This window comes from Laceyella putida (assembly GCF_042665195.1).
GTDB classification, from domain to species: Bacteria; Bacillota; Bacilli; order Thermoactinomycetales; family Thermoactinomycetaceae; genus Laceyella; species Laceyella putida.
In genome coordinates this window covers 55179-112849 of the sequence record NZ_JBHTBW010000047.1, presented here as the reverse complement: position 1 = coordinate 112849, position 57671 = coordinate 55179, and the positions used below count along the sequence as shown (strand labels likewise).

The 57671-nt window shown below is 51.4% G+C and carries 53 protein-coding genes and 1 other annotated feature (2 of these 54 cut by a window edge); of the genes, 3 read left to right on the top strand and 50 right to left on the bottom strand.

Going from position 1 to position 57671, the window contains the following annotated elements:
• The 9 genes from carB to ACFQNG_RS14750 form a co-directional block, all read right to left on the bottom strand.
• Positions 1-2396, bottom strand: the 5' portion of a protein-coding gene (carB, locus tag ACFQNG_RS14790; protein WP_379866177.1) for a carbamoyl-phosphate synthase large subunit. Its footprint begins 823 nt before the window's first position; only the first 2396 of its 3219 coding nucleotides appear in the window; the start codon lies at positions 2394-2396; the stop codon falls past the left edge of the window.
• Positions 2389-3483: a carbamoyl phosphate synthase small subunit gene (locus tag ACFQNG_RS14785; protein WP_379866176.1), complete on the bottom strand. Its 1095-nt coding sequence runs from the start codon at positions 3481-3483 to the stop codon at positions 2389-2391. Before ACFQNG_RS14785 ends, carB begins: the two co-directional genes overlap by 8 nt.
• Before the next feature lie 33 nt (positions 3484-3516).
• The gene (locus ACFQNG_RS14780; RefSeq protein ID WP_379866175.1) at positions 3517-4794 is read right to left on the bottom strand and encodes a dihydroorotase; all 1278 of its coding nucleotides are present in this window, start codon (positions 4792-4794) and stop codon (positions 3517-3519) included.
• Positions 4791-5720 (bottom strand): aspartate carbamoyltransferase catalytic subunit, encoded by a 930-nt coding sequence (locus ACFQNG_RS14775; protein ID WP_379866173.1) that lies wholly within the window; start codon positions 5718-5720, stop codon positions 4791-4793. Before ACFQNG_RS14775 ends, ACFQNG_RS14780 begins: the two co-directional genes overlap by 4 nt.
• 63 nt (positions 5721-5783) lie before the next feature.
• Positions 5784-7145: a uracil permease gene (gene uraA, locus ACFQNG_RS14770; RefSeq protein ID WP_379866172.1), complete on the bottom strand. Its 1362-nt coding sequence runs from the start codon at positions 7143-7145 to the stop codon at positions 5784-5786.
• Positions 7146-7287: 142 nt separating this feature from the next.
• Entirely contained in the window at positions 7288-7824 is a 537-nt protein-coding gene (pyrR, locus tag ACFQNG_RS14765) for a bifunctional pyr operon transcriptional regulator/uracil phosphoribosyltransferase PyrR (protein WP_379866171.1), read from the bottom strand.
• Positions 7825-8032: 208 nt separating this feature from the next.
• On the bottom strand, positions 8033-8959 hold the full coding sequence (locus ACFQNG_RS14760; RefSeq protein ID WP_379866302.1) for an RluA family pseudouridine synthase: 927 nt from the start codon (positions 8957-8959) through the stop codon (positions 8033-8035).
• 11 nt (positions 8960-8970) lie between these two features.
• On the bottom strand, positions 8971-9456 hold the full coding sequence (gene lspA / locus ACFQNG_RS14755; RefSeq protein ID WP_379866170.1) for a signal peptidase II: 486 nt from the start codon (positions 9454-9456) through the stop codon (positions 8971-8973).
• 96 nt (positions 9457-9552) lie between these two features.
• Positions 9553-10257, bottom strand: coding sequence for a TraR/DksA C4-type zinc finger protein (locus tag ACFQNG_RS14750; protein ID WP_379866169.1), 705 nt, complete (start codon positions 10255-10257; stop codon positions 9553-9555).
• Between the two features lie 234 nt (positions 10258-10491).
• Between ACFQNG_RS14750 and ACFQNG_RS14745 the strand changes: the two genes are divergently transcribed.
• Positions 10492-11838, top strand: a complete 1347-nt coding sequence (locus ACFQNG_RS14745; protein WP_379866167.1) for an amino acid permease — start codon at positions 10492-10494, stop codon at positions 11836-11838.
• A 309-nt stretch (positions 11839-12147) separates the two neighbouring features.
• Here ACFQNG_RS14745 and ileS read toward each other — a convergent pair whose 3' ends face one another.
• From ileS to ACFQNG_RS14565, 36 genes are all read right to left on the bottom strand, one after another.
• Complete coding sequence (ileS, locus tag ACFQNG_RS14740; protein WP_379866166.1) at positions 12148-14922, bottom strand: isoleucine--tRNA ligase; 2775 nt, start codon at positions 14920-14922, stop codon at positions 12148-12150.
• 155 nt (positions 14923-15077) lie between these two features.
• Positions 15078-15310: a binding site (T-box leader), on the bottom strand.
• A 55-nt stretch (positions 15311-15365) separates the two neighbouring features.
• Positions 15366-16292 carry a DivIVA domain-containing protein gene (locus ACFQNG_RS14735; RefSeq protein ID WP_379866301.1) on the bottom strand — a complete coding sequence of 309 codons (927 nt, stop codon included), beginning with the start codon at positions 16290-16292 and terminating at the stop codon, positions 15366-15368.
• Positions 16293-16392: 100 nt separating this feature from the next.
• Positions 16393-17178: a YlmH family RNA-binding protein gene (locus ACFQNG_RS14730; protein WP_379866165.1), complete on the bottom strand. Its 786-nt coding sequence runs from the start codon at positions 17176-17178 to the stop codon at positions 16393-16395.
• Between the two features lie 5 nt (positions 17179-17183).
• A complete protein-coding gene (locus ACFQNG_RS14725; protein ID WP_379866164.1) occupies positions 17184-17444 on the bottom strand; it encodes a YggT family protein in 261 nt (86 codons plus the stop codon).
• A 10-nt stretch (positions 17445-17454) separates the two neighbouring features.
• Positions 17455-17877: a cell division protein SepF gene (locus ACFQNG_RS14720; protein ID WP_379866163.1), complete on the bottom strand. Its 423-nt coding sequence runs from the start codon at positions 17875-17877 to the stop codon at positions 17455-17457.
• A 21-nt stretch (positions 17878-17898) separates the two neighbouring features.
• Complete coding sequence (locus ACFQNG_RS14715; protein ID WP_379866162.1) at positions 17899-18600, bottom strand: YggS family pyridoxal phosphate-dependent enzyme; 702 nt, start codon at positions 18598-18600, stop codon at positions 17899-17901.
• A 5-nt stretch (positions 18601-18605) separates the two neighbouring features.
• Positions 18606-19427 (bottom strand): peptidoglycan editing factor PgeF, encoded by an 822-nt coding sequence (gene pgeF, locus ACFQNG_RS14710; protein WP_379866161.1) that lies wholly within the window; start codon positions 19425-19427, stop codon positions 18606-18608.
• 143 nt (positions 19428-19570) lie between these two features.
• Positions 19571-19882, bottom strand: a complete 312-nt coding sequence (locus ACFQNG_RS14705; RefSeq protein WP_379866159.1) for a YlmC/YmxH family sporulation protein — start codon at positions 19880-19882, stop codon at positions 19571-19573.
• 145 nt (positions 19883-20027) lie between these two features.
• Complete coding sequence (gene sigG / locus ACFQNG_RS14700; protein WP_379866157.1) at positions 20028-20804, bottom strand: RNA polymerase sporulation sigma factor SigG; 777 nt, start codon at positions 20802-20804, stop codon at positions 20028-20030.
• Positions 20805-20875: 71 nt separating this feature from the next.
• Positions 20876-21598 carry an RNA polymerase sporulation sigma factor SigE gene (gene sigE, locus ACFQNG_RS14695; RefSeq protein WP_379866155.1) on the bottom strand — a complete coding sequence of 241 codons (723 nt, stop codon included), beginning with the start codon at positions 21596-21598 and terminating at the stop codon, positions 20876-20878.
• 2 nt (positions 21599-21600) lie between these two features.
• The gene (gene spoIIGA / locus ACFQNG_RS14690; RefSeq protein WP_379866153.1) at positions 21601-22545 is read right to left on the bottom strand and encodes a sigma-E processing peptidase SpoIIGA; all 945 of its coding nucleotides are present in this window, start codon (positions 22543-22545) and stop codon (positions 21601-21603) included.
• A gap of 302 nt (positions 22546-22847) precedes the next feature.
• Positions 22848-24005 carry a cell division protein FtsZ gene (gene ftsZ / locus ACFQNG_RS14685; RefSeq protein ID WP_379866151.1) on the bottom strand — a complete coding sequence of 386 codons (1158 nt, stop codon included), beginning with the start codon at positions 24003-24005 and terminating at the stop codon, positions 22848-22850.
• A gap of 52 nt (positions 24006-24057) precedes the next feature.
• Positions 24058-25296, bottom strand: a complete 1239-nt coding sequence (gene ftsA / locus ACFQNG_RS14680) for a cell division protein FtsA (RefSeq protein WP_379866150.1) — start codon at positions 25294-25296, stop codon at positions 24058-24060.
• 173 nt (positions 25297-25469) lie between these two features.
• On the bottom strand, positions 25470-26219 hold the full coding sequence (locus ACFQNG_RS14675) for a cell division protein FtsQ/DivIB (RefSeq protein WP_379866148.1): 750 nt from the start codon (positions 26217-26219) through the stop codon (positions 25470-25472).
• Positions 26220-26351: 132 nt separating this feature from the next.
• Positions 26352-27617 (bottom strand): UDP-N-acetylglucosamine 1-carboxyvinyltransferase, encoded by a 1266-nt coding sequence (gene murA, locus ACFQNG_RS14670; RefSeq protein WP_379866146.1) that lies wholly within the window; start codon positions 27615-27617, stop codon positions 26352-26354.
• 14 nt (positions 27618-27631) lie between these two features.
• Positions 27632-28540: a UDP-N-acetylmuramate dehydrogenase gene (gene murB / locus ACFQNG_RS14665; RefSeq protein ID WP_379866145.1), complete on the bottom strand. Its 909-nt coding sequence runs from the start codon at positions 28538-28540 to the stop codon at positions 27632-27634.
• Positions 28541-28657: 117 nt separating this feature from the next.
• The gene (gene murG, locus ACFQNG_RS14660; protein ID WP_379866143.1) at positions 28658-29770 is read right to left on the bottom strand and encodes an undecaprenyldiphospho-muramoylpentapeptide beta-N-acetylglucosaminyltransferase; all 1113 of its coding nucleotides are present in this window, start codon (positions 29768-29770) and stop codon (positions 28658-28660) included.
• Between the two features lie 20 nt (positions 29771-29790).
• Positions 29791-30891, bottom strand: coding sequence for a stage V sporulation protein E (spoVE, locus tag ACFQNG_RS14655; protein WP_379866141.1), 1101 nt, complete (start codon positions 30889-30891; stop codon positions 29791-29793).
• Positions 30892-30927: 36 nt separating this feature from the next.
• On the bottom strand, positions 30928-32301 hold the full coding sequence (murD, locus tag ACFQNG_RS14650; RefSeq protein ID WP_379866139.1) for a UDP-N-acetylmuramoyl-L-alanine--D-glutamate ligase: 1374 nt from the start codon (positions 32299-32301) through the stop codon (positions 30928-30930).
• Positions 32298-33317 (bottom strand): phospho-N-acetylmuramoyl-pentapeptide-transferase, encoded by a 1020-nt coding sequence (gene mraY / locus ACFQNG_RS14645; RefSeq protein WP_379866137.1) that lies wholly within the window; start codon positions 33315-33317, stop codon positions 32298-32300. The genes murD and mraY overlap by 4 nt, the downstream gene beginning before the upstream one ends.
• A gap of 9 nt (positions 33318-33326) precedes the next feature.
• Entirely contained in the window at positions 33327-34715 is a 1389-nt protein-coding gene (locus tag ACFQNG_RS14640; RefSeq protein ID WP_379866299.1) for a UDP-N-acetylmuramoyl-tripeptide--D-alanyl-D-alanine ligase, read from the bottom strand.
• A gap of 2 nt (positions 34716-34717) precedes the next feature.
• Complete coding sequence (locus ACFQNG_RS14635; protein WP_379866136.1) at positions 34718-36214, bottom strand: UDP-N-acetylmuramoyl-L-alanyl-D-glutamate--2,6-diaminopimelate ligase; 1497 nt, start codon at positions 36212-36214, stop codon at positions 34718-34720.
• 300 nt (positions 36215-36514) lie between these two features.
• On the bottom strand, positions 36515-38437 hold the full coding sequence (locus ACFQNG_RS14630; RefSeq protein ID WP_379866134.1) for a stage V sporulation protein D: 1923 nt from the start codon (positions 38435-38437) through the stop codon (positions 36515-36517).
• 122 nt (positions 38438-38559) lie between these two features.
• Entirely contained in the window at positions 38560-40323 is a 1764-nt protein-coding gene (locus ACFQNG_RS14625; RefSeq protein ID WP_379866133.1) for a peptidoglycan D,D-transpeptidase FtsI family protein, read from the bottom strand.
• Between the two features lie 65 nt (positions 40324-40388).
• A complete protein-coding gene (gene ftsL, locus ACFQNG_RS14620; RefSeq protein WP_379866132.1) occupies positions 40389-40754 on the bottom strand; it encodes a cell division protein FtsL in 366 nt (121 codons plus the stop codon).
• A 45-nt stretch (positions 40755-40799) separates the two neighbouring features.
• Entirely contained in the window at positions 40800-41732 is a 933-nt protein-coding gene (rsmH, locus tag ACFQNG_RS14615; RefSeq protein WP_379866131.1) for a 16S rRNA (cytosine(1402)-N(4))-methyltransferase RsmH, read from the bottom strand.
• 17 nt (positions 41733-41749) lie between these two features.
• Positions 41750-42181 carry a division/cell wall cluster transcriptional repressor MraZ gene (mraZ, locus tag ACFQNG_RS14610; protein ID WP_379866129.1) on the bottom strand — a complete coding sequence of 144 codons (432 nt, stop codon included), beginning with the start codon at positions 42179-42181 and terminating at the stop codon, positions 41750-41752.
• A gap of 139 nt (positions 42182-42320) precedes the next feature.
• Positions 42321-43583 (bottom strand): adenosylhomocysteinase, encoded by a 1263-nt coding sequence (locus ACFQNG_RS14605; RefSeq protein ID WP_379866128.1) that lies wholly within the window; start codon positions 43581-43583, stop codon positions 42321-42323.
• Between the two features lie 79 nt (positions 43584-43662).
• Positions 43663-45303, bottom strand: a complete 1641-nt coding sequence (gene bshC / locus ACFQNG_RS14600; protein WP_379866126.1) for a bacillithiol biosynthesis cysteine-adding enzyme BshC — start codon at positions 45301-45303, stop codon at positions 43663-43665.
• Positions 45304-45362: 59 nt separating this feature from the next.
• Positions 45363-46757: an MFS transporter gene (locus ACFQNG_RS14595; protein WP_379866124.1), complete on the bottom strand. Its 1395-nt coding sequence runs from the start codon at positions 46755-46757 to the stop codon at positions 45363-45365.
• Between the two features lie 19 nt (positions 46758-46776).
• The gene (locus tag ACFQNG_RS14590) at positions 46777-47697 is read right to left on the bottom strand and encodes a ketopantoate reductase family protein (protein WP_379866122.1); all 921 of its coding nucleotides are present in this window, start codon (positions 47695-47697) and stop codon (positions 46777-46779) included.
• Positions 47698-47762: 65 nt separating this feature from the next.
• Positions 47763-49298: an acyl-CoA carboxylase subunit beta gene (locus ACFQNG_RS14585; protein ID WP_379866121.1), complete on the bottom strand. Its 1536-nt coding sequence runs from the start codon at positions 49296-49298 to the stop codon at positions 47763-47765.
• A gap of 13 nt (positions 49299-49311) precedes the next feature.
• Positions 49312-50088, bottom strand: coding sequence for an enoyl-CoA hydratase-related protein (locus ACFQNG_RS14580; protein ID WP_379866120.1), 777 nt, complete (start codon positions 50086-50088; stop codon positions 49312-49314).
• Positions 50085-51002 carry a hydroxymethylglutaryl-CoA lyase gene (locus ACFQNG_RS14575; protein ID WP_379866118.1) on the bottom strand — a complete coding sequence of 306 codons (918 nt, stop codon included), beginning with the start codon at positions 51000-51002 and terminating at the stop codon, positions 50085-50087. Before ACFQNG_RS14575 ends, ACFQNG_RS14580 begins: the two co-directional genes overlap by 4 nt.
• Positions 51003-51019: 17 nt before the next feature.
• Complete coding sequence (locus tag ACFQNG_RS14570) at positions 51020-51232, bottom strand: biotin/lipoyl-containing protein (RefSeq protein ID WP_379866116.1); 213 nt, start codon at positions 51230-51232, stop codon at positions 51020-51022.
• Positions 51233-51238: 6 nt separating this feature from the next.
• Positions 51239-52573, bottom strand: a complete 1335-nt coding sequence (locus tag ACFQNG_RS14565) for an acetyl-CoA carboxylase biotin carboxylase subunit (RefSeq protein ID WP_379866114.1) — start codon at positions 52571-52573, stop codon at positions 51239-51241.
• A 145-nt stretch (positions 52574-52718) separates the two neighbouring features.
• On the opposite strand from ACFQNG_RS14565, the gene ACFQNG_RS14560 reads away from it, so the two are divergent.
• The gene (locus tag ACFQNG_RS14560; protein ID WP_379866113.1) at positions 52719-53192 is read left to right on the top strand and encodes an N-acetyltransferase; all 474 of its coding nucleotides are present in this window, start codon (positions 52719-52721) and stop codon (positions 53190-53192) included.
• Between the two features lie 46 nt (positions 53193-53238).
• On the opposite strand, the gene ACFQNG_RS14555 is transcribed toward ACFQNG_RS14560, so the two are convergent.
• On the bottom strand, positions 53239-53856 hold the full coding sequence (locus tag ACFQNG_RS14555; protein WP_379866112.1) for an RsfA family transcriptional regulator: 618 nt from the start codon (positions 53854-53856) through the stop codon (positions 53239-53241).
• A gap of 175 nt (positions 53857-54031) precedes the next feature.
• On the bottom strand, positions 54032-54796 hold the full coding sequence (locus ACFQNG_RS14550) for an enoyl-CoA hydratase/isomerase family protein (RefSeq protein WP_379866111.1): 765 nt from the start codon (positions 54794-54796) through the stop codon (positions 54032-54034).
• Between the two features lie 119 nt (positions 54797-54915).
• On the opposite strand from ACFQNG_RS14550, the gene ACFQNG_RS14545 reads away from it, so the two are divergent.
• On the top strand, positions 54916-55143 hold the full coding sequence (locus ACFQNG_RS14545; RefSeq protein WP_379866110.1) for a DUF2626 family protein: 228 nt from the start codon (positions 54916-54918) through the stop codon (positions 55141-55143).
• A 100-nt stretch (positions 55144-55243) separates the two neighbouring features.
• Here the strand turns inward: ACFQNG_RS14545 and fabV are convergent, their stop codons facing one another.
• The 3 genes in view from fabV to cysK are tightly spaced (at most 19 nt apart) and all read right to left on the bottom strand, a layout consistent with a single transcriptional unit that may run on beyond the window.
• Positions 55244-56437, bottom strand: a complete 1194-nt coding sequence (gene fabV / locus ACFQNG_RS14540; RefSeq protein WP_379866109.1) for an enoyl-ACP reductase FabV — start codon at positions 56435-56437, stop codon at positions 55244-55246.
• Between the two features lie 19 nt (positions 56438-56456).
• Positions 56457-57578, bottom strand: a complete 1122-nt coding sequence (locus ACFQNG_RS14535; RefSeq protein WP_379866108.1) for a class I SAM-dependent methyltransferase — start codon at positions 57576-57578, stop codon at positions 56457-56459.
• A gap of 15 nt (positions 57579-57593) precedes the next feature.
• Positions 57594-57671, bottom strand: partial view of a cysteine synthase A gene (gene cysK / locus ACFQNG_RS14530; RefSeq protein WP_379866297.1) — the final stretch only. 855 nt of this gene lie beyond the right edge of the window; only the last 78 of its 933 coding nucleotides appear in the window; its start codon lies off the right edge, out of view; it ends in the stop codon at positions 57594-57596.

The following is a 57671-nucleotide window of genomic DNA, read 5'->3' as shown; positions in this document are numbered from 1 at the left end:
GCCTTCTGCTCCGGCGTGATCGATTGCGGCGGGTAGACGGCAATCGAGTCTCCCGAGTGAACCCCCGCCCGCTCAATGTGTTCCATGATGCCTGGAATCAGTACATCTTCCCCATCACAGATGGCATCCACTTCCAACTCTTTGCCGAGCAAGTAACGGTCGATCAATACCGGGTGGGCCGGATTGACTTTTACCGCCACTTCCATGTAGGAGCGAAGTTCGCTTTCGCTGTAGACGATCTCCATCGCCCGGCCACCCAGGACGTAAGACGGGCGCACCAGCACCGGATAGCCAAGGCGGGTCGCCGCTTGCGCCGCTTCTTCGACGGACGTGACCGCCGTCCCCGGTGGTTGGGCGATATTCGTTTCGCTTAGGAGCTTTTCAAATTTCTTCCGGTCTTCCGCACGGTCGATCTCTTCCAGTGAAGTCCCCAGTATCTTGATCCCCTCTTCACGCAGATCCCGCGCCAAGTTGAGGGCCGTTTGACCGCCAAACTGCACGATGACGCCGAGCGGATTTTCTTTCTCGATGATATTCAGCACATCTTCTTTGTACAGCGGCTCAAAGTAGAGGCGATCAGAAGTGTTGAAATCGGTCGATACCGTTTCCGGGTTGTTGTTGATGATGACCGCTTCATAACCCGCTGCGCGAATCGCCCAGATCGCATGCACCGTCGCATAGTCAAACTCCACCCCTTGCCCGATGCGGATCGGGCCGGAACCCAGTACGATGATGCTCTGTTTCTCCGTCTTGCTCACTTCATCTTCTTGTTCATAGGTGGAGTAGTAGTACGGCGTTTCCGCTTCAAACTCCGCCGCGCAAGTGTCAACGATTTTGTACACAGGCTTCAGGCCATGCTCCGCCCTCAATTCACGGATTTCCCGCTCCGATTGCTGGCGCAGGCGGCCGATCGTCTTGTCGGTGAAGCCCATGCGTTTCGCCGCATGGAGCAAGTCCGCATCCAAGCCGGTCGCTTTGGCCACTTGTTGCTCCAGCTTGACGATCCGCTCCAGCTTGTGCAGGAAGAAGCGATCGATTTTGCTGAGTTGGTGCGCCTCCTCAAGGGAATGACCTCGGCGGAACCATTCACCCAAGAGGAAGAGGCGTTCGTCATCCGCCACGCGAATTCGTTCTCTCAGGGTGGCGTCATCCATGTTTTCCGCACCCGGCAAGGTAATGTGATCCAAGCCGATTTCCAAGGAGCGGACCGCTTTTAACAGCGATTCCTCCAATGTGCGCCCGATCGCCATCACTTCCCCCGTCGCTTTCATCTGCGTGCCCAGCTTGCGGTTGGCGGAGACGAATTTGTCAAATGGCCAGCGCGGGATTTTGCTTACCACATAGTCCAGGGCGGGCTCAAAGCAAGCATAGGTTTGACCCGTTACCGGATTGACCAGCTCGTCCAAGGTGTAGCCGATGGCAATCTTCGCCGCGATGCGCGCAATCGGATAGCCGGTCGCTTTGGATGCCAGCGCGGATGAGCGGCTCACGCGTGGATTTACCTCGATCACATAATATTGGAAGCTGTGCAGGTCAAGCGCAAACTGCACGTTGCATCCGCCCTGGATGTTCAGCGCGCGGATGATCTTGAGCGCCGAGTTGCGCAGCATATGGTACTCGCGGTCGGACAAAGTTTGGCTTGGCGCAAATACGATGCTGTCACCCGTGTGCACACCCACCGGGTCGAAATTTTCCATGTTGCAGACGACGATGCAGTTATCATGGGCGTCACGCATCACTTCGTACTCAATCTCTTTATAGCCGGCGATGCTCTTCTCGATCAGGCATTGGGTAATCGGGCTGTAACGCAATCCGTTGTCGACGATCTCCCGCAGTTCCGCTTCATCTTGAGCGATCCCGCCACCGGTTCCGCCCAAGGTGTAGGCGGGCCGCACGATCACGGGATAACCCGTCACGGCGGCGAAATCCACCGCTTCTTCGACCGTCTGGACAATGTCGCTCTCCGGCACGGGCTCACTCAATTCATTCATGAGACTGCGGAACAAGTCGCGGTCTTCCGCATTGGTGATCGCGCGCAGGTCAGTCCCCAACAGGCGCACGCCTTCGCGTTCCAGCACCCCTTGTTTCGCCAATTCCACCGCCAAGTTTAAACCCGTTTGCCCACCGAGCGTCGGCAATAACCCATCCGGACGTTCTTTGCGGATCACTTGGGTGATGAATTCAGCGGTGAGCGGCTCAATGTACACGCGGTCCGCCATGTTGGTATCCGTCATGATCGTGGCAGGGTTGCTGTTCACCAATACCACTTCCAAGCCTTCTTCTTTCAACGCTTGGCAAGCTTGCGTACCAGCGTAATCAAATTCAGCCGCTTGGCCGATGACGATGGGTCCGGATCCGATAACAAGAATTTTCTTCAGTGTTGGATCTTTAGGCATGTGCTCCCTCTCCCTTCCGCGCAGCGAACGATTCCATCATTTCGACAAACTGGTCAAACAAGTAGCCCGAATCAAGCGGACCTGGAGCAGATTCCGGATGGTATTGCACCGAGAAGGCCGAATGTTTTCGATGAATCAGCCCTTCCACCGTCCCATCATTGAGAGCGATGTGGGTGATGTCCAATTCCGTGCCCGCCACGGAATCCGGATTAACCGCATAGCCGTGGTTTTGTGAAGTGATCACGGTACGGCCCGTTGCCAACTCTTTGACTGGATGGTTGCCGCCGCGATGGCCAAACTTCAGTTTTTCCGTATCCGCGCCACAGGCCAGGGCGAACAGTTGGTGCCCCAAGCAGATGCCGAACATCGGAACTTTGCCAAGAAGCTGGCTGATCATCGCAATCCCTTCCGGCACATCTTTTGGGTCCCCAGGGCCATTGGATAACATGAGCCCATCCGGTCGGAAACGCAGGATTTCTTCCGCCGGGGTGTTATAAGGGACAGAGATCACTTCACATCCCCGCTCAACCAGTTCGCGCAGGATATTGTGTTTCGCCCCGAAGTCGACCAGCACCACGCGTTTCCCGAAGCTTGGCGCGATATGGACGCTCTTGGTGCTCACGCGCGCCACTTGATCACGCATGAGCGGAGTATTCATGCGCTCCATCAACGCTTCGACCGACTCATCGCCTGTGGTGAGGATGCCTTTCATCACCCCGTGCAGACGCAACTTGCGTGTCAACATGCGGGTATCGATGCCGGCGATCCCGATGATGCCGTACTCCTTCAAAAAGGTGGACAATGGCATTTCATTGCGCCAGTTGCTGGCATACTCGGCCACCTCACGCACCACCAAACCATGGGCATAAGGACGGAGCGATTCGTTATCGTCGCGGGAAATCCCGTAGTTTCCGATGAGCGGATATGTCATGGTGACAATCTGTCCGCAGTAAGAAGGGTCCGTTAAAATCTCTTGGTATCCGGTCATGCTGGTGTTAAATACAACTTCCCCGATGGAGTTCCCTTCAGCCCCGAAGGATGTTCCGGTAAACAACGTTCCGTCCGCTAAGAGCAACCTTGCCTTCATGTTTCTTCTCCTCCTTTTCGTTCCACCGCTCGTCTACGTCTCTTGCCAAGTGATGTTGCCCTCAAGCAGGGTCAAGACCGGCCAGCCTTTGACTTTCCAACCGGCAAAGGGGGTGTTTCGCCCCTTTGATTTGAATGTGGCGGGATCGATTTCACGCTCGTTTTCCAGATCGATCACCGTGATGTCCGCCGTTTTTCCTTCCGCCAATTCCCCGTACGGCAACCCGAAGATTTCGGCTGGTTTCCGGGTCATTTTGTCTACCAGCTCGGAAAGGGTCAATATTCCCTTCCCCACCAAGTGGGTATATAACAACGGGAATGCCGTCTCCAAGCCCACGATGCCAAACGGCGCTTTTTCCATGCCCCATGATTTCTCTTCCGCCGTGTGCGGCGCATGGTCTGTTGCGATGATATCGATCGTGCCGTCCCTCAAGGCCTCGATCAGCGCCTGGCGATCCCTCTTGGAGCGGAGCGGCGGGTTCATCTTCCACATCGCGTTGGGTTCCGGGATATCCTCATCACACAGCAATAAGTGGTGCGGAGTCACTTCCGCCGTCACTTTTTGCCCCCGCGCTTTCGCTTCCCGCACCAAGCGAACCGATTGCTCCGCACTGATATGGCACACATGGTAGTGAACCCCGATATCCTCCGCCAGCAGGATGTCACGTCCCACATGGATCGCTTCCGCCTCGGATGGGATGCCTTTTAACCCATGCTTCGCCGCGAATTCCCCGTGATGGACACATCCGCCTTTCGCCAGCGTGTCATCTTCGCAGTGCGCCACCACGGGCAAGCCCAGCTGATGGGCGCGGCGCATGGCATCTTTCATCATTTGGCTGCTCTGCACCCCTACGCCATCATCCGTTACCGCGAACACGCCCGCTTCCTTCAATCCTTCCATGTCGGTCAGCTCTTGGCCCAGTTCTCTTACTGTGATCGCGCCGTAAACCAGCACGCGCGCCAAACCGGCTTCCTCGGCACGGTCAAGCACTTGCCTTACCGTCTCCGGGGAATCAATCACCGGGCGCGTGTTCGGCATGCAAGCGATCGTGGTAAATCCGCCTTTCGCCGCGGCCATGCTGCCAGTTTTGATCGTTTCTTTCTTTTCAAAGCCGGGCTCACGCAAGTGGACGTGCATATCGATCAAGCCAGGCACCACCAATTTGCCGGCCACATCGATCACTTCGGCTTCCGGATCGGTGACGGTTTCCGCAATCGTTTGGATGAGGCCGTTTTCAATCAGAATGTCCCGCCCGATGAGGTCCCCTGTGTGCGGTTCGAGCAATTTTCCGTTTTTTATGATGGTTTTCACGCTTCTTCCCCCTTCAGTGCGCGTTCCAGTAAGGCCATGCGAATCCATACCCCATTGGCTTTCTGTTCGAAGATCTTGGAGCGTGGATGTTCCACCACTTCATCAGCCAACTCGACGCCCCGGTTAAATGGACCCGGATGCATGATGATGGCGTCCGGTTTCATCAAGTGAAGGCGATCCAGCGTCAAGCCGTATTGTTCATGGTAATCCAGATTTGATGTGAAAAGATGCTCATGATGCCGTTCCAGTTGCACCCGCAGCATCATGACGATATCCGCGGTTTCCAGCGCTTCGGCAAATGGCACATACGGGGCATCTTGTTCACATTCGCGGTCACGCATCACTTCCGGTCCGCTCAAAATGACGTTGGCACCGAATCGCTTCAAGGTCCACAGGTTGGAGCGAACCACGCGGCTGTGGGCGATATCCCCGATAATCGCAATGGTCTTGCCCGACAGATCACCGACATGCTTCAACATGGTGTAAAGATCCAAGAGCGCTTGAGTGGGGTGGGCCCAGTGACCGGCTCCGGCATTTATGATTTTGCACCCCACTTCTTGTCGCGCCAGTTCTTTTACCGCCTCGGGGTCTGAGTGCCGGATGACGGCCACTTCAATGCCAATGCGGGATAAGGTCTTGACGGTGTCGTACAGGGACTCGCCCTTGGTGGTGCTGGACGCATCAGGGGTGAAATTCACCACTTCCATCCCCAACTTCTTTTCGGCCACTTCAAACGAAAAGCGTGTGCGCGTGCTCGGCTCGAAGAACAGATTGGCCGCAAACCGCCCGCGATAAGGATTCATTCCCGGCCGCCAGTTATCTTCCCAATACTGCGCGCGAGCCAAAATAGCTTTCAGCTCATTCATGCTGAGTTGACTCGTATCCAACAAGTGCTCGCTTTTCCACTCCTGTGCCATCAAAACCATCGTATCTCCCTCTTTCTGTCAAAGTGTGGAGGAGCGGGTCCCCGATCTGATTTCAATACGGGTTCAAGCTGCTTTCACTTCTTTCGCATCGGCTTGTCCTTGTTTGGGCAAAATCAAGTTGAGCAAAATCCCCACGACGGTGGCCAGGGCCATTCCTTCCAGCTCCAGATGAATGTCGGCAAAGCGGAGCACCGCGCCGCCAATCCCGATCACCAACACCACGGCGGCGATGATGAGATTGCGCCGATCTCCCAAATCGATGCGGTGTTCAATGAGCATGCGCAATCCGGCCGAAGCGATGATCCCGAACAAGAGGATGGAAACCCCTCCCATCACCGGAGTCGGAATCGTTTGGATGAGCGCGGACAACTTGCCGATGAAGGCAAAGCTCATGGCCAGTACCGCCGCGCCCCCGATCACCCAGACGCTGAAGATGCGGGTGATCGCCATGACGCCGATATTCTCACCGTATGTGGTGGAAGGAGGTCCACCGATCAAGGCCGCCAAGCTTACCGCGATGCCATCTCCCAGGAGGGAGCGATGCAATCCGGGATCCCGTGTCAAGTCACGTTCCATGATGTTCCCTGTCACAATCAAGTGTCCTATATGCTCAGCCAGTACGACCAAGGTGATCGGCAGCATCACCAGGGCCGCATGCCAGGAGACAACCGGCTTGGTAAATTCCGGAACCGCAAACCATGCGGCTTCCTTCACGGGTGTAAAATCAACCATCCCCGCCGCGATCGCGATCAGGTAACCCCCGATGATCCCGACTAAGATGGGGATGATATTCAGAAATCCTCTGAAGAAAAGGCTGGCGATAATCGCGATGGCCAAGGTGGACAAGGCCACCAAGAAGTTTTCCAGTGAGTAGGCGTGAACCGTCACCATCCCTTGACCAGGGTCTACCGCTTTGATCGTGCCTTGGATACTCTGCCATTCTTGTGCCGTTTTGGGCATCGCTTGAACGATATCTTTTTGGCTGGCCATATCCACCGCTGTTCCGGCAAGGGCCAGTCCGATGACGATGACCACCGAACCGATGACCACGGGTGGCAACAGTTGGTCCAGCCATTTTACGCCATACTTATAGACGATCAGGGCCACCAGTCCGTACATGATCCCGATCGCAAAGCAACCGAACAACGCTTCTCCCATGTGTTGGCCGCCTTGTGAGACGGTCAGGATCGGAACGATAAAGGCGAAGGAAGAACCCAAGTAGGCGGGGATTTTTCCTCTGGTCACAATCATGTAGGCCAGCGTGCCCATCCCGCTTGTCAACAAGGCAATCGCCGGGTTTAATCCTGTCAAGATCGGTACAAGAATCGTCGCGCCGAACATAGCAAACAAGTGTTGGAAACTGAGCGCGATCCAAGTATGCCATGCCGGGCGTTCATGCACATCCATCCGTATCGTTTCTTTCATTTCGTTCACTCCTTTTCAAGTTGCATAAAAAAAGCGCCTCTTTTGCCCGCATGGCAAAGAGACGCAGTACACCCCTGTAATGACAGCGTGATTTCCGCGTTCCCTTTGCCGGCCTCACGGGACCGAATTAAAAGGGACAAGCTTATCTGATTGTGATGCTTACTTGATCTTCTCCTTGATCCACTTCACTCAAAGAGACGGAAACCAGTTCCGACCGGGAAGTGGGCACGTTTTTGCCGACATAATCCGGCCGAATCGGCAGCTCACGATGTCCGCGATCCACCAGTACCGCCAATTGGATCATTTGCGGTCTGCCCAGATCAATCAAGGCATCCATCGCCGCGCGTACGGTACGGCCCGTATAGAGCACATCGTCGACCAAAATCACCTTTTTGCCGATGATGTCTGGCACATCTGTTTCTTTCACTTTTGGGTGTTCATGCTTTTCCGTCAAATCATCCCGATACAGCGTAATGTCCAGCTCACCGATGGGCAACATCTTTCCTTCAATATGGTGAATCCGTTTCGCCAAACGCTGAGCGAGGTAAGCCCCCCGCGTTTTGATTCCAACCAGGATGCAATCATCAACGCCTTTGTTGCGTTCAAGAATCTCATGCGCAATGCGGGTCAGAGCCCGGCGAATCGCCGCTTCGTCCAAAATCACTTTTTTTTTATCCATTCCATCCTCTCTCCTTATCCAACATAGGACGTAGGGAACGAGCACAAAAAAAGCTTCTTGCCCATCGCTGGACAAGAAGCACTTAGAGGATATACTTCACCCGTTAATAACCGTGCCCTTGCCAGCCTCTCTGGACTGGATTTAAAGGTTCCCTTCACTCAACATGTATTATGCATCAACTGGAAGCAGTTGTCAACGGGAAATGTTTCTATTTCATCTTCAATGTACGAATCAACTTTTCCATATCCGGCGGAAGTTCCGCTTCAATGCGAATCCGCTCCCCTGTGCGGGGGTGGGTGAATCCGATCACCTGTGCGTGCAAGGCTTGTCCTTCAATGGCATACACATTTTTTTTCGGCCCATACACGGGGTCGCCGATGAGCGGGAACCCAATGTATTTCATGTGGACGCGAATTTGGTGGGTTCTCCCGGTTTCCAAGCGGCACTCCACCAACGAAGCCTCTTTAAAGCGCTCCAGCACGGAAAAGTGCGTGACCGCATGTTTGCTGTTTTTGTGGATCACCGTCATCCGTTGGCGATGAACGGGATCGCGGCCCAAAGGAGCGTCGATGGTGCCGTGCTCATGCGGAATCACGCCATGCACCACCGCCACATACACCCGGTCGACGGAGTGTTCCTTTAATTGCTCCACCAATGATTGATGGGCCAAATCGTTTTTGGCCACCATCAATAAACCGGAGGTGTCTTTATCGATTCGATGAACGATCCCCGGGCGTGCCACCCCACCGATGCCGGAAAGTTCTCCCTTGCAATGGGCCAGTAAGGCATTGACCAGCGTTCCCGTATTGTTTCCAGCCCCCGGATGTACCACCATCCCGCGCGGCTTATTGACGACGATCACATCATGATCCTCATAGCGGATATCCAGCGGGATCGCTTCGGCGGCAACCTCCAATTCGGCGATGGGGGGCTCGTCAAACTCCACCCGTTCACCCAGCTTCAAGCGGTAATTGCTTTTCTTTACTTGACCATTCACGCGGACGAAACCATCGCGGATCCAATCTTGTACCCGTGCCCGCGACCATTCTTCATGAAAGGATGGCAGGAACTTATCCAGTCGTTCCCCTTCATACTCTTCCGTGACTTCCCATTCGTGGTGTTCCACTGTATCCATTGTTTCTTCCATTAAGAGTCCCTCGCTTCAGACAACGATTCATTCGGTTCAACCGTGGGGCTGATTAGGGTCAAAATCACCAACACGATCACACCGACCACAATCGCTGAATCAGCAACATTAAAGATCGGAAATTGATAAGGGCCGAATTGGAAATGCAAAAAATCGACCACTTCCCCGCTCCGCAAGCGGTCGATCAAGTTGCCGATCGCACCGCCCAATATCAACGAAAATGAGAAAGACATGAGGGGGCGCTCATGTTTCAGTTGCCATAAATAATACAGCACAAAGCCGATGACAATAAAAGTGATGATGATGAACAACCACTGCTTGTTTTGCAAAATGCCAAACGCGGCTCCGCGATTCCGATGAGAAGTGATGAAGAAAAAGCCTTGAATCACCGGAATCGACTCATATAAGTTCATATGGTGAAGCACCAGCCACTTCGTCCATTGATCCATGATTAAAATACCAAGTGAGGTAAAAAAATATCTCAACTGTCTTCCTCCTGTCTCCCACAGTCGAACAGTTATGCCATTTCCATCTGATTGTAGCACAGGGCAAACTGTGCTAACAAGTTGAGACAATCCATTTTACCCGATAAAGTCTCGGTCCATGTCGCGCAGGATTTCTTCCTTGTCTTTTTGGCTATACGCCTGATTGTGCGTGATCTCGGTGATCTCCCCGGTCTCGCCGCTGAGATCGGTGATGGCAAAACCTTCAACCAGATCGATATAACCACGTTGCTCATTGTGATCCACCGTCAACTCATTGTAGCTGCGCCCTTCGGCAAAATAATCAGGCGGGTTGGAAGTCCCGTATTGCTCCACTTCCTGCCATGCATCCTCTCCATCGTAAAAATTATAATCACTTTCATCGTGATTGTGATGACCCGGTTGCACGACAAATTCCTCCACCGGGCGTTTGGCGGAGACATGGGGATGCGGGCGGTGCTTCACGCAATACTCGGCGGTCGGCACCGCTTCCAATCGCTCAAATGGGATGTCTTGGCCACATTGTTTGCAGACTCCGTATGTCCCTTGATCCATCCGCTTTAATGCCGCCTCGATCTCTTGCAGATGGCGCTCATCCGCTTCGTTTAACGCCAAATCCTTGCCGCGTTCATACATTTCCGTGCCCAAGTCGGCGGGATGGTTGTCATATCCTGACAACTCCCCCACCGAGGCGTTCATCGCCGTCTCCATCCCATAATGGTCATTGTGCGCCACCCGTTGGTCAATCTCCTGTTTCTCTTGCAGTAACTGTTGTCGCAGCTCGTTCAGCTGTTGCTTATTCATGACGATACCCTCCCATCCAATCAAACCTTTTCCTATTTCTAGGCTGTCCCGAGTCGCTGGAAAATCATCTGGAAAACTGAGGAGGCAACCGCCTGGTCATCGAAACACATGAACGAATAGCACGATTCGATGTTTTTCTAATTATTTTCAATTCATTTGATTTTTAATAAACCCTTCCCAAAACGCTTTATTACTGTTATGCTTTTAGGCAATGAAGCGAAAGGATGGACTCACATGAGCACTCAATTACAAAAAAAATTGCTGCCTCGGCATGTGCAAATGATGGCTCTCGGTGGCGCGATTGGCACGGGCATCTTTCAAGGCAGTTCCGAAACCATCTCCGCCGCTGGCCCTGGTGTCGTCATTGCTTATCTCGCGGCTGGGGGACTCCTCTTCATCGTGATGAGCGCATTGGCGGAAATGGGTCTGGCCATGCCCGGTCTCGATCTGCGCGGGTTTATCCATCGCGCTTTCGGCTACCGTACCTCGTTTGTTGTCGGTTGGCTCTACTTTACCCTCTGGATTATCGTTATGGCATTGGAAATTGTCGCCGCCGGAACCTTTTTGCATTATTGGTTTCATCATGTGCCGGTCTGGATGCTCAGTTTGCTCTCTGCACTCTTTATTATTATCATCAATCTTTTCAGCGTGCGGTTATACGGTGAAATCGAATATTGGCTGACTGGCATTAAAGTGATTACCTTGGTTACGTTTATCTTTTTAAGCGGCGCACTGATATTCGGGTTCATTCCCGTGGACAATCCGCCATCAGTCAGCAATCTGACCGCCCACGGTGGATTTATGCCGCTGGGTTGGATGGGTGTCTTCTCTTCCTTGCTCGTCGTGATCTTCTCCTATGGCGGAACCGAACTGGTCGGGCTTACCATCACCGAAATGAAAGATGCGGACAAAACGCTTCCCAACGTATTAAAAGGGGTGATCTTCCGCATTTGCATCTTCTACGCTTTGCCGATTCTGCTGATCACCATGTTGGTTCCATGGAATGAAGTGGGAAACCAAGGAAGTCCCTTTGTGCAAGTGCTCACCGCCGTTGGGATGAAAGGCGTGGCCCATGTGATGAACTTCATCATGTTGACTGCGGTCATCTCCGCAGCCAACTCAGGCATGTACGCCACCTCGCGCATGATTTATTCCCTTTCGAAGGATGGGGAAGCGCCTGCCCTGTTCACTCGCGTCAATCAGCAAGGGGTTCCTGTATTCGGGCTGATGATAAGCGTGGCCGGCCTTCTCTTGGGCTCTGTTGCGGCCTTTATCGCTGAAGACTCCGTTTTCCAGTATCTGATGGGCATTCCCGGGCTCACGACTTTGCTCCTCTGGATCCTAATCTGTTTGGCCCAATTGAAATTGCGCTCCACCTATGCGGAACAATTGAATTACCGTGTTGCTTTCTTTCCTTATTTAACCGGATTGACCATTGTCACCTTGCTCACCATCTTCGCCTTCATGCTGGCTGACCCCAAAAACCTGGTCAACAATACGATCTTTTTCACCGTTGTGATTATGCTCATCCTGATCTCCTTGTTCATCAAGCGAGAACCAAAACCGCAAACCAGTCAATAATGCGCAACACGCACTCCCTTATCGAAGGAGTGCGTGTTTTTATGCATGAAATGGGCCCCGCGCTTCGAATCGCAAGTCGTTATGGCTAGGGCGTGTCTGATAAATATGTCGGCGGCTCCAAAACCGTTTTCTTTTTGCCCGACAATACGGCCAACCGCGGACAAAAACGAATGCCTGTTCATTCAATTCAGCTTGCATCATCTTCGTCTTCCGCTTTTTTAAACAACTCTATCATTTCTGAATCCGCCATCCACCCAAACAAAAAAGAAAAGGCTCCATGTTTTCACGGAGCCTTATTGAAAGGACAACTTATTCAGCCTTTGTCTCAGGATAGTGTTCACGTACAATGGTCGTGCAACGGTCACATAACTCCGGGTGGTCGTCATGAGTGCCGACAGAAGGCAGGATCATGCGGCAACGGTCGCATTTCTCCCCATCGGCCACCCGCACTTCCACGTGCAAACGGGCTTCTTTGCTCACCGCCGCAGAGGCTGGTTTCAGTTCCACCTGCGATACGATGAAGAGTTGATCCAGTTCCTCGCATTGGGCCAAGAGAGCGGCCACATCCTCAGCGGGAGTTAGCACCACTTTCGCTCCCAGCGAGTTCCCGATCAATTTCGCCGCACGCGCCTCTTCCAAGGCCTTTAAAACAATATCGCGCAGATCAAGCAGTTGATCCCACTTGGCTTCCAACGCTTCATCCACATAAGCGGGGTTGCTCACTGGGAAATCGGCCAATTGCACGCTGATCTCCGTCACACCGGGAACATGCTTCCACACTTCATCCGCCGTATGTGGAATGATTGGGCTCACCATAGCCACTAAGGACAACAGCATTTCATAGAGCGCGGTTTGCGCGGAGCGGCGCACCGGAGCGTTGACAGGCAGCACATATAGGCGGTCTTTTAACACATCGAGATAGAATTGGCTCAGGAATACGTTGCAGAAGGTATGGATATCCACATACACTTGGTGGAAATCATACTCGTCATATCCCTTGGTCACACGATCGATCAATCGTTGCAACTTCAGCAAGGCATAGCGATCCAACTCAGTCAGTTCGCTGAATGGAACACGATCGGTCGCGGGGTCGAAGCCATGCAAGTTGCCAAGCAAGAAGCGGAACGTATTGCGCAATTTGCGATACACTTCGGCAATCTGCTTCAAAATTGCGTCAGACAAGCGCTGATCCGCTTGATAGTCGCTGGACGCAACCCATAACCGCAGGATATCCGCCCCGTACATGTTGATCACCTTGGCTGGCTCGATGGTGTTGCCAAGCGACTTGGACATCTTGCGTCCTTCCCCATCCATCGTAAAGCCGTGGCTCAGCACTTGCTTGTACGGCGCTTTCCCTTTGGTGGCCACCGCGGTGGAGAGGGAGGAGTTAAACCAACCGCGATATTGGTCGGAACCTTCCAGGTACAGATCGGCTGGCCAACTCAGTTCATCCCGTCCGTCCAACACCGCCATATGGCTGGAACCCGAGTCAAACCAAACATCCATCGTATCCGTCTCCTTGCGGAATTCCGCACTCCCGCAAGCCGCACAAGTTTGGCCCTCTGGCATCAGTTCCTGCACATCTTTGGCATACCAAGCGGAAGAACCTTCTTTTTCAAACAGGTTGGCGATGAACGCGATGGTCTCTTCCGTGATATGAGGCTCCCCGCATTTCTCGCAATAGAAGATCGGCAATGGCACACCCCAGATCCGTTGCCGGGAGATGCACCAGTCACCCCGATCCTTAATCATGTTATGGATGCGAAGTTCTCCCCAGGAAGGTGTCCACTTGACTTGCTTGATTTCGTCCAACATCGCCTGACGGAAGCCGTCGACCGACGCAAACCACTGTTCCGTCGCCCGGAAAATGATGGGTTTCTTGGTGCGCCAATCATGCGGATATTGGTGCGTGATGAAGTTTAACTTCAGCAGATAGCCCAATTCATCCAACTTCTCTGTAATCGGCTTATTGGCATCATCATAGAACAAGCCTTCAAAACCAGGTGCCTCCGCCGTCATTCTCCCTTTGCCGTCAACCGGGCACAACACATCCAAGTTGTACTTTTTCCCCACTTGGAAGTCCTCTTCCCCATGACCAGGAGCGGTATGCACGCAACCGGTACCCGCATCCACCGTTACATGATCCCCAAAGACGATGGGACTTTCCCGATCATATAATGGATGCTGACAGATTACGCCCGCCAAATCGCTTCCTTTATATTGGGCGACTGACTCGTACTCCGTGATCTCCGCCACTTTCATCACATCGTCGACCAATGCGGTGGCCATGAGCAGTTTGCGCTCGCCCACGCGGACCAAGCTATACTCCAGCTCCTCATTTAAACAGATCGCCACATTGGCGGGGATCGTCCATGGCGTGGTCGTCCAGATCACCACAAAAGTGTTCTCTTCAGGCAATACCCCATTCCCTTGTTTAACCGGGAACATCACATAGATGGAAGCCGAACGCTTGTCATAGTATTCGATTTCCGCTTCCGCCAACGCCGTTTCCGATGTGGGGGACCAATAGATCGATTTCTTGCCGCGGTAAATATGGCCTTGTTTGACCATTTCGCCAAACACGCGGATTTGTGCCGCTTCATACTCAGGTTGCAAGGTGATGTATGGGTTTTCCCAATCCCCGCGCACACCCAATCGCTTAAACTGCTCTTTTTGTTTTTCCACGAATGATAGAGCATACTCTTTGCATTTCTCGCGAAACTCCACTGGGTGGACACCGCGACGGTCCACTTTTTTCTTGGTCACAACGGCATGCTCAATCGGCAATCCATGGGTATCCCAACCAGGCACATAAGGAGCATAAAATCCTTTCATCGACTTATAACGGGTGATGAAGTCTTTGAGCGTTTTGTTCAGCGCGTGCCCTATATGGATGTCACCATTGGCATACGGGGGTCCATCATGCAGGATAAAGCTGGGGTTTCCTTTCCGTTTGTCCAACACTTGCTGATAGATATCGATTTCTTCCCACCATTTTTGCATTTCCGGTTCTCTGGTTGGGAGATTTCCACGCATCGGAAAATCTGTTTTCGGTAGATTGACCGTTTTTCCATAGTCTGCCATCTTATTGCACTCCTTCTATGCTATGCTATTTTCATTTTATCTCTGTCTTAATGAATTTGTGCACGAACCCAGAGCGACTCCACTTCCTTTGACGGAGATTTCCCGTTCCATCGCACACCTCGTTTTTCACCCAATAAAAAAAACCTTCTTCATCCCCTAGGGACGAGAAGGTTTCCCGCGGTACCACCCTACTAGCTTTGTGCCCTGGCTCAAACAGACAACAAAACGACTTGCTCATCCGTAACGTGAATGACGCGGTCGACCTTACTCCAAGTTCAGGTGACAGTTCCAGGGTGATTTTCGATAGACACTCGGATTAGGCTTACACCATCCCTAATTCGCTGAAACACGAGCCCTTCTATCTACTCTTCCCTTTCCTTACCGTTGACCCTATTTCATTTATTTGATCTCATAGAACGTTGGCAAGGTAAGCAATGAAATGATTAGAACATCGCTTTTTTCTTTAATGTGCGGGATTTTCTACGCAATTCCCGGCGTGGCTCTTCATCTTCATCCATATAAGTGGCAGCCACTTCATCCAGCATGCTGTTGTCCATCATCGAAGTGTCTTCCATGTTGTGGAACTCGTTGCTGTGATATTCTTGAGTCGAATGGAAGTCTTGTCCCGTATGGAAATCTTGTCCTGTGTGGAAATCTTGTGTCGCATAATCTTGATATTCATGGGTTGGTTGATCCAATAAAAGCTCCGCTGGTTGGCTTTCGGCATATTGTTCGATCTGTTTGCCTTTATCCTCCAAGCCTTGCTCCAGCTCCTCCAAGGACTCCCAATCAGAGTTCTCCAAGATGTCCAGATGGGATTGCACCAATGTACGGAAACGGGCACGATAGACAGTCGCTTTTTGCTTGAGGTCAAGCAACTCGCTGTGAATGGCGCGCGCTTTTTGCAACGCTTCGTTGATAATGCGGTCTGCGTTTTTCTCCGCTTCTTGCACGATCAACTCGGCTTCTTTCTTCGCGTTCAAGCGAACTTCTTCGGCTACTTCTTGAGCTACCCGGATCGACTTGTGAATGCTTTGTTCCATCGAAGCCAATGTGGCTGCTGGCGGTTGCATTGGCATTGTTTCTGGGTAACGCGGCATCGGTGGTTGCGTCGGCTGTGGTTGCACTTGCTGAACGGGTTGCACTGGTTGTGGTTGCGGTCCCGTTTGGAACATGGACTCGCCTTCCATCAAGCGCTCGATTTCCGCCTGCAACTCTTCCACTTGTTGCTCAAGTTCCAGCTTCTCACGGGTCAGCAATTCAAAATCTTTGATAATCTGATCAAGAAAATCATTTACTTCATCTACATCATATCCACGGAATGATCTTTTAAACTCTTTATTGTGTATATCGTAAGGCGTTAGCGGCATCATCCGCACCTCCTGGATAAATTGCAATCTCTTCTATTCGACAATATTACCAGATATCCTCCCGAAATTCTATAAGCGGCCTCCAAAAAAGGCTTGACACTTATTCAAACTTAACCAAGTTCATCCAAATGCGCCCTTTTTTGGTATTGCCGCCAATACTTTCGACGAATAACCGGCCAAATCCTCTAAGTGAAAGCAGATCCCCTTCCGCAACCGCAAAATCAGGTTGATCTACCATCTTAAAATTGGCTTTACACTTACCACTTTTAATAAGTTGCGCTACCTTTGCCCTAGAGATCCGAAATCCTTCAGCAAGTACGGCATCGATGCGTAGAGAAGCAACCGTAACTGTGTGTACCCTCTTCTTTTGTGTGGGAAGAGCCAGTTCATCGCGAGTAATCGTTCTTATGTTAACATGCTCACGCCCAATTTGTCCAACTTGCATAGAGATCAGCTCCCCTAGTTCCGACGCGACAACTAAGTCGCATCCGGCGTCGTGAGGAAGGATATCTCCAAACTTTTCCCGCTTAATCCCCAGTCCCAAGAGTGCTCCTAAGACATCGGGATGTTCCAGTTTCTTTCCACTATTTGCTTCTATGCGCAAATAACCAAGCCCAAATAGAGTGAGATCTTCAGCAACATAATCGGGTGCGATCAAGACGCGCTGGCGCTCCGCCTCTTCATATCCCCCGTCCGACCAGAGGTTGAGATCCGGTTCGCGCCGCACCACCATTTTCACAATCTCCCGTTCGCGTGGATCGAGAAAGTTCGTCAACACCGTTTGATGTTTGTGCGCCACTTTCCATGCCCAGTCAAGCGCGCGTTCAACCAGGAACCGCTCTTCCGGGCGAAAGTGCATGAATAAAGCTTCGTTGTCTTGTTTCACCTTTTTCAAATCACCCAATCCAGTATCGTCATGATGCCGACTTCGATGAAGTGGAGGGCGAATAACGCCACGATCGGAGAAATGTCGATAAAGCCGATCGGCGGAATGAACCGTCGAAAGATGGAGAGGTACGGCTCCGATAAGCGCGAGAGCAGTTTACCCACTGGTGATTCATATACTTGTGGCAACCATGATGCGATGATGTAGATGATAAGCACAAAACGATAGATCGTAAATATTGTATTGACTACTTGAAATGTCAACATGAGCCTTTAGTCACCTCAAATCCTTTAGCTCATCATCTTTTAGGAAATCCGTAATCGTACCCTGGATATCCACATTAGCCGGGGTACAGATGAAAATATTATTGCCTAACTTTTGTATATTTCCCCCTAAAGCATATACGGTCCCGCTCAAAAAGTCGATAATGCGCACCCCTTGATCGCGGCGCACAAGTTGGAGATTGACAACAACTGGACGATGGCTTTTCAAGTGATCTGCGATTTCGGGAGATTCTTCATAACTGCGGGGTTCAAACAAGACGAGGCGGATGTTTTTTTGCGTATGCAATGAGACGATGTTGCTCCTTCCTTTTAGCGGTGGGCTCGTCCCTTCTTCACCATCAAACTCATCCTCTTCAAACTGCCCGTCTTCTTCGCTCACACCGAAAAAGCCCATGATTTTCTCAATGAAAGTCATTGATTTCGCCTCCTTTAAAGGCTACCGTCCCCGTTTGCCTCCTCCAACTAGCACAGATCCAAGCCGGACCCATGTAGCCCCTTCTTCAATCGCAATGTCAAAATCTTGAGACATGCCCATAGATAAATGAGGCACACGTAAACGGGGCTGGTCTAACCGTTGTAATTGATTTTGCAACCGCTTCAGTTCACGGAAGACCGGACGCACTTCCTCTGGATTTTCCGCAATGGGCGCCATGGTCATCAAGCCAACAATCTCAATAGTAGAGTAATTCGCCACTTCTTTCGCGAACTCTTCTAATTCTTGCGGAGAAATTCCGTGCTTGCTCTCTTCCCCCGCCACATTCACCTGCAAAAAACAGGATAGCGGTTCCGCTTCTTTTTGACGAACCCGGCGATCGATCTCCTCCGCAAGGGAAATGCGGTCAAGCGAATGCAAATATTGAAAGCGGCCTATGATCTCTTTCACTTTGTTGCGTTGCATATGCCCGATAAAATGCCAAGTTCCACGGTCACCCAACGCTTCCCATTTTGGCACGGCATCTTGAACCTTGTTTTCCCCCACATGATTCAAACCCAAATCGAGCATTCGGCGGGTATCCTCAACATCACTGTATTTCGTGACGGCCACCATTTGAATCTCACGCGGATCACGACCGGACCGCCGGCAAGCGGCTTGTATGCGCTCTTGCACCTTTTTCCAACGATTACCAAATTCGTCCATGAGAATCACCTTTCCTGCTTTCCGATCCAAGCGACCATCCGACCCGTTTTGCCCTTGTCCCGACGATGGGAGTAAAAGTACTGATGGTCACAGCTTGTACACCATTTGCTTACCGTTATATGTTCAGGCAAAATCCCCGCTTGCAAAAAAATTTCCGCATTGGCCGTTTTTAAGTCGCATTGCCACCTGCCTGGAATATGATTTACCGCAATCCGCTCCATCGCTTGCGAATCGGCGATCACCTTCCGCATCGGCCCAATCACGTGCTCATCGACTTCATAACAACAAGGCCCGATGGAGGGACCGATGGCAACCAAGATCTCTTCCGGCTTCGCGCCTTGTTCGCAAAAACGTTTAACCATTAGGGAACCGATTTGCCCCACCGTCCCTTTCCAGCCGGCATGGGCAACACCGATAAGGTCAAGTGTTGGATGATAGAAGTACAAGGGGACGCAATCCGCAAAATAGGCAGCCAATAATACGTCTGTCTCACTGGTGAAGAGGCCATCCGTATCTTGAAAAGCAGTCTCCCGCCCTTCTTTTCCCTTGCCGCGATCCGCTTGGGTCACATGTTCAATATGTACGCCATGCACTTGTTCCGCGCATGTCCACGCAGCCAAAGCAAATCCCAGCTCCCCGCTAAGCTGGCGGCGGTTCTCAATGACTTGGCGTGGCCGATCCCCAACATGGAGTGCATAGTTGCGACAGTCGGCATCTTCGTCCGCTCTTCGCGCACTAAACCCGACGGTGATGTGCGGGAATTGATTTTGCCATGAGGTCAATGAAAAAATAGGCACATTGGTATCATGGTATTGAAATGGTTCCATACACTCCCCCCCTTCGTATCATATTACCATATCTTTCATCGTCAACAAAGTTGGAGGTCACTCCAAAAGGAAAAGCGTCTATCAGAGTGGGCGTTGTTTTGTTTAAGCGAAAGGGAGAATCGACTTAAGTCCCCACTTAGTCGTTAGGTCCCTTTCTTGAACTGGCTTTTAGTTAATTCAATTTGTGCCTCGTCAGGCAAAAAGTAACCCTGATGCCCGCCGTTCTCCTCCAACCGGACCAAAATCACATCCGACCCGATTTTCACAATTTGCCGCCACGGGATCACCCATTCGTGCCCACTGCTGACAAAGCCAAACCACTTGCTTTCCCCCGGTACGACGATCGCATTAATCACCCCGCGCCGCAAATCCAAATCCAAGTCATAGATTTGACCCAATTTGCGACCATCCGCAATGTTTACGACATCTTTCGCCTGCAACTCCGAAATTTTCATGTCGTCGCCTCCCCTCTCCGAACGCAGGTTTCTTTTTATATATATGTGGGTTCCGGTGCAAATGTACAGCCGAATTCAACACAAAAGCCCAATCATGAAGATTGGGCTTGCGGACAACCTTTGATTTATTCTTTATTCAATTGGTTTAATTAATAAATCTATTCATTTGGGATATGGCAGCTTTCTCTAAGCGAGAGACTTGAGCTTGTGAAATGCCGATCTCTTCCGCCACTTCCATCTGAGTCTTGCCTTCGAAGAAACGCATGGATAAAATTATCTTTTCCCTGTCATTCAATTTCCCCATCGCTTCTTTCAAGGCGATTTCTTCCAACCATTGGGCGTCTTTCGTCTTCTCATCACTCAATTGATCCATGACGAAAATGGGATCGCCCCCATCCTGATACACTGGTTCAAACAAAGAAACAGGATCTTGTATCGCATCGAGTGCGAAGACCACATCTTCTTTCGGTACATTCAAAACACGTGAAATTTCCAAAATCGTGGGTTCACGTGAATGTTGATTAGTCAATGTATCTCGAACTTGCAGCGCTTTGTAAGCAATGTCTCGCAGTGAACGCGATACGCGGATCGGGTTGTTATCGCGTAAATATCTTCTGATTTCGCCAATAATCATGGGAACGGCATAAGTAGAAAATTTTACATTCTGGCTCAGATCAAAATTGTCAATCGCTTTCATCAACCCGATGCAACCCACCTGAAACAGGTCATCCACGCATTCTCCTCTATTGTTAAAGCGTTGGATCACGCTCAATACCAAGCGTAGATTGCCATTGACCAGTTGTTCGCGCGCTGAACGATCACCCGCTTGCAGCTGTTGAAACAACACCCGCATCTCCTGATTTTTGAGAACGGGGAGTTTGGATGTATCAACGCCACATATCTCCACTTTGTTTCGCGCCATGAATTCCCCTCCTCAGGATGGAACTAATCTACATTATGTCCTGAGGATGGAAATTTATAATGAGAAGGAAATTAAACCATTTTATTGAATTCTTTACGCAATCTCTTAATAATTCTTTTCTCCAATCGAGAAATATAAGACTGAGATATCCCAAGCATGTCAGCGACATCCTTCTGGGTCTTCTCTTCCCCGCCATTTAAGCCAAAGCGGAGCTCCATGATTTTCCGCTCGCGGTCTGATAGATTTGAGAGGGCGGTGCGTAAAATCTTTCGATCCACCTCATCTTCTATATCGCGATAGATCGTATCATTTTCTGTGCCCAAAACATCTGACAACAATAGCTCATTGCCATCATAATCTGTATTGAGCGGCTCATCAAACGATACTTCTGAGCGAATTTTATTATTGCGTCGCAAGAACATGAGGATTTCATTTTCAATGCACCGGGATGCGTAAGTGGCCAATTTGATTTTTTTAGTGGGATCAAAGGTATTGACGGCCTTAATGAGACCAATCGTCCCAATCGAGACCAAATCTTCGATATGAATCCCCGTGTTTTCAAACTTCCGCGCAATATATACAACCAATCGGAGATTGCGCTCAATCAGCATGGCCCTTACGGCGGAATCCCCACCCGGCAATCGTTCCAATAAATGCTCTTCTTCCTCCCGGGTCAGGGGCGGAGGCAATGCCTCACTTCCACCAATATAATAAACCTCTTCCCCTTTCAAACCCATTTGCATGAGCAGGCGATACCAAAACAATTGGACCGCCAGTCTCCACTTAACCAACATCCTCATACCCCCCCAACGATTTTTTCTCTCCCTTCCTTCGGCTCCAGAGCGTAACAAGACGGATGAATAATCGCTTGGTAAGTTCCGTCAGACGAAAGACGTCCGACATCTATACCTATGAGAATTTTCTCAACTTTATGCCAATCCTCTTCCTGCAAAATTTCCACGTAATCCGGTTTAATTGCGATCATCATCTCATTGTTTTTTCCCGCTGCCCGGTAAGGGACGACCCGGATTCTTCTCATCCAATCCGCGGGAAGCCGGCTCCAACCTTCTTCCCAATCATGTTGGAGTAGCATCTGTTTCAGCTCTTCCGGAAACCACTCTTTCAGGGACTCCAGTTCCACGATCATCACAGGTGTCCGTGTAATGGGATCACGCAGTTGATTCCCTGTATCAACCAAACCCGTGCATTCTTTCTGGTGCTGGGCCAGATGAATCCGAACTTGGGTCAGATACTGTTGCACTCGCTGATTTTCCTTTAACGACCCCAATGAGAGCTTGGTGTACAGCCATACAAGAGGAAAGCCAAACAAAATGAGTGCCCACGACACCGGAGACCCCCATCCTTCCGCTGTCCGCGTAAAGAAAATACCTCCCGCCACCTGGCTGTCTCCCGTCATCACATAATGGAAAGCAATCATCGCTCCTCCGGCGACAAAGCATACCAGATAAAAGACGCCGAGATTGCGGAAATAGGCCAAGGGATGATGAAATCCATACGCCATCCACACCATCACCAACGAAATGAGGATTTTGACAGGGAAAAAAAACGCCAAGGCAAATTGGGGCCATAGGTGCAACATGGAATAAGCGCCTCCCAACCCCGCGGCGAAAAGCAATCGCCAAATTTTGGCCGGTTGCTTGCGAATCCCCGCCGTTAACCACAAGAGCAGAAAATCGATGGTTCCGTTGAGGAGGAAAATCATATCGGCATAGACAACCATGCTTTTCCCCCTTCTGTATGAAGTGAGATCAGTATACCTCAAGCCTTTGATCAAAGTCTGTCACATCTTGCATTGGTTCTTTGGCATCTTTCGTCGAATGGCTGACATTTATAGTGGATGCGCAAAAACAATATTGGCAGCGTAAAAGCCAAACATCCGGAGCGTGCTTCTCTTGGTCCACACCGTTATCGAACATGTGTTCGCTTGAAAAGCTGTGGTCAAAGCCCTTTGGTTTCGGAAAACCTCAACGGAAATAAAAAAGAGATACCCTTTGGGTATCTCATCCACTTGCTTTTTCACTTCTATTTATTTTTGCGGTTGCGCAAGAAGGTCGGCACTTCCAAGTGACCGTATGGATCAATAAAATCATTGTTGTTGTTCGGCTTCGTTTCTTTTTCCACCCGGCTGAACGGGGAGAAGACCGACTCTTCTTTTTGCGTTTGCTGGTTTCCGAAGATCGGTTTGTTCGATTTGGGTGGTTGCACCGATATATGTTTCTCTTGTTGCTCATGATCAAACCCCGTCGCGATCACGGTCACCATAATCTCATCTTTTAACTCTTCATTGATTACTGCACCAAAGATCATATTCACTTCTGCATGGGAGGCTTGCGTCACAATATCGGCCGCTTCGTATACTTCATATAAGCTTAGGTTGGTTCCACCCGTAATATTCATTAAGACTCCACGCGCCCCATTGATCGATGTTTCCAAAAGCGGGCTGCAAATCGCCTTTTTCGCCGCTTCGGCCGCGCGGCTCTCGCCTGTCGCCGAACCGATTCCCATCAAAGCGGAACCCCGTTCGGTCATGATGGTACGCACATCGGCAAAGTCCAAGTTGATCAAGCCAGGAACCGCGATCAAATCGGAAATCCCTTGAACCCCTTGGCGCAATACATTGTCCGCTTCACGGAATGCTTCCAACATGGGGGTATTCTTATCCACGATTTCCAGCAAGCGGTCGTTGGGAATGACGATTAGGGTGTCCACATTCTCCTTTAAAGAAGCTACGCCTTGCTCCGCTTGACTCGCCCGCCGTTTGCCTTCAAAGGTAAAGGGTTTGGTAACCACCCCGACCGTGAGCGCACCCAATTCGCGGGCAATCAATGCGATTTCAGGGGCCGCCCCTGTGCCTGTTCCACCACCCATGCCAGCGGTGACAAACACCATGTCTGCGCCTTTCAGCACGTTTTCCAGTTGTTCCCGGCTTTCCTCTGCCGCCTTCTTTCCAATTTCCGGCTTCGCGCCCGCCCCCAGGCCTCGGGTCAATTTTTCCCCGATTTGCAAGCGGATGGGAGCTTTCGCACGACTGAGTGCTTGGGCATCGGTATTGACCGCGATGAATTCGACCCCTTGCACTCCCGCATCAATCATACGGTTAACCGCATTGCTACCGCCACCGCCAACACCGATAACTTTAATCTGGGCTATTTGTTCCATTTCCAGATCAAAATCCAACATGATCTTGTCCCTCCAATACCAATCTCTACTGATGTAACAAAAATCGAATGACCTAGATGAATTCACTCAACCAACTTTTCACTCTCTCTAACGCAGAAGGAGGTCGCTTTCCTTTCTGTCGTGGGGGGTGAGCGGGTCTGGCACTGGTCGCCTGGAGCACACCGCGTTTCTGTAAATAGTGAATCATTCCCACTCCGCCCGTATAGGCTGGTTCTTTTACACCGATATTTTTTGGAACGGCGATGCGTACAGCTGCCCCCAACTGACTTTGGGCAACATGCAAGATATGTTTTGTCGCCATGACCCCACCTGTCAACACATAGCCTCCGGCGGGCTCATCTGTGAACCCCATCGCTTTAACCTGTTGCCTGATCAAATGAAACATCTCTTCCAATCGGGGCTCGATGATTTGCGACAGCTCCAACTGGGTGACGGTGCGCTCCCTTGTCGTACCGATCGTTTGCACCTGAAATGTTTCATTTACCTCAGCAAAATCTTTGCTGGCCACGCCATACTTGCACTTTACTTCTTCCGCCATGCTCGTCTGTGTTCGCAAGCCGATGGCGATATCATTGGTGATGTATTCCCCACCGATGGGAATGACCGACGTTCCGGCTAAATGTCCATGTTGAAACACCGTCAACGTCGTCGTACCACCGCCAATGTCAGCCACGACCACACCTAGATTCTTCTCATCCGCAGACAGGCAGAGTTCGCTTACCGCCAGCGGTAAGAAAACCATACCCGCAATGCTCAGATTCGCTCGCTCAATGCATCTAAGCAAATTGGAGATAATCGTTTTAGCCCCTGTAACAATGAGTGCATCTACTTCCAAACGGACGCCAATCATCCCATTCGGATCTCGGATATCATCTAATCCATCAACGATGAATTGCTTCGGAACCACTTCGACAATCGCCCGTTCCGGAGGAAGGGCAATCACACGGGCTGCCTGTAATACACGGTCGATATCATGATAGCCTATCTCTCTATCCTCACTTGCCACTGCTACCACACCATGACTGGGTTGCAATGAGACATGATGCCCAGACACTCCGACATAGACTTCCGAAATCTCTATTCCAACCATGCGCTCGGCATGATCTACCGCTTCACGAATGGATTGAACCGCCTGATCGATATTGATGATGGCTCCCTTTTTCATCCCCAGTGAATCAGCTGTTCCAACACCAACAATATGCGTTGTTCCGTCTGGATTGATCTCGGCTACGATAACACGAACCTGTGATGAACCTAAATCCAAAGCAATCACAAAATCTTCATTGCTCAATCCTGGGCACCTCCTTGCCCGAGAAGTCAAACCTGTTTGAATCAAGTGGTCTGTAAGCAGGGATAGGGAGGAAATACTTACAAACCATATTCAACAGCAGTGGGAATTTCCCCTTTCAAACCATTCATTTTTCTTTCTCAAACTTACATATTTTCCCAAAAGTGGCAATATCCTCATTCAGCCTCCGCTTGAAGACGGGGCTTCCCCGACCTCCTGGGCGCAAACCAGATGCTTTCCAGCAAATAGAGCATCCCTGGCGGGTGCTGGTAAAATGAGGGGTAGAATTGGCATTTGGCTGTTATTTCATTTGCCCTAACAAAAATCTGATGTTGCTGGTCACTTTTTATTTCCACTTGTTCCGCATCATTTGCCACTGGGGAAATTGAGATAAATGTTGCGCGAATCGATTCGGGCAGACGGGCAACTTGTTTTACTGCTGATGTAAATGTCGGATTTTTACGAACCCATCCCCTGAAAATCGGTTGTTTTGGCCGATCAGATGTATAGGGGCGCGTGGTTAGAATCGTACCGTTTGAGAGGATGGGCAGGAGCTTTTGATCTTCTGTTTGGAATATTGCAACGGGAGGCCACTCTTCTACTCGTATGTATACCTGATTGGGAAAGGTCTTGTCCACGCTGACCCTTTTCACTTCAGGCAACTGCGTTAGCGTTTGCTCAGCGCGGGATTCATCAATGCTGAAATAGGAAACTCCTTTTTTCATCCGTGTTTTTGCCAATATCTCTTCCGTCGTCACCAGATGTTGACCACTTATGTGGATTTTCTCAATTTTACTTAGCGGTGAACGCAAGAATAGGATAAATAACATTCCCGAAAAAAACACAAAGATGAATACGAACAACCAAGGTGAAGGGGAACGTCTTCTTCCTACCCGTGAGCGAAAGTGCGGAATACGCTCATCCATGGTAGTGGCTCCTTTCCACAACACCAAACGCCTGTCTGTTCTATATATAAACCCATAGTCTTCCCTATATATTACCACAAATATACCGGGTTCACATGATTTTTACACAAAAAACAGAAGCACGGGGGTGTGCTACTGTTTTTTCAAGGCCACTCTATTCATCTGTCCACCCAATTGCCGAATCAGTTCATCTAACCGTTCATATCCCCGGTCGATATGTTCCACACCCGCAACCGTGGATTCCCCTTTTGCCGTTAAAGCTGCTATCACCAATGCGGCTCCCGCCCTTAAGTCCGTCGTGGAAACGGAGGCTCCCGTCAATCGCTTCACCCCATGAATGGTTACCGTATCCCGTTCTTGCCGTATTTCGGCTCCCATTCTTCGCAACTCATCCACGTGTTTCAGGCGCGAATCAAATATCGCTTCCGTCACGCGGCTCGTTCCTTGGCTCAAGCTGAGCAGGGTGATCATTTGCGGTTGCATATCCGTTGGGAATCCGGGGTAAGGAGCTGTCATGATATGCGGAATGCCGTGTAACACTGGGCTCTTTTTCACCCTTACCCCCTCCGCCGTCATTTCGATGCGGAGTCCCATTTGCCGAAGCGAGGCGATGACACTTGCCAAGTTCTCGGGAACCACATTGTCAAGCACCAGCTCTCCACCGGTCGCTCCGGCCGCGATGAGCAACGTTCCCGCCACAATGCGGTCGGGCATGATCGTATGGACCGTCGCATGCATCTCCCGGACACCTTGAATGACGATGGTGGACTCTCCCGCTCCGCTTACCTTCGCCCCCATTTTATTGAGGAATACAGCCAGATCAACGATTTCCGGTTCACGCGCGGCATTGGTGATGACCGTCTCTCCCTCGGCGCAAACGGCCGCCATCATGATATTCTCCGTTGCGCCAACACTGGGAAAATCCAACTTGATTTCCGCACCGGTCAGCGCTGGCGCACGGCATTTGATCAGATCCCCTTCTTCCGCCACTTCGGCACCCAAACAAGCCAGCCCTTTCAAATGCAAATCGATCGGACGCTTGCCAATCGCACATCCACCGGGCCGTGAAACCGTCACTCTGCCCAATCTCGCGAGCAGGGGACCCATCAAAAAAACGGAGGAGCGGATTTGACTCATCAATTCATCCGGAATATGGGATTCGCAGAGTCCAACCGTATCCACAGACACCCGGTGCCCATCCCGTTCCACCTTGGCGCCAAGGGTCTCTAAAATGCGGCACATCGCATCGATGTCGTTCAGACGAGGCACATCATGAATCTCGTACGTTCCAGCCGCGAGTACAGTGGCTGCCAATATGGGAAGTGCTGCGTTTTTCGCTCCTTGCACACGCACCCTTCCTGATAGAGGATTTCCACCTTTGATGACAAATCGTTCCAAAGTGTCACCTCCGTTTAAACTTCACCCACCACCTGCACCTCAGGTTCCAATTTCACCTGATATTTCTCTTCAATGGTCTTCATCACATGGCGAATCAGATTCAACACGTCTTCCGCCGTCGCGTTGCCTCGGTTAATGATAAAGTTCCCATGCAACTCCGACACTTCCGCATCCCCGATGCGATACCCTTTAAGCCCCGCTTCTTGAATCAAACGGCCCGCATAATCGCCGGGGGGATTGCGGAATACGCTCCCCGCGCAAGGATATTGCAGCGGTTGGGTCTGTCTGCGGCGATCCTTGAACTTAGCCAACTGAGCAGTAATCTCTTCTTTATTGCCTCGTTCCAGCTGGAAGGTGGCTTCAGTTACAATTCCCTTCATCTTCGTTTGCAACACGGAGGTGCGGTAACTGAATTCCATCTCCTCATTGGAGAGCGTCACCCATTCTCCCGTTTCCAGAAGAACCGTTGCCGATTCCAGAACACGAGCAATCTCCGAACCATGGGCTCCCGCGTTCATATAGACGGCGCCTCCGACATTCCCTGGAATACCCCCGGCAAACTCCAATCCCGTCAAGCCTTGTTTGGCCGTCATTGTGGCTAGCAAAATGGTGGAATATCCACCTCCCGCGATCACTTTGGTTCCGTCCATGGACAGGTCATTAAACCCTTCATCCAATTTAAAGACGACACCCCGAATGCCACCATCACGGACAAGCAGATTGGATCCCCGCCCAATGGCGCGCCATGGCAACCGATGCTTTGCCACAATCCGCATCGCGTTCTCTAACTCTTCTTTGTTGCGCGGATAGATCAATAAGTCGGCTGGTCCGCCCACTTTCCAAGTGGTATGGCGGGACAATGGCTCATTTTCTCGCACATCCGTTACACCCGCTTGTTTCAATTCTTCGATCACTTGTTTCATCGTAAATGTCCCTCCTCACCAAACATACTCAGCTGATCCCCACCCGGCAGTGGCTTAACATAGTTTATGCCAGTGAGCAAGTGATGTGACAAAAGCCCACTGGTTTGCCTTCGCCCTTTATGGGCGGATTGCTGCGATTTTCTCCAATTCATCAACCAACACCTCAGCTGCTTGTGGTCGTCCCAAGCGACGAGCCGCTTCGCTCATCACATGATGTTCTTCCGTATCTTCGATCAAACGCTTGACTTCCCGCCACAAAACATCCCCTGTCAATTCGCTCTCCAACAGCATTTTGGAAGCGCCTTGTTCTTCCAGCCAACGGGCATTGGCTTCCTGATGGTTATTCGTCACATAAGGAGAAGGGATCAAGACAGAGGGCAACCCCAACGCCGTCAATTCAGCCAAGGTGGAGGCCCCGGCTCGTCCCACGACAAGGTAGGTTGCCGCGAGGACATCTGGCATATTATATATAAACGGCTTCACATATAGATTAGGGATCTCATCCAATGGAATATGCGAGCGAATCGTATCATAATGAACCTCGCCCGTCACATAGACAAAATGCACATGAGGCAATTCTTTCATATGGGGAACCATTTGCAGCACCGCTTCGTTGATGGCTTTGGCTCCACGGCTGCCGCCAAACAACAAAATAATCGGTCGATGGGCATCTGCTATCCCGAGCGATTTCCGTCCCAAGGTGGCATTGGCTTGCACCACTTCCGTCGCCCGGGGATTTCCCGTAAACACAATGCGATTGGCCCGGCCCAAATATTTTTGCGATTCTTCCAGACTGATCGCAACCACATCCACATACCGAGACAAAAACTTCGTGGTCATTCCCAGCACCACATTTTGCTCATGGATGAGTGTGGGGATTCCCATTTGATGAGCGGCATAAACCGGCGGGCCGCTTACGAAGCCGCCCGTCCCCACAAACACATCTGGCCGGAACTCCTTTATGTATTCTTTCGATCGTTTCACAGCACTGATAAAGGTACGAATCGTATTTACATTTTTCCAAGAAATGCTCCGTGTGAATCCTTGGATCTTTATCGTATAAAAATGAATGTTCCCTTCTTTGGGAACAATGCGTGATTCCAGTCCTTGTTCAGTTCCAATATAAGCAATTTCTACATCAGGATACCGTTTCTTTACTGTACGCGCAATGGCTAATGCTGGATAAATATGTCCACCCGTTCCACCACCAGATAGCAAAATGCGCTTCATCCTCTCTCCTCCTCACCCTGTCATCTGCTCGAGAACCGGGATAAGTTAAGCAATATCCCGACGGCTGCCAACGTCAATGTCAACGATGAACCCCCATAACTTAAAAAGGGCAATGTAATGCCCGTAACGGGAAAAGCTCCCGATACGACCCCGATGTTTATTACCGCTTGAATCATGATCATCGCCGTAATCCCCATCGCAACCAAACTGGAAAACAGATCAGGTGATGAAATCGCCACGCGCACGCCACGCCACACAATGACGGCAAATAACAAAATGACCGTGGTGGCTCCAATAAATCCAAGCTCTTCCGCCAAGATTGAAAAGATAAAGTCGGTATGCGGCTCAGGGAGGTAGAGGTGCTTCTGTCTGCTCATTCCCAGTCCCAAACCGAGCAAACCGCCTGGACCGATCGCATAGAGGGATTGGATCAACTGATAGCCCGCACCCAGTGGATCTTGCCATGGATTGAGGAAAGCCACAATCCGCTTAATCCGATAGGGGGCAGCCAGGACGAGGCCGGCAAACCCGATGACGCCCAACATCATGAAACCCATCATGTGCTTCATTCTCGCACCAGCGGCAAAGATCAGGACGAGACCTGTCCCCATCAAGACGGTTCCCGTCCCCAAATCCGGTTGCAACATAATGATGCCAAACGCCAATCCTAATAAGGACAAACCAGGGATAAACCCTTTGACCAGTGAATGAACGGGAAAGTCAGGCTTGGCATACATCCGTGCCAAAAAAGCAATCATCGCCAACTTCATGAATTCGGATGGCTGAATGCTAAATGCCCCGATCCCCAACCAACTTCGCGCCCCGTTGCGCAAAATGCCAACACCCGGAATCAATACGATCACCAATAAGATAAAACAAACAATAAGGGCAGGTTTGGACCACTCATAAAATTTCTGCGGGTTCAAACGGGCAATCCATAACATCGCGAAAACGCCCAAAGCGGCAAAGAGAAATTGCCGTTTGGCAAAATAAAAGGCATCTCCGTATTTGTGATAGGCAAACGCGGCACTCGCGCTATAAACCATCAAGACACCGATGGATAACAAGAGCAAGATCGCAACAACGATCACATAGTCGGGAGAAGTCCTAACATTTTTCATGGGCGTTTTCACCTCTTACTGATTTGGGCAAGCTTCTTATATTTGAAGCCTATGCACAGCTTGTTTAAATATGCTTCCCCGCTCTTCAAAAGAGGTGTATTGATCCCAACTTGCGCACGCCGGCGACAGAAGGACGACATCCCCGTCCCGGGCAAGGCTGGCCGCCTTGGCAACCGCTTCCCCCAAATCATTGACCACATGCACATCCGTCAACCCGGCATCGCGTCCCCGCTCGGCCAAAATCTGCTTGGACTGTCCATAAGTGACGACCGCTTTGGCGTGGGCTTTCAGCACCGGAACCAATTCCTTAAAATCCACTCCGCGATCCAAGCCCCCACCGATCCAAACGACTGGCTCCTTAAACGACTCCAACGCTTTGGCGGCCGCTTGGGCATTGGTTGCCTTCGAATCGTTATAATAGCGCACCCCCGCCACCGTCGTGACAAATTCCAGCCGATGTTCCACTCCGTGAAATTCCCGCAAAGTTTGCGCGACCGCATCCATCGATGCCCCTGCGGCAAGGGAAATCGCGGAAGCGGCCAAGGCGTTTTCCAAATTAAAGTCACCCCGCAAAGCCACATCAGCCACCGGCATAAGCGCTTGTGGTTGCCCTTGCTCCTTCACATGGATCACACCGTCCCGCACATAAACGCCCCGCTCCACAGGGGAAGTGCGGCTAAACCACCACAAGGTGCTCCCAATCGTCTCAGCCACTTCACGGCAAATTTGTGAATCGGCATTTAAAACGGCCACATTCCCTGCGCTTTGATTGGCGAAAATTTTCCGTTTCGACTGAACGTAATCATCCATGGTTTCATGGTAATCCAAGTGTGCGGGAAACACGTTTAACAGGGCCGCGATCCGTGGACGGAACCGCTCCGTTCCCTTCAACTGAAAACTGCTCAATTCCGCGACGAGCCACTCTTCTTTGCCGATGTGTGCCACTACATCAGCCAAGGCTTGGCCGATATTGCCGGCAACCGTGCATTTGATCCGCGAACGGGTCAACATCCGCCCCACTAAGGTAGTGGTGGTCGTTTTCCCATTGGAACCCGTGATGCCAATCATCGGCGCTTGGGATAAAGAGCCCGCAATCTCCACTTCCGTTACCACCGGAATCCCCAGAGCCAACGCCTGTTGAATGGGATGCGCCCGATAAGGGATGCCGGGATTTTTCACAAGCATTTCCACACCATCATGAATCAGGTCGTCCGGATGTTCACCGCAAATGACCGGAATGCCCAGCGCTTCTAGTTCACTCGCTTCCGGGCACGCCGAACGCGGTTTTACATCATTCGCCACCACTTTCGCACCTAAGCGGTGAAGGAGCTTGGCAATAGCTACCCCGCTCCTTGCTAACCCCAACACAACAACTGAACGACCTGTCCAATTTTCCAACAAATGACTCATTTGATGAACACCTCAAGAACCACGCCGATCAAAGCGAGAATCAATCCCCATAGCCAGAAGGTCGTTACCACCCGCCATTCGGACCAACCGACCAATTCAAAGTGGTGGTGCAACGGACTCATGCGGAAGACGCGTTTGCCGCGCAACTTGAATGAAGCCACTTGGATCATGACGGACAGCGCTTCAAGCACAAACACCCCACCAATGATAGGGAGCAGCAACTCCGTCTTGGTGATGACCGCCAAAGCGGCAATCCCTCCGCCCAAAGCGAGTGAACCCGTATCACCCATGAACACTTTGGCCGGATGCGCGTTAAAGACCAAGAAACCGAGCAAGGCCCCGACAACCGCAACGGAGAAGATCGTGACGGTTGGGTTGCTTTGCATATAACCGATAATGGCATAAGCACCATACGCGCACACAGCTGTGCCGGAAACCAAGCCGTCCAAACCATCCGTCAGGTTCACGGCATTGGAAGCACCGATCATCATCACCAACAAGAGTGGCAAATACAGCCAGTTGAGCTGAATCGTCCAGTCTGTCCCTGGAACCGTCACGTCAAAAATAAACCCACCCTTTGGTGTCCGCACCTGCAACAATACCCAGAATAAGACTAAACCAATAAATAATTGCCCGAAAAGTTTTTGGTTGGCCGTCAGGCCCAAGTTCCGTTTCATTACGACCTTGATGTAGTCATCCAAAAATCCGAGAATGCCATAACCCAAGGTGGCAAAAAGCAAGAAAAACAAGTCGGCATTGATGACGGACTCATTTTTGTTCAACAACTGAATGCTGCTGAAAGGGACAGCCGTAAGGGCGATGGCCGTCATGATGATGACCCCACCCATCGTGGGGGTACCCGCTTTTTTCAAATGCGCTTGCGGCCCTTCCTCACGAATGCTCTGTCCAAACTTCAACCGACGCAAAATTGGAATGATCACCGGGCCTAATATCACTGCAATTCCAAACGCTACTGCAAGTGGAACCAAGAAGATGCGATAGTCTATATTCCCCATTTTCTTCCTCTACGCTCCTTCTGTTAATTTTCGTATCACGATGTCTAACTGCACAGCTCTGGAAGCTTTGACGAGCAATAAGATATGGGCGTTTCCCTCAGCGGCTAATGTATGGATCGCTTCTTCTTGGGAAGCAAAATGGTGAATCACGCATGCATGCTCCTGTACGGCCGCCTTGGCTCCTTCGGCAATCCAGCGACCGCGTTCACCAATCGTATATAGTCGCGAAACCCCTTTTTCGATAGCATATGCTCCCAGCTCTCTATGATATGGTTCTTCCAAACTCCCAATTTCTCTTATATCCCCAAGTAACGCCCACTTTTCTTTGTCTGGCGCCAATTCCATCAATAAATCGATCGCCGCGCGCATGGAAGTGGGACTGGCATTATACGCATCATCGATGATGCTCATGCCGCTCGCGGCTTGTTTGAGTTCCAAGCGCATTCCCGTCAATTTGACCTGAGCCAAACCGCGGCCGATCGCTTCCTCCGCCATGCCGAGCGCCCGGCCCACCGAAACGGCCAGCAAGGCGTTTTTGATATTATGCCTGCCGAGAAGAGGCAAGGTAAACGGAGTGCCGAACCGGCGCGAGCGGAACCGGAAGCCCTGGGCGCCATTCATCTCAATCTCCGTTGGGGATTCATCCAGCCCCTCGGACCATCCCACCCGGACATGCGGATGGGGATCATGGGCCAATAACTTCTCCAACAGCGGTTCATCCCCATCATAAATGAGCGGTCCTTGCTCACTTAACCCCTCTTTAATTTCCAATTTTGCTATGGCAATTCCTTCCCGACTGCCGAGAAACTCCAGATGGGATTCACCGATATTCGTGATCACCGCCACATCGGGTTTGGCGATTCGGGATAAAACCTCGATTTCGCCGGCATGGTTCATGCCCATCTCAACCACAGCCACTTGGGTGTCTTCCGGCATCGAAGTCAAGGTTAAAGGAACCCCGATATGGTTGTTCAGGTTTCCTTTCGTTTTATGCACGCGGAATGTTTCCGCCAGCACCGCCGCGATCAAATCTTTGGTCGTCGTTTTGCCGTTGCTGCCCGTCACCGCGACCACCCGCACTTGTGCCTCATCCCGGTAACGGGAAGCGATTTTCTGCAGCGCCTGCAAGGTGTCGTCCACGACGATCAGCGGCATGGGCGGTTCATCTGGCAGCGGATGCCGGCTGCTCCATAATGCCGCCGCAGCCCCTTTGTCCGCCGCTTGGTTCAGGAATTGGTGCCCATCAAACCGCTCACCCACAAGCGGCACGTACAGTTGATTGGGCGCAAGCGTCCGGGTATCCGTAGACACGCCGCGCACCAGGAGAAAGCGGGTCTCCGGCGAACCGACTAGTTGTCCTTGGGTTACTTGACTCACCCAGCCACATGTCCGTTCCATGCTCACCCTTCATTCACCCCCTGCGCTTTCGCTTCAATGGCTTCCCTTGCCACTTCACGGTCATCGAAATCATACCGGATCCCTTGAATCTCTTGGTACGTCTCATGCCCTTTTCCAGCAATCAAGATAATGTCGCCGGGTTCCGCCAATCGAATCGCTTCTTTAATGGCTTGCCGACGGTCGACGATAGTCGCAACATTTTCCCGCTTGCTGTCGGCGATTCCCGCCACCATATCTTGGATAATGGTTTCCGGTTTCTCCGAACGGGGGTTATCTGAAGTGAAAATGGCCAGATCACTATACTTGGCGGCGATTTGGGCCATCAGCGGACGTTTGGTGCGGTCACGATCCCCGCCGCAGCCAACCACGCAAGTAACCTTGTTCCGCGCGAACTCACGGATGGTGGTCAACACATTTTCCAAACTGTCTGGCGTATGGGCATAATCCACCAACACGGTATAAGGCTGGCCGGCATTGACCGGTTCAAACCGTCCGTTCACACCGGGGATTTGTTCCAGGCTCTCTTTGATCTCCGCGAGCGTCAGTCCCTCGATCAAGCCTACGCTGACCGCGGCCAAAGCATTATACACATTAAACTTGCCGATCAATTGAAGCGTGATGTCACAAGTCCCCCGGAACGTCTCCAAAGTAAACGCGGTCCCTTGCCCGGTGATGCGAATGCCCACCGCACGGACATCGGCGGGGCGATCGATCCCATAGGTAACCACTTGGGCCGGTGTGATCGCCGCATAATATGATGATGCATCATCATCCGCATTTAACACAGCAAACGCATTCTCAGCCGGGTCACTCGCATAGCGATTGCCCAATTGGCTGAAGAGCAAGCCTTTCGCCTGGCGATATTCCTCCATTGTATTATGGTAATCCAGATGATCTTGCGTCAAATTGGTAAACACACCGATGTGGAATTGGCTTCCGCGTGTCCGCCCCAACGCCAGACCATGCGAGGAGACTTCTATGACTGAATACTCACAACCCTCATCCCGCATCATCCGAAATGCTTTTTGCAGCTCGAGCGCTTCGGGAGTGGTATTTTTGGTCGGGAAAGTCTTGTCACCGATCTTCATCTGGACCGTACCGATCACGCCTGTGTGGCGCCCCGCGTCGCCAAGCAATTTCTCGATCAGATAGGAAGTGGTCGTTTTTCCATTGGTGCCCGTGATCCCAATGAGTTTTAATTCACTCGTCGGATGACGATAAAATTCCGCCGCGACAATGGCCATGGCCCGTCGGCTGTCCGGCACCAAAATCACCGGCACCTCGCTGTCAACCGGTTCTTCCACCATCACTGCCGCTGCTCCATTCGCGATCGCAGTGGGCACATATCGATGTCCATCAACAGTAAAACCGCGTATGGCAACAAATAAATCTCCCGGTTTCACAAGACGGGAGTCCATTTGTATGCCGGTAATTTCCACTTGAACATCACCCGTCACCGTATGTACCATCAGCGGTCGGATCAACTCTTTCAACTGCATGTTGCTCCTCCTTTTCAAAAAAGCGGACAGACAAGCAAAAAGCCAGGTTCATCATTCCTGGCATAAGATGATGCACATCCACTATTTTAATCTCCTTTGTTTTATTTGTCACTTCTCAAGCCATGATCCGCTCCGTTTGTAAAAGGCGTTGTCCGTGTGGACCGAACAGGGAAAACCCAATGACTGCAACCATTTATCCGTTTTTGCGTTTGCATTTTGTTTAGAAATTGTTTGCAAAGAAATCACAAAGAACGGGGGCGATTTTGCCTGCGGTTCTTCTGTTGCGGCGGGATTCCTTTTTTATCCTTTCCCATCACCCAAGTAGATCTTAATCGTGGCGCCCTTTTTCACCCGTTGCCCCGGTTTGGGCATCTGATCCACCACTTTTTGGCCTTTGCCGTAGACCTGAAGCGGAAACGAAAACAAGCTGTTGCGAATCCGTTCAATATCCTGTCCGATCAAATTGGGGACGCCCACCAATGCGAGGGTAAGCGGCGTATCCTCGGGTGGAATCTGCTCTTTGCGCTTGGGCACTTTTAAATAGCGCAAACTGTCATCCAAGATATTGCCCACAATCGGGGCGGCCACAACGCCACCAAACTGAATCCCTTTGGGGTTATCAACCGCAATGTACACAACCAGGCGGGGATCGTCGGCAGGGGCAAACCCGATAAAGGAAACAATATGATTATTCTTCATATATCGTCCATCCGGTCCCACTTTTTGCGCTGTTCCTGTTTTTCCACCTACACGGTAGCCATCGACAAAAGCTTTGCGTCCCGTCCCCCGAGCCACCACACTTTCCAACGCACTGCGGACGGCAAGGGAAGTTTCGGCGGAAATCACCTGCCGCTTCAGCTTTGGTTTGATCTCTTCCACCATTTCCCCCGTTTCGGGATCAAGCCAGCCTTTTGCCAAATGGGGTTCAAATAGCTTCCCCCCATTGATGGCCGCCGATACGGCCGCCACTTGCTGAATGGGAGTGACCGAAACCCCTTGGCCAAAAGCGGTGGTAGCCAACTCCACCGGACCGACGCGGCTTTCTTTGAATAAAATCCCTTTTGCCTCACCATTCAGGTCGATCCCTGTTTTTTCACCAAAACCAAACTTGTGGATGTACGAAAAAAGGTTGCTTTTCCCCAAGCGTTGGCCCAAAGTGACAAATCCGGGGTTGCAGGAGTTTTCCACAACCTCCAAAAAGCTTTGATGCCCATGTCCGCCCGCTTTCCAGCAACGCAACCGCGCCCCTCCCACCATGATATAGCCGGGATCGCGAAACGCTTCATGGAGATTGACTTTTTTCTCTTCCAATGCAGCCGCAAGCGTGATGATCTTAAAGGTAGACCCCGGTTCATATGTTTTCCAGATGGGGAGATTGCGGTTATAGATGAGCGGATCGGTTGTCCGATATTGATCGGGGCGAAAAGTGGGGCGGCTGGCCATCCCGAGCAGCTCTCCCGTTTTCGGATCCATCGCGATCGCCAAGATATTCTCCGGTTGGTATTGCACCATAGCTTGGTCCAGTTCTCGCTCAATGATCGTTTGAATCTGATAATCCAGGGTGGTGACGAGATTCATCCCATCACGCGGCGGGGTGTATCGATCCATCCCTCCGGGCAGTTTGTCTCCTCTGGCATTAGAACTGAACGAAACATATCCTCTTGTGCCGCGCAACTTCTCATCATATATGAGTTCAATCCCCGCCAGCCCTTGATTGTCAATGCCCGTAAAGCCCAGTATGTGCGCCGCCAACGCTCCATGGGGGTAGTAGCGTTTGCTGTCTTCCACAACCGCGATTCCCGGCAATCGGAGCCCTTGAATCTCACGCGCTTTTTCATCGGAAATTTTTCTGCCCCACGGAGTAATGCGATTGATCACTTGCCGTTTGGTGATTTGCTCGTATATTTTTTCTTCGGGTGCTTGCAAGATTCCGGCCAATATTTTCGCCGTCTGGGCGGGGTCTTTGATTTGGGCCGGAATGGCCATCACAGACGGAGTACTCACATTGTAAGCCAGCACTTTTTGATTGCGATCAAGCAATTTTCCCCTTTTCGCTTCAAAGGGAATATCGCGACTCCACAGATCTTTGGCCTTTTCCGCCAGCCAAACCCCTTGGAATAACTGGACATAGGCTACTCTCCCCATCAACGCCGTCAGGATGAAGAGCGCGATAAGAAAAAGGGTGAATAACCGTTTCCTGACTAGTACCCGTCGACCACGCATGGTTTCCTTCCTCTCTTCAGAACATTCTCCTTACCTTCAAGCTATGTGCGTGAGAAAGGAAAAATGACAAGCCCCCGCACAACAAAAAGACCCGTTGCCTAAAACAACGGGTCATGTTGGCGTCATTTGATACCATCAGCATACTGGTTGCGCTGCACTTTGCGAATGGGCAAAGCTTTCTCCAGTATGTTTTTGGCCACCGGAGCGGCGACAGAACCACCGGAAGCCTCTCCACCTTCCATAAACGGCTCATCAATGGCGACATAAATAACCAAATCTGGATGATCATAAGGCGCAAAACCAATAAATGAGACCATGTACTTATTGTTTAAATAACCATTGCCCACGGGATCCGGCTTTTGGGCCGTTCCCGTTTTACCGGCAACCCGGTATCCCGGCAAATCCGCTTTGGTTCCCGTGCCGCTGCGCACGACATCACGCAACAGCTCGCGCACCTTCTTTGCTGTCGACTCTTGGATGATGCGTATGCTCTCAGGTTTGACCGTTTTCACTTTTTTCTTGAGATGAGGCTCCCACACTTCCTTTAAGACATGGGGCTTGACCCATTTTCCGCCATTCGCCACGGCGGAGATGGCGGCAACCTGCTGAATCGGGGTGACTGAAACGCCTTGCCCAAACGATGTGGCGGCGAGTTCCGCCGGATAGAGATCGCGGCCAAAAAACACGCCTCGTTCCTCCGCCGGCAAATCAATCCCCGTTTTCTTCCCCACCCGTTCGGTGATCTTGCCAAATCCGAATCGGTCAATGTACTCTGCCAACTTTTGGGGACCCAACGCCTTCCCCAATAGGACAAACGCCACATTGCTGGATTGTTTGACACCTTCCTTGAAGTCGATGTTTCCCCAACCGGTGCCATTCCAATCGCGGATGATCTGACCCGCCACATTAATCGCCCCTGATTGAAAGGTTTTGTTTTCATTAAAAATACCTTCTTCAATCGCAGCGGCCAACGTGACGATCTTGAAGGTGGAACCCGGTTCAAATTGGCTCTCAATCGCCCGATTGGTTCGGTTGTCATCGTTCAATGTCGTCGCATATTGGTTGGGATTGAATGTTGGACGACTTGCCATCGCCAAGATTTCGCCTGTATGCGGATCGGCGACAATCGCTGTCCCGCCTTTGGCTTGGTAGTTTTTGATCGCTTCTTCCAACTCCAGTTCGACTTGTGACTGAATCTGTGAATCGATGGTCAATACGAGATCTTTTCCTTGTTGCGGCGGTTGGTTTTTATCCGGAGCATCAGAGATCATCATGCCATTTTTCGCCTTGAGGTATTCGACGAATCCCGCCTTGCCTCGCAACAACTGATCATAGTGCTGTTCTATTCCCCCAACCGCTTTGCCGTCAACGTTGACAAAACCCAAAAGATGCGCGGCCGTCATGCGAGTGTACTGGCGCATGGTCGTCGAAAATGCGACGATGCCATGAATTTGGCCCTTTTCTCTCAAAGCTTTCACTTTGTTGTAGACACTTTCCGGATATTTGTATTTCCCTTTGTCCCTGAGTTCTACCGAGACATTTTTCTGGCTCAATTTGCGAATCAGCACGCCCTTGTCGATGCCAAGGATGGGTGCCAGCAAATCCGCCGTCTTCTTTACGTCTTTGACTTTACTTGTATCAGCTACAAAATAGTAAGCGTCCACTTCCCATGCTAATGGTTGTCCCTTGGTTCGGTCATAGATACTACCACGCTTCGGCTTGATCTTTTCCGATTTAATCCACTCTTCTTTTGCTTGGGCCAGAAGCTCGTTATGGTTAAAGGTTTGTAACCAAAACAGGCGGAAAATCAGCACAACCAAACAGAGCAACCACAGGAGTCCGATCAGAAGAGAACGCTCTTTGCTCTTCTTAATCAGCGAACCCATGATTCAGCCTCTCCCATCTACGAATCCATTTCGTTGGTGATTGAATCAACTTTTGAAGTCTCTCTCTATGGCCGAATCGAAGGGAGATATTTTGGAGCGGTCAATTCCAATCCGTTGCTCTCCGCAAATTTCCGAATCCGCTCAACATCCTCCAGCTTCTTTTTCTCTGCTTCTAGTTTGAAATTGACCTTGTGCGCTTCTTCAACAGCCGTTTTCGCTTCTTCCAATGCCACATTCAACTCATTGACTTTGGCATATTTGGACAAAACCACCAAGGCTAATGCGACACATACAACCACGCTGAACAGATAAAGCAACTTTTCGCCTACCGTGACAGCGGTGCGGGGCTCTCTCTGTTTTTTGTCCCGCACTCGCGTATAAGGCTTCTCAAGTGGGCGGGCAACCGCAACGTTATATTGATCCCGTCTCATATATGAATCCTCCTCACGCTACCGACTTCTCCTTAATCCCTTTATTTAATTTTTCTCTGCAACCCTCAATTTGGCTGAACGTGCTCTTGGATTTTTCTCTATCTCTTTTTCTGTTGGTAAAAGCGGTTTTCTCGTGATGATTTTCAATCGCGGCGTTTGTCCGCAAGTGCATATCGGAAAAGTGGGCGGGCATATGCAACCCTTCGCCTCTTCTTGAAAAAACTGCTTGCATATGCGGTCTTCCAACGAGTGGAATGTGATCACACTGATCCGGCCTTGCGAATGCAGAAGTTCGACCGAATCGGCGAGCGCATCACGAAACGCGTTCAATTCATCATTTACGGCGATGCGAATCGCTTGAAAAGAACGACGGGCAGGATGCGGACCCGTTCTGCGCGCGGGCGCCGGCACTGCTTGCTTAATGATGTCAACCAGCTGCAACGTCGTCGAGATCGGCGCTTTGCTTCGCTCTATGGCGATCATTTTGGCAATGCGGCGCGAAAATTTCTCTTCGCCGTATTCAAACAGGATGCGTGCTATTTCCTCTTCAGGCCACTCATTCACCACATGATAAGCACTTAACTCCTGCTCCTTATCCATTCTCATATCCAATGGGGCTTCTTGGTGGTAACTAAAACCTCTTTCTCCCTGATCCAACTGCGGAGAAGATACCCCCAGGTCAAACAGTATCCCATCAACTGATTCAATTCCCAATCCCCGCACAACTCTCGAAACATGGCGAAAATTGGTTTTAACCAGATGAAGCTGACAAGAAACGCCCGCTAAGCGCTCCTCGGCATGATCAAGCGCCATCTGGTCCTGATCCAAACTGATTAAGGTGCCCGACGGACTCAACTGCTCGGCGATGAGGCGGCTATGACCCGCTCCACCAAGGGTACAGTCCACATATACCCCGTCAGGTTTCAGGTTTAAACCAGCTACTGCTTCTTCACGTAATACGGTTTCATGTACAAACACATCCGTTCATCCTTTGACTACAGATCCAGATCTACAATACTTTCTGCGATCTCATTAAATGATTCCTCAGAGCTCTCGTAATACTCATCCCACCGCTCTTTGCACCAGATTTCCACCCGGGAAGATACGCCGATGATGACACATTCCTTCGTCAGCTGGGCAAATTCGCGCAGATGGCTGGGGATATTGGCTCGACCTTGTTTGTCCAATTCCACTTCGCAAGCTCCTGAGAAAAAAAAGCGCGTAAATTTACGTGCATCTGCTTTGGTAAATGGAAGGGTTTTTAATTTCTGTTCTAATTGTTTCCATTCTGATTGAGGGTATGCAAATAAACAGTGGTCCAATCCACGGGTAATGATAAACGAATCGCCAAGCCCCTCTCTAAACTTGGCCGGCACAATGACACGTCCTTTTTCATCGATATTGTGCCGAAACTCACCCATGAACATGCCACAGTTCCTCCCCTCTCTCCCCCTTCCCTACCACTTCCCTCCACTTTCCACCACATTGGTAATTATACCACACGCCCATTAAAAAATCCTGCACTCATGTGCAGGATTTAACAGTTGATTTTACATTATATGGAATTTATTCCAATTCCCAGCTAGCCAGATATTTTTCTTGCGCCGGGGTCAAATGGTCGATCTGAACCCCATTCGCTTCCAAGAAGTAACGGGCCACTTGCTCATCAATTTGATAAGGCACATCCAACACGCGCGGGCCGATTTGTTCGTGGTTTTCCACAACATACAACAGGGAGAGCGCTTGGAGAGCAAAGGTCATATCCATGATTTCCGCCGGATGCCCATCGCCCGCCGCCAAGTTGACCAGACGGCCTTCAGCCAACAGGTACAGCTTCCGACCATCTTGGAGCGTATACTCTTCGATGTCTTTTCTTACAGTCTGTTTGTTTACGCTTATTTGCTCCAAAGACGCCACATCGATTTCCACATTGAAGTGACCGGCATTGGCCAAGATCGCACCGTGTTTCATCGCCTGCAGATGATTGGCATTGATGACGTTTTTGTTCCCCGTGGTGGTGACAAAGTAATCCCCTTGTTTGGCGGCTTCCGCCATCGGCATCACCAGATAGCCATCCATATAGGCTTCGGTTGCCTTGATCGGATCCACTTCCGTCACAATCACACGGGCTCCCAGACCTTTTGCCCGCATGGCGACGCCACGGCCACACCAGCCATACCCGACCACAACGACCGTTTTGCCCGCAACCACCAAGTTGGTCGTGCGGTTGATCCCATCCCAAACGGATTGACCCGTACCGTAACGGTTATCAAACAAGAATTTGGAGCAGGCGTCATTGACGGCAATCATCGGGAAACGCAACTCTTTCGCGTTTTCCAACGCTCTCAGGCGCAGAATGCCTGTCGTTGTTTCTTCACAACCGCCTTTGACATTTTCCAGCAGATCGGGGCGCTCCCCGTGCAGAATCCCCACCAGGTCGCCACCGTCATCAATAATGTAATCCGGTTTTTCTTCCAATGTCTTGATCAGATGCTCTTTGTACTCTTCCGGTGCGGGATCATATTTCGCATAAACGGTAATGCCCGCAACCGCAAGTGCCGCCGCAATGTCATCTTGGGTGGACAGGGGGTTGCTTCCGGTAATCACCACTTCTGCGCCGGCATCACGAACCAATTCAGCCAAGCATGCCGTTTTCGCTTCCAAATGAAGGGAGATGGCCACTTTTTTGCCGGCCAGGGGCTTTTCCACAGACAACCGTTCACGCAACCGATTCAGGACGGGCATGTGTTCCCTGGCCCAATCCATCTTCAATCGTCCCGCCGGGGCCAGGCTGGCATCGCGGATGATGCTTTTATCCAAACTGTTCATAAAGCTCCTCCTCTGTTCTATGTAAATCCTTTAAACTAGTTTCCATTATACCTAAAGCAAACGTGGAAACAAATGTGACTCACATATATAAGCAATAATGGGCACCCGGCTCATTCTCTTCCAAGAGCGGGGTCTCGATCAAGCGGTTCAACCAGTCCAATCCCCAATCATTCCACAAGGAAAGAAAATTGTACACACGCTCCTGCGGCTTTCCCTCCGGAACCACCGCGATGGCCAGTTCATCCCAATGGCGCAGTTCCACTTGGTGCTTCTCACGAATCATTCGTTCGGCAAAATGATGATAATACTCCACTTGCTCCATGATTTTGGCTTGGTTCTTTGCGCCAATTTCCCGCAGATTCCCGCCAATCCCCCGCTCCAAGTCGGCCATCAGGCTCCCATATTCCCGCGCGATCGCTTGTTTGACCGCGGCAAACCGTTCAGCCAGGGGGAAGGGAATTTGCTTTGCTAACCAAGCTTCTCGTTTGGTCTCCAAATTGGTTAACACATCGGTCTCGCTCAACTGAAATTCGGCCATGCGCTTTTGCACTCTGCGGTCCAGCACCGTCAGTTGCAAGCGCGGGCGCACGATCGGCATCTTCAAGCCCACCTGCGCAAAAGCTGATTTGAGCAAGCTCCAGTAGGCCACTTCGCCTGGCCCCCCCACAAAGTGAAGGGTCGGAAAAAGATATTCTTGCATCAGTGGTCGTGTAATGACATTATTGCTCAACCGTTCGGGTGACTCGGTTGCGATCTTGATCAACTCCGTTTCCGGCAACCGCGTTTCGCCATTTTTGGTTACCCACTCCATCCCCACGCGGAACAGGGCCTGCCGCTCGCCCCCTTCCAGAAGAAACAGGTTTCCCTGCATTTCTTGAAAATGAACCGGTTCGGGCAGCCCCGCCGCCACCAGGTTGGCATTCGTTTGCAGCACACGGTGGTGGATTTCCGCGCTCCGTTTGATCAAGGTTATGAAAAACGGCGTTTCCAAGCGGCGCAAACCTGGGTCGGAGGAGTCGATCAGGAGCAACCCTTCCCGCCCAAATAAGCGATGCATGATGCGGGCAAAATAGCGGGTCCAACTCATGGGCTCCGTCGCGAGCATTCGCAACTCTTCCAGCCACCCCTTCTTAAATTCGCTGTCTCCTACCGTTTGGGATAATTCATCCAGCCATGCGAACATGGTTTCCGGTTGAATCTCTTGCAAAGAAAGGGAGTTCTTGCTTGTTAGCGGCCCTGTCCAACTCACTTTAGTCAAGGAAGCTTCTGAATCGCGGATATAAATGTGATCCACCTCTTCACTGTCGTGATCCTCACCCGCAATCCAAAAGACGGGAATCACTGGGCAACCGAGACGAGCTTCTTCCTGTTTGGCCAACTGTATCAACGTAATCGCTTTATATAAGGTATATAGGGGTCCGGTCAGGAGCCCGGCCTGTTGCCCTCCGATGACAACAAGGCTGTTGGGCTCAGCGAGGCGGGTCAGGTTGCGCTCCACCGCCGGACTGAACAGCTCGGGGGCATGATAAGCCCGGATAACCTCTGCCAGCTCCTTCCGGTCCGCTCCGTTCCATTCCCGTTCAATATATTCTGCACGCGCCCGCACGCTTTGTTCATCCCACGGATTATATTCATATATGGATCTCATCCATTCTTCATCTGTCAGATAGCGCTCGATAAATGGGTTCCCTACGGGTAGCTTGATGGCTTTAATGTCCATATGTAACTCCTTCTTTATCGTTTACTTTGCTTACCTTTCTACAGTATATCACGAAAAGTTCATGATACGGGACGTTGAAATCGAACCAGCAAACTGAGAACCACTCCCACAAGCGATACGATAGCCAAAAACCAGAACACGCTTGATTGCGCTTCCGCGATCACTTGAGGGGGAATCGGCGCTTCCGCCGTCCATGTCAGCAGATGGGGATCCGCCGAAGTGAAGACCCGGGCGATAGTGAGAAGTCCAATCGCGCCTCCGGCCGCCCGAAACATGCCCAATGTCATCATCCCACTGCGCATGCGGCGATTGGGCATCCACGCCAACAACGGCTGGTGCACAGGCGCGGCAAACACAAAACACAAGCTGAAACTGAGCAAGCTTAACGCCATGAATGACCAGACAAACTCCCTATCCGCCGCCAAGACAACAAAAGCCAACGCACTCAACCCATACCCCATCACCGCCGTTGGGCGGAATCCCCACACCCGGGCCGCCAACCGCACAAACAATAACGCAAATAAAGAACAAAGAAGCAGATAAGTAAACAAGGCGCCACTCGTTATGTAATCAAGCCGGTACACATGCGCGGCCCAACCCGGAATGAGCAGCAGTGCCATCCAGATGAACCCGGACAGCCCCACCTGCCCATATAAAAGCCAAAATCGCCAATTGGCAAAGAGATGCGGTTCGAAAAAGGGATGACTTTTTTGCCGCTCCATCATCAACAGGGGAACAACCATCCCTATTCCCACAATCCACAATGGCAATACTTCCGGTTGAACGAGGGCTCGCCAACCGCCCAGCAAATTGGTATTCGTCAACCCCGCCATGATAAAGAGCAGGATGAGTCCAAAGAAGAAAATAGACGCGTCCCCAGCTATCCGCACCCGTTTGGGACGATCGGAGCAGACCCATTTGCGGGAAGCGATAAAGAGTACAATGATCAGCAATCCATGAAGCAGAAAGGCGAATCTCCAGCCCAACAACAAGGTGAGCCACGCCGCCACCCAGGGAGTGAACGCCACCGTACTCCCCCACAGCAGAAGCGTTCCCATCTGCTTTCGTCGATTTTGCTTGGACATGAGGCGGCGAATCTGCACCGCAATATATGGAACGACCCCACTCATGCCGACGGATTGAACAACGCGTCCCCACATCAGCCAAATCCAAGGTTTGGCGACAAAAGCCACCCAAGTCCCCAGCAATATAAAGCCCAACGAAACGTATAAGATTTTCATGCGCCCCATACTTACTGCCCAATTTTCCATGACCGGCAACGCAAAGGAAAATACGGCCAGATGCAAGGAGATGATCCACACGGCCCAATGAGTGGGCAAATGATATTCGCCCATCACAAAGGGCAAAACAGGTGCCAGTATAATCATATCGATGATAATCAACATCATCGCAACCACAAACGTTTCCAACGTAAACCGTTTAAAACGTGTCAAAATACCCCCTCCAGCGTGTTCAACATCCAATCTGCGCTTCTTTGGCGTGAATCCGTTGCACCAACTCTGCATTGATCGGGGTTGGGAAGCGCCACTTCGCACCAAGCTTCACGACGACCCCATTGATGTAATCAATCTCTGTCTTCCGTCCCCGCTTCATATCCTGCAGCATGGACGATTGATTGCGGGCGGTAAACTGGATGACCCGCTCCGCCTTTTCCCGCAAAGCCATTGGATCCAGCCTGATCCCTTCTGCCTTGGCGACGCAAACCAATTCTTCGATGATCGCTTGCTTTACCTTCTCATATCGGGGATGCGCCATCTCTCCATTCCGCTTTTCTTCTAACGCCGTCAATGGATTAATGACACAATTCACAGCTAGTTTTTCCCAGATCCGAACCAAAATCCCTTGATCCCAAGCAATCTTTTCGCTCAATTGAAAGAATGGCCGCAACAGCGGGGGCACCGTTTGGCGCCGTTCAGGATAAGGCCCCACCCATGTCTCGCCATCCCCCGTATGCACCACCCGATTGGCCTCTTGGCGCAAAGCGCCTTCCGTTGTCACGGCTAAGTATGTATCGGCAATGGCGGACAACCCGCTGATCACTTCCCCATGTCCCCACCCATTCTGCCAAAACAAGACCTGTGTCCCGGGATGGGCCAAAGCGGGGATCAATGAAACGGCTTCAGGCAAATCCATTTGCTTCACCATCACAAACAGCCAATCTGTTTTACCCGCTGTGACGGTTTGGGCCGAACACGCTTGAACTTGTACTGCTCGTTCCTCACCGGATAAGCTTCGCAAAATGATTCCCGCCTCATTGATCAAAGAGGCTTGAGCCCGCGTTCGCGTAACCAACGTCACGGGAAAACCCGCAATAGCCAATCTCGCGCTCCATAGGAGTCCCAGCGCGCCACCACCGATGATGGACGTTTTCATCACAACACCTCCTCCACAAGAAAAAGGAGCCAATCAAAGGCTCCTTCTTTATCATACACTTCTTCTTACACTGGATAAACGGGGTGTTTCCGCTCACTAAAGCTCATCTGCTTACTCTCATAAGCGGCGAATCTCCGCATCAATTCATCGCGCAACGCATCCGGGGCAACAATCCCATCCACAATCAATTCACTCGCCAACCGGTAGATATCGATGTCTTGGCGGTACTCTTCTCGCTTCTCCATCACAAAGCGTGTCCGTTCCGGCTCTTCCAGTTCGGCGATTTTATTGCTGTAGACCGCGTTCACCGCCGCCTCGGGCCCCATGACCGCAATTTGCGCCGTCGGCAACGCCAAACAACAATCCGGTTCAAAGGCAGGGCCAGCCATCGCATACAACCCGGCGCCATAAGCTTTGCGCACGATGACGGAGATTTTGGGCACAGTCGCCTCCGACATCGCCGAAATCATCTTGGCCCCATGCCGGATGATGCCGGCCCGTTCCACCTGGGTTCCGATCATAAAGCCCGGCACATCGGCCAAAAACAAGAGCGGAATGTTATACGCATCGCACAAGGTGATAAACCGTGCCGCTTTGTCAGCGGAGTCGACGAAAATCACACCCCCTTTCACTTTGGACTGATTGGCGACAATCCCCACTGTCCGTCCGGCGATCCGTCCAAAGCCCGTAATCATCTCTTTGGCGAAAAGCGATTTCACTTCATAAAAGGAATCCTCATCAATCAAGCCATGAATCAGTTCCAACATGTCAAAGGGCGCATTTTGGTGATCGGGTATGATCTTGGACAACTGCCGGCTTTCCCGATGGGGCGGTTTCGCTCCGATGGCGCGCAACGGCGCTTGATAATGGGCCGGCATATAGCTTAAGTAACGGCGGCAGGAAGCGATGGCCTCTTCTTCCGTCGCTGTCAGCACATCACCGCAACCGCTGACTGTGCAGTGCATGCGGGCCCCGCCCATTTCCTCCAACGTCACTTTCTCCCCGATGACCATCTCCGCCATCCGCGGCGATCCGAGGTACATGCTGGCATTTTCGTCCACCATGATCACGATATCGCAAAATGCCGGGATATAAGCCCCGCCCGCCGCCGATGGCCCGAATAGGACGCACACTTGGGGAATCATGCCGGACAACTTCACCTGATTGTAAAAGATGCGTCCCGCGCCCCGGCGCCCCGGAAACATCTCGATTTGATCGGTGATCCGCGCGCCGGCGGAGTCTACCAGGTAGATGAGGGGAACTTTCAGCTTCGCTGCTGTCTCCTGTATCCGTATGATCTTCTCAACCGTTCTCGCCCCCCATGATCCCGCTTTCACCGTCGCATCGTTCGCCATCACGCAGACCAGTTGGCCGTTTACCCTGCCAAGCGCCGTCACGACCCCATCCGCCGGCAAATCACCAGCCGTAAAGTTGGCGAACAATCCATCCTCCACCTGGAAATCATCATCAAACAACAACTCCAGCCGCTTTCTGACAAATAACTTTTGCTGTTGTTGCAATTTTTCATGGTACTTGGGCGCCCCTCCCGCTTTCACCCGTGTTTCATTCTGCGCCAACTGTTCCGTCCAGTTGTCATTCATTCGATCTCCTCCCTTATTCCCCACGGTAACGCGGTTTTCTCTTTTCTTGAAAAGCGGCTAAGCCTTCCAGTCGATCTTGGCTGGGAATCAGGGTCTCATAGGCTTGGGTCTCCAGCAACAACCCGGTGCCGAGATCCGTCTCCAGACCGTGCTCAATGGCCCACTTGGCTTGAATCAACGCGAGCGGAGCATTTTGCTTGATAGTCTCCGCCCATCCCCAAGCCGCCTCCAGCGCGGTCCCCGGCGCGGCCAAATGGTTGACCAGCCCCATTTGCCAAGCTTCACCGGCAGTGAACCGTTTCGCCATGAAAATCAGTTCTTTCGCTTTCGCCGCCCCGATCAGGCGCGGCAATCGCTGTGTTCCCCCCGCGCCGGGAATGATGCCGAGCGAGGTTTCCGTCAACCCCATTTGTGCCGATTCATCCATGATCCTCAAATCACAGGCCAGGGCCAATTCCATTCCGCCCCCAAAAGCGACGCCATTGATGGCCGCGATGGTGGGTTGGGGCAATTGCGCAATCTGGGTGAAGGTATCACGAATCAGCACAATAAACTGGCGTACTTCCTCTTCCGTGAACGACCGGCGTTCTTTCAAGTCCGCACCTGCGCAAAAGGCTTTGTCCCCGGCACCCGTAATGATGACGACCCGTGAGTCGCGATCCTGCCGCAACGTTTCGGCCAGTTGGGACAATTCCTGCAATAACGGTCGATTCAACGCATTGTGGTGCGACGGCCGGTCAAGTGTTACCAGGGCGATCCCCTCGCGTCGCTCCAAACGGATGTTTTTCAATCGCCATCTCCTCTTTTCTCATCTCTTTTTTGCGCCAGATAGCTTTGCAGCACTTTCGAGGGCAACGCCCGTTTGCATTTGGTTTGCACAAAATCACTCGTTTCACATACCAGAGCGAGATCGATGCCCGTGTCGATCCCCTCTTGTTCCAACAGATACAAGACATCTTCCGTCGCCAGATTCCCGGCGGCTCCCGGCGCATAGGGACACCCGCCCAGCCCGCCCAAAGACGTGTCCAACGTACGGACTCCCAGTTCCAAAGCCGCATAAGCATTGGCCAGTCCTGTTCCGCGGGTATCATGAAAATGCCCGGCGATCTGTTCCAGCGGAATGTGGCGCTGACATGCTCGCAAAAGCCGTTTGACCGCTTTGGGAGTGGCTACGCCAATCGTGTCGCCAAGCGAAATCTCATACACTCCCAGTTGAAGCAATCGCTCGCACACACGCAGCACTTGTTCCGTCGGCACTTCCCCCTCGTACGGGCAACCAAAGACGGTGGAGACATATCCGCGCACACGAATCCCCTGTTGCCGGGCCAGCTCCATCACTTCGCGCAACACCGGATAGGTATCTTCAATGCTTTTGTTAATGTTTTTGCGGTTGTGCGTCTCACTGGCAGAGAGAAAGACGGCCCACTCATGGATCGGCGTCTGTCCAGCCCGTTCCGCCCCCCGACGATTCGGAACGAGCGCTCGATAGACAACATCGGCAAGTGGGGGCAATTGGTGCGCCAACTGCGCCGCATCGGCCAACTGCGGAATCCACTTCGGAGAGACGAAAGAGGTTACTTCAAGGTGACGAATTCCCGCCTTGATGAGCCCTTGCGCTACCTTGACCTTGTCTTCCGTTGCTAATATGACCCGTTCATTTTGCAATCCATCCCGCAAGCCTACTTCTACCAATTTGATCTGCATGAACTGTTCCCTCCGAGTTACTCTAATTCAATCAATACCGCCCCTTCCTCGACAAAGGCACCCACCTCGACTTTGACCTCCTTGACCGTTCCCGCCACTTCGGCCTGAACCGGAATCTCCATCTTCATCGATTCCAACAGGATAACGTCATGACCCACTTCAATCTGATCACCCGGTTGCACATGAATCGATAAAACAACGCCTGTCATCGTAGCTAATACTTGTGCCATCCGCATTCACCCCAATTTGATTTGAGATAAGACTTGGGTATCATATTGACCCACGACAAACGCCGGCGCTTGCACCAACTGCCGCAGTAAAGGCAAATTCGTTTTGATCCCTTCCACCTTAAACGCCTGCAAAACCTCGCGGCTCTTGGCAAGGACTTCTTCTCGGTTGGAACCGCTTACAATGCATTTGGCAAGAAGGGGATCATAATAAGGCGAAACCATTGTGCCTGCCTTCACTCCCGCATCGACACGAATGCCTTCTCCCGTCGGCGCCTCAAATGCCGTGATCGTTCCCGGTGAAGGATAAAAGGTCACCGGATCTTCTGCATAAATCCGATATTCGATCGCATGCCCTTGGGGAAGAATGTCTTCCTGCCCGAACGAAAGCGTTTCCCCCCGAGCCAGGTCACATTGTATCGCCACAAGATCAAGCCCTGTGATCATTTCGGTTACGGGATGCTCCACTTGCAACCGGGTATTCATCTCCAAAAAATAAAAGGACTCATCTGGGCCGACCAAAAACTCAACGGTCCCCACTCCCGTATACCGCACCGCTTGTGCCGCCGCCACAGCGGACTCGTGCATTCGTTTTCGCAGCTCCCGGCTTAAACTAGGCGCCAAACTCTCTTCAATCACTTTTTGATTCCGCCGTTGCACTGAACAGTCGCGCTCAAACAGATGGAGCACCTTCCCGCCCGTGTCCGCGACAATCTGCACTTCAACATGGCGAGAGGGTGATATCCATTTCTCGATATAAACGCTGGCATCGCCAAAATAGGCTCGCGCTTTTGCTTGAATCGTGGCATACGCCTGCCGCAGGGCCGCTTCGTCTTGGCACACTTGCATCCCGATCCCGCCACCGCCGGCACTGGCTTTTACCATCACGGGATAACCGATTTCCTTTGCCGCTTGGCATGCTTCCTCCAGTGAAGCCAGTTCCCCGGTACCGGGAACAATCGGTACGCCCGCTTCAAGCATGGTGGCGCGGGCCGTCACTTTATCCCCCATCAACCGGATCACTACCGGTTCCGGTCCAATCCAAAGCAGGCCCGCTTCTTGGACCCGCTTGGCAAACGAAGCATTCTCTGACAAAAAACCATACCCCGGATGAAGCGCATCCGCTTGAACGCGCTTTGCCGCATCCAGGATCGCCTCTTGGTTCAAATAACTTTTCGCCACCGGCGTCGGGCCAATGCAGATCGCTTCATCAGCCATCTCCACAAACGGCATCATCTGGTCGGCCTCTGAATAGACAGCAACGGTTTTCCACCCTCGCGCTTGACAAGTGCGCATGATCCGACAGGCAATTTCCCCACGGTTGGCAATTAATACTTTCTGCAATGTCTGGTTCACCTCACCCGCTTTATTCTTTCAAAAAATACTTTCATCACAAAAAATTCGACAATTATTTATTTTAATCCTTCTCAGAATCACTTTCCCCACTTTGTGATACAATGAAACAAAGTCTTGCTCAAGGAGGAACCCCATGGAATCCTATCAAGTGGAACGCCTTAAAATCAACTACAAAACATTGGAGGAATTCACAAAATTCCACGAATACGGATTGCCGGAATTGTCCATGTTGGATGACCTGCAAGCCAATATGATTGAAAATGACAGTCTTTCCCCTTTTTACGGGATTTACCGGGATGGGCAATTGGCCGCACGAATCAGCCTTTATCGGGTTGACGCCAAGTATGACCGTTATTTTCACCCCGCCCAAGATCATTATGAGATTTGGAAGTTGGAGGTCTTGCCGCAGTACCGTGGCCAAGGCCTCGGCCAAGCGCTGGTGGCTTACGCCAAAAGCTTGGGATTGCCGATCAAGACCAATGCCCGCCGTCGTTCCGACCCGTTTTGGGTAAAAATGGGCTTTGTGCCAGTCCATTACGATCCGGCCCGCGACCGCGGTGAAAGCCCCTATGTCTGGCTCCCGGCCGGAGCGGAACTAAGGGATTAACGTTCAAAAAGACCCACACATTCAAGTTATGCGGGTCTTTTTTCCTCTATTTATCCAAGCGTTCCAAATTGCCGTTTTCCTCCATCCGGAATTTTGCTTTGTTCAACGCTTCATCTTCTTCGTTCAACAAGGCCATCTTCCTCGCGCGCTCCATGATTTGCACCAATGTGCGATAATCATCGTTCACCAGCCGGTAATCACTCTGCACGTGTTCCAGATGCGCTTTCATCTGGCTGTTTTCCGTCTCCAGGTTTTTCAAAAGGAGCTCTTTTTCCTCAAGCTCTTTCTCCAACTGTTTTTGTTGGCGTTTCAACTCATTCACTTCATTTTTGTATTGCCGCAAAAAGCGAATGATATTGTCAATCGAGTAGAGTGCATCGCCTGATCCCTCTTCTTCGGTTTTCATTCTGAAAGAGTAGCTGCGATTTCGCTCTTGCAACCGCTTTTGCCGTTGCGACTTGGCAATTTGGATCGCGGCTTCATATTTCTTTCTCACTGTGCTATTCCAGCGAAAACCGCAAGCGGCTGGAGTCCGCCCAAGCTTTTCCGCCACTTCCTCAAATGCCGAAAGTTGCGTGCCGCCTTCGCGAATATGTCTAAGCGTTACCTCGGCCAAGATCATATCATCATCCGGTGTCCACGCATCCTGGCGCTTTACAGCCATACGAGTACCTCCTATCCTTCACAACTCATACGAGTCTTACAAATGCTTCCTTTTTATCTGTATGCAATCGGTATAAAACATAGTATATGGCTCTACTAATTTTTATTACCATGAGGAAGAGGAAGTATACCCTTGCGCCTGTCTCTCTTATCCCGAATTGATGATGAGCTGGCCGTCACGTTTTTCTTCGCTCCAAAAAATCCTTCACCGCTTGGCGATGTTCTTCTGTTTCCCACAAGATGGCGCATTGTTCCGCCTCTCGCGCAAACAGCATGGAAGAAGGCGTGCCCCGTTTCACCTCTTGGGCCAGCCTCTTATAAAACGCGATGATCGGAACCGCCGCTTGAGCCGCTTGGCCGGCGAATGCTGCAACCGCCTCTCTGACCGGCGCCCCTTCAATCAACTCATCGACAAGTCCCGCTTCTTTCGCCTCGGAAGCGGATAGAATCCGTCCGGTAAGCAACATGGACAGGGCCGCGGAAGTCCCGATCTTATGCATCAAGCGAGCCGCCCCGCCCCAGCCCGTGGTGATTCCCAGTTTCACTTGAATCATGCCAAACCGGGCCGCAGGTGAGGCAAAACAAAGATCACAGCTTGCGATAATTTCACATCCCCCGCCTACCGCCACTCCTTCGACACAGGCGATGGTCAAAGCGGTTAATCCGTGTATGCGTTCCAAAATCCGACCCATCCGTTCCATAATCGGTTGGATTTCTTGTTGGCGTTCGTACTTGTGCAATTCATCCACATCCCCGCCAGAGACAAAAGCCCGTTCATCTCCGGAAAAAATTACCACTTTGCATTGTTTGTCTCGTTCGATCTCGGTCAATGTCTGCTCCAATTCGGCCATCATTTGCGGATTGACAGCATTTCTCACATCCGGCCGGTAAAAGCGAATCCACCGGATGGGCCCTTGATGTTGAAGAAGAAGTGTCTGCATTATGAACATCCTTTCCCTTTTGCTTGATACAAGCGATGGCTGAGGGTATAATAAGCATGTTGGATTATGGCATAGTGGATGCCCTTACATAGCATCCCAAGTAGGAAGGAGTGTGGCACATGGACCGCATGTTTCGCGTACTCGGCTTCTGGACTTTTGTGATTGCACTCATGTTCTTGGCGGGTCATATGTACATTCCAGCGGCCCTATTCGTGGTACAAACGATTTTGTTTGTCGTGTTAGGCTACCTGAAGCTGACCGAAAGAACCTATATGTATCTTTTCGGTGGATATATGTTCGTGTCGTTCGTCGGCATGGTCTGGTATTCCACATTTATGATGCATTAAGCAGTGCGACGGCTCCCCGTTCCATCAGGGAGCTATTTTTATTGGCAAAAAGGACCCGGAAAAGCATTCCCGAGTCCCCAGAGCGAAAGCCGCACATCCATTATGAATCCAAGCTAGGAACCCTTACATCCGCTTCCGTTTCCGCTTCATAGTCCACCCCATCCAAATCGAAGCCAAAGAGCTGGAAGAATTCCTTGCGATAGCCCTCAATATCCGAAATCTCTTTCAGATTGTCGGAATCCACTTTTGGCCAGTTGGCCGACACTTCCGCCTGCACATCTTCTCGCATTTCCCAATCGTCGATGCGAATGCGTCCTTTGTCATCCACCGGAACGTCCTTACCGGTGTAAAGGCGTTCGTTGAACAGCCGGTACATTTGTTCAATGCAACCTTCATGCAATCCTTTTTCCTTCATCACTTTGTACAGAAGCGATATGTAGAGCGGCACGACCGGAATCGCCGAACTGGATTGCGTGACGAGCGCTTTGTTTACCGAAACAAAAGCTTGTCCGCCGATTGGCTTTAATTGCGCATCCAACTCATGGGCCGTCGCTTCTAGATGGTCTTTGGCCCGGCCCACAGTACCCGCGCGGTACACAGGATGCGTCACTTCCGGTCCAATATAGGAGTAGGCGACGGTTCTCGCGCCATCCGCCAACACCCCGGCCTCCAAAAGCGCGTCGATCCACATCTTCCAATCTTCTCCGCCCATGACCGCAATGGTGTGGCGAATCTCTTCTTCTGTGGCTGGTTCAATGCTGATTTGCGATACTTCCTCAGTGTGGAAGTCCACCGTTTTATTGGTAAAAGTTTGCCCAATCGGCTTCAAGACGGATGAAAAAACTTCTCCCGTCACCGGATGAACCCGCTTGGGCGCCGCCAAACTGTACACGACCAGATCCACTTGGCCCCATTCTTGTTTAATCAGCTCAATGGTTTGTTGTTTGATTTCATTGGAAAACGCATCCCCATTGATACTTTTGGCAAACAGGCCCGCTTGTTGCGCCGCTTTTTCAAAGGCCGCGGAATTATACCAGCCTGCGGTCGCCGTGCGGTTGCCTGAACTGGGTCGTTCAAAAAATACGCCGATCGTATCAGCGCCCGCACCAAAGGCTGCCGTGATGCGGGAAGCCAAACCATATCCGGTTGAAGCCCCAATGACCAACACTTTCTTCGGCCCATTGATGGCCGATTGGCTTCTCACATAGTCGATTTGTTTCAGCACTTGCCGTTCACAACCGGCCGGATGTGCCGTAGTACAGATAAATCCACGGAATTTAGGCTTAATGATCATCTTCCATCCTCTTTCGTTTTCATAGATTGGGAAACAGTTGTTGCCTTGTCAGCGCGGGCATTCCCTTGGCTTGCAGCAACACGCGAAAGGACTCGCCCATTCCCTGCGGATGAATCAATTGGGTGATGGCTCGCCTCCGTTTGGCCTCAGGACTGAATGGATCAGGCACAGGCTTGGATGGCAACAAATCCAAAACCCCGGCCCGCAGCAGAAAATCCGCTTGGGTGAGGTAGGCCAAGGTCCGCATGTGCAAGGATTCCCCCCAGTGCCGAAGCGAAGTGAAATCGACATGGGCCGTCAAATCCATCTCCCCGGGCATTTGGTACAGATCCGTCAACAATCGGTGTTCACGGTAAGCCCTCAGCGTACCGTGCGACCGCATCAACAGTTCGCCCGTTTCCCCGCCATAATCGATGGTCAAGAGAATTCCCCGCTCCATCCATGCGGCGACTTCCCCGATCCACTGACGGGCTGCCACAGCCACTTCGGCCATTTGCCCCTCCGCCAACAGTTGCGCCCTTTCCCATATAGCCGGGTCGCTCGCTTGTTTCAACGGTTGCCAACTTTCCCTTAAACGCCCATGCATTCCCTTGATTACGTGGGCTTCCCAAATGACTCCCCCTTCTTTTTTTATCCGATGTACCGGGAAGGCGTCAACCAATTCATTGACATATAAAAAGGAGTATTTGGCTCTAGGGACTTCCTGAAGGCTCCTAGACCAGTGAAACGAGATGGGAAGGGGGGCGAGCCGTTCTTGCTGCAACCGACGATGATACGGACTTGTTTCCACCAGATAACTGTTCAGTTTGTCCGGCTTCCCGCCTTGGGCGATCCACTCCCTGGCCACTTGCTCCATCAGGCGGCCGTCGCCGGCCCCCATCTCCACCAGCACCCAATCCTCTTCCCTGCCCACCAGCGTGACCATGCGGCGAAACAGACGCCCCAGCACCTGTCCCACGATGGACCCAACATGGGCATTGGTAAAGAAATCCCCTTCTTTTCCCAGCTTGATCCGATCCGTCTGATAATATCCCCAAGTCGGGTGGTACAAGGCCAATTCCATGTATCGCGAAAAAGGAATCGCCCGCTCGGGGGATTGCTCGATCTCCGCAATGATTTCGTTTAAGAGCGGTTGGGTCATCGACAAAGACCTCGCTTAGGAGAAATCAAATACTCTTGTGCTCAAATAACGCTCGCCCGTATCGGGTGCCATGCACAACACCCGTTTGCCCTT

What these genes read in the sequence shown, in the direction of transcription:
- ACFQNG_RS14785 (WP_379866176.1), bottom strand. Translation starts at nt 3,483, where the DNA reads ATGAAGGCAAGGTTGCTCTTAGCGGACGGAACGTTGTTTACCGGAACA.
- ACFQNG_RS14775 (WP_379866173.1), bottom strand. Translation starts at nt 5,720, where the DNA reads ATGGTTTTGATGGCACAGGAGTGGAAAAGCGAGCACTTGTTGGATACG.
- uraA (WP_379866172.1), bottom strand. Translation starts at nt 7,145, where the DNA reads ATGAAAGAAACGATACGGATGGATGTGCATGAACGCCCGGCATGGCAT.
- pyrR (WP_379866171.1), bottom strand. Translation starts at nt 7,824, where the DNA reads ATGGATAAAAAAAAAGTGATTTTGGACGAAGCGGCGATTCGCCGGGCT.
- ACFQNG_RS14760 (WP_379866302.1), bottom strand. Translation starts at nt 8,959, where the DNA reads ATGGATACAGTGGAACACCACGAATGGGAAGTCACGGAAGAGTATGAA.
- ACFQNG_RS14750 (WP_379866169.1), bottom strand. Translation starts at nt 10,257, where the DNA reads ATGAATAAGCAACAGCTGAACGAGCTGCGACAACAGTTACTGCAAGAG.
- ACFQNG_RS14745 (WP_379866167.1), top strand. Translation starts at nt 10,492, where the DNA reads ATGAGCACTCAATTACAAAAAAAATTGCTGCCTCGGCATGTGCAAATG.
- ileS (WP_379866166.1), bottom strand. Translation starts at nt 14,922, where the DNA reads ATGGCAGACTATGGAAAAACGGTCAATCTACCGAAAACAGATTTTCCG.
- ACFQNG_RS14735 (WP_379866301.1), bottom strand. Translation starts at nt 16,292, where the DNA reads ATGCCGCTAACGCCTTACGATATACACAATAAAGAGTTTAAAAGATCA.
- ACFQNG_RS14725 (WP_379866164.1), bottom strand. Translation starts at nt 17,444, where the DNA reads ATGTTGACATTTCAAGTAGTCAATACAATATTTACGATCTATCGTTTT.
- ACFQNG_RS14720 (WP_379866163.1), bottom strand. Translation starts at nt 17,877, where the DNA reads ATGACTTTCATTGAGAAAATCATGGGCTTTTTCGGTGTGAGCGAAGAA.
- ACFQNG_RS14715 (WP_379866162.1), bottom strand. Translation starts at nt 18,600, where the DNA reads ATGGACGAATTTGGTAATCGTTGGAAAAAGGTGCAAGAGCGCATACAA.
- pgeF (WP_379866161.1), bottom strand. Translation starts at nt 19,427, where the DNA reads ATGGAACCATTTCAATACCATGATACCAATGTGCCTATTTTTTCATTG.
- ACFQNG_RS14705 (WP_379866159.1), bottom strand. Translation starts at nt 19,882, where the DNA reads ATGAAAATTTCGGAGTTGCAGGCGAAAGATGTCGTAAACATTGCGGAT.
- sigG (WP_379866157.1), bottom strand. Translation starts at nt 20,804, where the DNA reads ATGGCGCGAAACAAAGTGGAGATATGTGGCGTTGATACATCCAAACTC.
- sigE (WP_379866155.1), bottom strand. Translation starts at nt 21,598, where the DNA reads ATGTTGGTTAAGTGGAGACTGGCGGTCCAATTGTTTTGGTATCGCCTG.
- spoIIGA (WP_379866153.1), bottom strand. Translation starts at nt 22,545, where the DNA reads ATGGTTGTCTATGCCGATATGATTTTCCTCCTCAACGGAACCATCGAT.
- ftsZ (WP_379866151.1), bottom strand. Translation starts at nt 24,005, where the DNA reads ATGTTGGATTTTGATCTGGAAATGGAACAAATAGCCCAGATTAAAGTT.
- ACFQNG_RS14675 (WP_379866148.1), bottom strand. Translation starts at nt 26,219, where the DNA reads ATGGATGAGCGTATTCCGCACTTTCGCTCACGGGTAGGAAGAAGACGT.
- murB (WP_379866145.1), bottom strand. Translation starts at nt 28,540, where the DNA reads ATGAAACAAGTGATCGAAGAATTGAAACAAGCGGGTGTAACGGATGTG.
- murG (WP_379866143.1), bottom strand. Translation starts at nt 29,770, where the DNA reads ATGAAGCGCATTTTGCTATCTGGTGGTGGAACGGGTGGACATATTTAT.
- spoVE (WP_379866141.1), bottom strand. Translation starts at nt 30,891, where the DNA reads ATGAAAAATGTTAGGACTTCTCCCGACTATGTGATCGTTGTTGCGATC.
- murD (WP_379866139.1), bottom strand. Translation starts at nt 32,301, where the DNA reads ATGAGTCATTTGTTGGAAAATTGGACAGGTCGTTCAGTTGTTGTGTTG.
- mraY (WP_379866137.1), bottom strand. Translation starts at nt 33,317, where the DNA reads ATGGGGAATATAGACTATCGCATCTTCTTGGTTCCACTTGCAGTAGCG.
- ACFQNG_RS14640 (WP_379866299.1), bottom strand. Translation starts at nt 34,715, where the DNA reads ATGGAACGGACATGTGGCTGGGTGAGTCAAGTAACCCAAGGACAACTA.
- ACFQNG_RS14635 (WP_379866136.1), bottom strand. Translation starts at nt 36,214, where the DNA reads ATGCAGTTGAAAGAGTTGATCCGACCGCTGATGGTACATACGGTGACG.
- ACFQNG_RS14630 (WP_379866134.1), bottom strand. Translation starts at nt 38,437, where the DNA reads ATGCGTGGTCGACGGGTACTAGTCAGGAAACGGTTATTCACCCTTTTT.
- ACFQNG_RS14625 (WP_379866133.1), bottom strand. Translation starts at nt 40,323, where the DNA reads ATGGGTTCGCTGATTAAGAAGAGCAAAGAGCGTTCTCTTCTGATCGGA.
- ftsL (WP_379866132.1), bottom strand. Translation starts at nt 40,754, where the DNA reads ATGAGACGGGATCAATATAACGTTGCGGTTGCCCGCCCACTTGAGAAG.
- mraZ (WP_379866129.1), bottom strand. Translation starts at nt 42,181, where the DNA reads ATGTTCATGGGTGAGTTTCGGCACAATATCGATGAAAAAGGACGTGTC.
- ACFQNG_RS14605 (WP_379866128.1), bottom strand. Translation starts at nt 43,583, where the DNA reads ATGAACAGTTTGGATAAAAGCATCATCCGCGATGCCAGCCTGGCCCCG.
- bshC (WP_379866126.1), bottom strand. Translation starts at nt 45,303, where the DNA reads ATGGACATTAAAGCCATCAAGCTACCCGTAGGGAACCCATTTATCGAG.
- ACFQNG_RS14590 (WP_379866122.1), bottom strand. Translation starts at nt 47,697, where the DNA reads ATGAAAACGTCCATCATCGGTGGTGGCGCGCTGGGACTCCTATGGAGC.
- ACFQNG_RS14585 (WP_379866121.1), bottom strand. Translation starts at nt 49,298, where the DNA reads ATGAATGACAACTGGACGGAACAGTTGGCGCAGAATGAAACACGGGTG.
- ACFQNG_RS14575 (WP_379866118.1), bottom strand. Translation starts at nt 51,002, where the DNA reads ATGCAGATCAAATTGGTAGAAGTAGGCTTGCGGGATGGATTGCAAAAT.
- ACFQNG_RS14570 (WP_379866116.1), bottom strand. Translation starts at nt 51,232, where the DNA reads ATGGCACAAGTATTAGCTACGATGACAGGCGTTGTTTTATCGATTCAT.
- ACFQNG_RS14560 (WP_379866113.1), top strand. Translation starts at nt 52,719, where the DNA reads ATGGAATCCTATCAAGTGGAACGCCTTAAAATCAACTACAAAACATTG.
- ACFQNG_RS14555 (WP_379866112.1), bottom strand. Translation starts at nt 53,856, where the DNA reads ATGGCTGTAAAGCGCCAGGATGCGTGGACACCGGATGATGATATGATC.
- ACFQNG_RS14550 (WP_379866111.1), bottom strand. Translation starts at nt 54,796, where the DNA reads ATGCAGACACTTCTTCTTCAACATCAAGGGCCCATCCGGTGGATTCGC.
- ACFQNG_RS14545 (WP_379866110.1), top strand. Translation starts at nt 54,916, where the DNA reads ATGGACCGCATGTTTCGCGTACTCGGCTTCTGGACTTTTGTGATTGCA.
- fabV (WP_379866109.1), bottom strand. Translation starts at nt 56,437, where the DNA reads ATGATCATTAAGCCTAAATTCCGTGGATTTATCTGTACTACGGCACAT.
- ACFQNG_RS14535 (WP_379866108.1), bottom strand. Translation starts at nt 57,578, where the DNA reads ATGACCCAACCGCTCTTAAACGAAATCATTGCGGAGATCGAGCAATCC.